Here is a 56252-nt window from a genome sequence, read left to right as displayed (position 1 = left end):
CAGATCAGCGAGTTTTAGCCAGAAATGGATCAATCGTACTGCAAGTTAAGCTTCTGTTAAGCTGTAATGCGGAATTTGCGAACAAGTAACGTGGAGGCTTGAGATGTCTAAGAGTGAACTTATCGAACGTGCAAACCAAGCACTGCTGGTAGCAGAAGCGAATGGATTCCCAGAAACAGCGAAAGCACTACGTTTCTTCCTCGCGGAGCTAGAGCAGGAACAAAGGTTTGTACCAATTACTTCGGATCAATTGTTAGAGCGTTCTTAAGGCACTTTTTCAAGCCTTAAATTGTTCTCATATATTTCCCGTGTGTAGATATCTTTGATTATTTCTGTTTCGAACATCTTCGTGGGCTTACGAAACAATGACATGCAGCTCTTTCAACATTTTTCCTAGCCAATCGGTTTCTTGTATGCCTCCCTCAAAAACCTAAGCTCGCTTGTCTATGAGCCTACTTGAGCCATCGACTTTTCCGGGTAGTGGTTAATACCGGGTTAGCAATGCTGAAAAAAGTGCTTTTTTGAACCACATATGTGTTGCTGAATTATTACATCCTGTGCCCGGGTGTCCTGCCAATTGGCTTTGTGGAGATGTTCAGCGTCTGACAGGTTGTGAAAAGACCATCTTGGTAACGACTTGTTAGGGGAATCGGCCCATCCAAGATGCAACGGGTGCGAGGCCAACCTGCCCAACCTGAGGGGATATTGATGAGCATTGATTGTCTAGTGGATGCGATAAACAGCCTACGTGCAGAGGCTGTGGTGCAAAAAGATCAAAAACTGCTCTGGAAGATTGCGGCAATTGAGAATGTCTTCAAAGAAGAACTTATCAGCAAGCATCGGCATAAGAGGTTTGCGAACAAGACGCTCAACGCTTCAAAGCCAAAAGCCTCGATGCTTGAAGAAGCCCGGTTTTTACCTTGATAGTCACAGTTTGATCTATGGAAACGAACTTCAACGCACTAGCACTAGTCTTAGTCGGGGCGGCTATCGGGCTATTGTCAGCCTTGGGTCTTATCGTGGCAGACTATGGTGTCTGGCAAGCAATGTTTGCTTATTCAGTTTTTGGAAACCTTGCAATTTTGCTTCTCTTGGTCAGCTCAGCGATAAAATGGTAGCTGGTCTGTATCAGCTATCAAGAACGACCCATGCCTGCCCTAGCCATGCCATCTCAGCGCCGATATCAAGCCCGTCTGCGTAGCAACTCGCTATCACGCGCCATAACATCCTCGTCGAGACGCTCGCACACTAGGCGCTTCCCTTCGGCCGCACGGCCATTGCCTCAACCGTCAGCTTCCCGCACGGCGAGCGTCCGCACTTTTGACTGTATTCAGGGGCGACTATGCCGTGGATGCGGTAGGTGATCCCGTCTTGTTCGACCATGTCACCGTCGATGATGCGGGCTGTATCTTGGGCATCAGCAGAGGTACTGACAATTCCACAAAGGAAAGCAGTCAAGAACAGACGCACAGCTTTCATCATGTTCAATCCTCGATTTGTTTCAGCGAAGCCAAAGTGACGTGAAGCTTTGCCTTGGCGACCCTATCAGCCCTCTAGATAGCAACCGTAAAGCCGATTAACCAATCGCTAAGAAACCACCTACCCAAGCATTTGAACAAACTTTATGTATCATTTTAACAGTTTTTGATCTGTCTCTGACGGGGCCACGGATGGATCGCTTAGTTGATAGGATGATGCCGTGGCCGACCTTACCCTCGAAATGCAAAAAGCCTTTCAAAGCCTTGGTGTGTCGCCAAGCTCCGATTGGAACACCATTCGGGCAGCGTGGCGGAAGATGGTGCGCAACTACCACCCGGATCAGGTCAAAGGTGATAGGGCTGAAGCAAACCGCCGTTTGGCCGAAATCAATGCCGCCTATGACGTGGTTGCGGGTTGGACTTCCGAAGACGCGAAAGCCTTTCAGCGGGACGCTCAAAAGCGACGTGCAGAGCAACAAGCAGCCGAACTTCGTAGAGAGCAAGCCGACACTAAAGCGCGAGCTGAACGCATGGCCGAAGCGGCGAGGCAAGAGCATGCCCTGGCTCAAGAGCGTGTAAGGCAGCAAAAAAGACGCGCAGATGCAGATGCCGCGCGTAAGAGAGCCGCTGACTTGGAGAGAAGTGAGGCCGCACGGCGCGCGAACAGAGCCACCGAATGCAACCACACAGCCTTCGGTACAAGCGCTCAAGGCAAATTTTTGGACGCGCTGAACCAGCTAGCGCCAAAGGCTAAAGGCAATTACTCGCTTTCGTTCTAAGACAATTTCCATCAAGAAACCTCTTGAATGGCGTTCGAGGCCTTCGTTTCAGCTGCTCAGACAATCCGTATGTGCAGATGGTAATTCTCTATTCTCCTACTTAAGTGTGTATCGGAAGAACGATAAAGTCAGTTTGAAAGAGCAGTAAAAAGTTCAATGAAACACTATGTGCCGAAGCGTCGCGATCCATTTGAAATGCTTGAAGAGGCTCTTTCCAAAGGATGGGAGCCCATTGATACAGTTCCGCTTGCTGGCGACGGCGAGTTCTTGGCGCTTACCGTGTCGGGGCTAGAGCGTTTGGCCCGCAACCGAAAAGCCTTCAGAAACCCAAGACGTGCTGACGGCTATGGCCCCAAAAGGATGGTTGTTAACTCTGTTGAAACTGGGAATTACTTAGCGGCTATCGCATGGAAATGGCCCGAATGATCACCTTTGCGCTAAGACGACACAGCGGGAGTAGGAATTGCAAAAGTCGACCCGAGACCAATGTTCGTCTGGTTCGAAGCATTGGAGCAATTACGTTCGAAGCCAGTCTCCTGACCTTTTCATCAGTTTTTTAGACTATCTCGACCGCCTCAGCGACTGCTCTGTGGCGCGAAATGAGCTTTTGCAGTGGCGGGATCAACGGCCGCTTTGGGGCTCATGTGTGACAGGCTTTTCTTCGTCGCCAAACGTAGGCGTCATTTGGTACCTTCATGCGCTCCACGTACGTGGATTCCGGAAGTTGGCCAGTGTTGATAAATTCAGCTTTATTCTCAGCCGTGAGGTTCGCCCTGTACAAGTCAGATTGAACGCCATGATTGATCAGCGCCCGGCACAGGTCACTGCACGCTCCGCGCTTAATAATCATGACACTTTTCCCGCGAATATCGATTTCGTCTGCTTTGACAAATGCTGCATGCAAATCAGCTCGCTCTTCAACATATGACATGCGGTCGAGCGCCGGATAAATCCAACCAACGGCAACGATAATCACGCCTAAGAAGAGTGATCTGGCCCGCTTTCCACGCCACAACCACCAGGCGGTCAAGCCGAGCAAGACTGCATATGTGCACCAAACCAGTAATTCTCGGATTGCAGTAAGGGTTATCGCTCTGCCAAATTCCGCGCCCAATCCAGCCGATGCAACCGAGGGCAAAAGTACAAAAGACAGCGTCGCAGCTATGTAAGTTAGACGAGACAAAGTGATGACCTCTAGAGGATTACTTTGACACCTTAATTCACGAACGCCGTTCATATTTGGGTCGTTGATTAGCCTCATTCACCCGCAAGCAAAACATACGCCCCTTCTGCAGTTACAGAAACAAACAGAGCAGACGTTGGTCCAGAACGCAGCAACCGTTAGAATGGGCTCTTTGCAGATTTTCTCTGCATTTTGGCTGAATATCCGTTTGGTAACCGAAGCGCTCAGACTCAGTCGTCGACAACATCGCCAACCACATACTAAGGCGTGGTATTTTTAGAGGTATTAATCTTATGTATCGAAAAATTATTAAATACAGTCAATAAGTTATAAAATTAGAATGGCGGACTTCGTCTCCGCCATCAAACCCTTTTTGTAAGTTTGATTGGGTCGTCTAGCGCGGCTCTTTTTCTTTATTTATATGGTCTAAGTGACAGCGGCAGTTTTCGTTAAGTTTCTTTCGCTGACGTCTATATTCACCTCATAGTGTTATGATTTGTTGTATTTTGAGGCAATGAATTATTCCGCGCCTGCTTCGAGCTGCCCAACTGACGAGATCGATCTCTATTCCGATGGGGTCATTCGCGATCCATGGCCGCATTATGCGCGCTTGCGCGAGAAAGGCCCGGTGGTCTGGATGGCGGCGCATGGCAACTTTGCCTTCACGCAATACGACATCGTCCGGTCGGCATTGCGCAGGCCGGATATCTATGTGTCTAGCAAAGGCGTGGCGGCGGATGATTTTGGCTGTGCGCATTTGCAAGGGAACACTGTCGCCTCGGATGGCGCGCGCCACGACGCGTTGCGCGGAGCCATGCAACCGCCATTGACCCCAAATGCCGTGCAGACCTACCGCGCCCGGATCGAAGATGTAGCGGCAGACTTAGTCGATGCTGCTGTGGCCAAGGGGTCCATCGATGCTGTTGAAGACTTGGCCCAAGGGCTGCCTTTGGCCGTTGTTCGGGATCTTGTCGGGCTCCCCGATTTCGGGCGCGAAAACATGCTGAAATGGGCGGCGGCGGCGTTTGATGTGCTTGGTGTCCAGAACGCGCGCGGACAGGCGGCGTGCACAGCGATACAGGAGATGCGGGAGTTTATCGGTCGCGAGGCAACACCTGACAAACTGAAACCCGGCAGTTGGACACATCGGATCAGTGAAATGGCTCGCACCGGAGACATTGACCCAGACCTCGCACCCTTTGCCATACGGGACTATATGAACCCGAGCCTGGATACGACGATCTCAGCTATCGGTCATTTGATTTATTATCTGGCCTGTGATCCGACGGCATTTGCGAAGATCAAGGCAGACCCGGACCTCATCCCCAATGCGGTTCAAGAAGCGATACGCCTCGGGACGCCCATTCGATCTTTTACGCGGCACGTTGCAAACGAGGTAACTGAGGCGGGTATCGTGCTCCCCCAAGGCGCGCGGGTCATGATGCTCTTTGCGTCAGCCAACCGCGACGAAACCGTGTTCGCGGACCCCGATACCTTCGACATCTCACGCAAAAACGCACGTCGCCACTTGGGCTTCGGTGCCGGTGTCCACATGTGCGTCGGCATGCACCTCGCACTACTGGAAATCGAATGCCTCATCGCGCGATTGGCCAGCAAGGTGTCGCGACTTGAGCTTCTTGATCATGAGGTTGTCTTGAATAACTCCATCTGCGCCCACGCAAGATTGCACGTTAGGCTGAGTTGAACTTACCCGCGTGAGAGGGGTCTGCCTTCTGCTTTGAGCCTCTTGTTCAGAATCTGGCGCACCTTGATGCCTGCTCCGTCGGCACCAAGCGTCACTTCGAGAAAATCAAGGCCGCGCGGGTCGGCCGCCACACTCGCTTGCAGCTTTTCCAAGAGGTGCTTGTCCTCGTCGAATGCGGCGGTGACGCTGTTGCGGGTCTTTTCGGCGACTTCATCGGTCAGGCTGGGCACGTCGAACGCAGCCATCCAGAAGTAGTGCGTTTTTCCGCGCTGCGCGGGCGTGACGATATGTGCGCCGCGCACGATGAAGTCAGAGCGCTTGCCCTCCTCTGGCGCGGGGTCGTGCACGTTCCAGTCGGAAAAGGAGATCGCAAGCGTCGGCATACGCCCCTTTTGCACACGCTTGATTGGCTTGTCCTCAGGCAAACCCATGCCTGCGCAGAAGAGCGGTGATAGCGGTGCGAGATCGAATTCTTGTTCGTAGCAGAGCGCCCCATCTTCCATGTAGGTATCGGGCGCCGTGATCCAATCGTCCTGCTTGAACGTGTTTTTGTGCAAAAACGCGATGTGCGTCAGGTCCAGCACGTTCTCACGGATCAACACCCAGTTTGCCGCGACTTCATAGTAGCCGTGGACCGGGGTCCAGTCGGGGTCAATCTGATAGCCCACCTCAGGCGGGTCGCAATCAATCGCGTCCTGATCACCCATCCAGATCCAGATATAGGCGCCGGCTTCCTTGACGGTGAAGGACGGGATCTCTGCGGTTTTGGGCTTCATATGTTGGGTCGGCGCCTTGGTGCAGCGGCCAGCGGTATTGAACTCCATTCCGTGATACGGGCAGATGATCTTGTCGCCCGCGACATGGCCTTCGCTGAGCGGCGCCCAACGGTGGGGGCAACGGTCATAAAGCGCGGCGGGTGTGCCATCTTCGAGCCGGTAGAGCACGACCGGCGTTTCCAACAGCCAGCGGGCCAACGGCTTTGTTGTCACCTCATCGCGGTGCGCGGCCACCCACCACATGTTGCGGGGGTAGTTGTCTTCCAGCATCCCGTTCGGGATCGTTTGGCCGTTGGCCCGTGTGACCTCGTCTTTCATGGTGCATCCTCCCCTTTCATGAGCGCCGCGAAGCGTGCGATTTCCTCTGGTTTCATTTGATAGCTATGCTCGGCATCCGGAAAACGGCCCTCGCGCACATCATCGGCATAGGCAGTGAAAGCCTCGGTCGCAATCTGAGCCAGATTAGCATAGCGCTTGGCGAATTTAGGTTTGAAAGTATCGAAGGCACCAAGCAGATCGTAGCCGTTGAGTAGCTGGCACGTTCCCGCCGCGCCCGCGCCAATGGAAAAGGTGAAGATGCCCACGGCTTCATCTACGGCCTTGCCAACCTCGTAAGGCATCGCTTCGATCTCAAGGCCAATTGCCCCTGCCGCTTCAATGGCGCGAGCATCCTCAACGATGGACATAGCCGCCTCCGCAGTACGCCCTTGCATCTTGAAGCCGCCCATTTGATGCACCTTGTGCGGCAGCAAGCCGACATGGCTCATCACCGGGACACCCGCATCGGAAACTGCGCGAATGATATGTGCGCCTTCGCGGCCCAGCTGAAGCTTGACCGCATCCGCCCCGCTTTCCTTCATCATTCGGACCGCGTTTTTCACCGCCATATCCGGCGTCGCGTAGGACCCGTAGGGCATGGACACGAGGCACAGCGTATTGGGCGCGCCGCGCCGAACGGCCTGCGTGTGCATGATCATCTGATCGACGGTCATCGCCAGCGTATTTTCATGGCCATGCAGGGTCATGCCCAGGCTGTCGCCCACACCAACAATGTCCACACCCGCCCGTTCGGCCCAGGCCGCGGTCAGCACTTCACCGACAGCAACCATAACGAGCCGCTCGCCTGCGGATTTTTTTTCGGCCAATTCTGGCAGTGTTAGTTTTGTTTTCGACATATTCGACATAAGGGGCAAGAACGACATGCAATATGTCGCTTTTATTGTTCCATTTGGAACAACATGCGATAAAACGATGCCCGTTGGCAATGAAAAACCAATCGGACCATTTAGTAAAAGGCAGCGTGATGGCTGACACAGATCGGGCAAATCTGACGCAGATATTCGACACGATTGAATATCCGGAGGCCTACCGCATCACCTTTCTGGCCAATGCAATTGTCTTCCCGGCCTATGCCGACATCAAAAAGGATTTCGGTCTGGTGCGGGGCGAATACATCCTTTTGGCTTGCCTGTCGCATTTTGACGTGCTCACCGCCCAGGACGTAGCGCGCATCTCAAGACGCCCCCGCAACACGATCAGCCGGGCGGTGCATCGCATGCTGGAAGAGGGATATCTGGACCGCGCGCCTGACCCAGATGACGGGCGGCAAGCCCGGATTCGGATCACACCCAGCGGGCGAGACTTGCACATGAAAATTTCCGGCCATCTGCGCCGGCGACAAGACGAGGTGTTGGGCAAACTCACCGATGATGAGCGCCAAACCCTGTCTACTTTGTTGAAAAAGGCCGCTCTGCATACGGCCGCGCTTGATGACTAAGGCATAAGACCATGGCTGAGATTGGACCCAACACGCGGCTGCGGGTATCGCCGTTCTACAACGCTACGGTGCAAGACGGCGTCACGGCGTTTTCACCGTATAATTCGATGCTGATGCCGGTGTCCTATGGCGACCCGGACGCGGAATATGACCGTCTTCTCAATGGCGTCTGCCAATGGGATGTCAGCGTTGAGCGTCAGGTGGAGATCGCAGGGCCGGATGCGGCGCGGCTCGTGCAGCTTTTGTCAGTTCGCAATTTGTCCACGATTGAGGTGGGAAAGGGTAAATACATTCCGATGTGCGACCATCGCGGCGTTTTGATCAACGATCCCGTGGTGTTGAAGCATGAAGACGGCACGTTTTGGCTTTCCATAGGCGACAACAACATTCTGATGTGGGCGAGGGCGATTGCTGCGGAGCGGGGCTTGAATGTCGAGATATGCGAGCCCGATGTGTCGCCCATGGCCGTTCAGGGGCCCAAGGCCGAAGATGTTGTGGCTTCTGTATTCGGGGATTGGGTGCGGGCGCTTCGGTATTTCTGGTTTGCGCCAGCCGAAGTTTCGGGAATTCCTGTGATCGTCCAGCGTTCCGGTTATTCTAAGCAGGGTGGATTCGAGATCTATCTGCGTGACGGATCACGCGGCACCGAGCTTTGGAGCATCATCAAGGAGGCGGGTCAGCCTTGGGGTATTGGTCCCGGCAACCCCAACCCAATCGAACGCATTGAAAGCGGTTTGCTCTCCTATGGGGGCGACACTGACGACCGGACTAACCCTTTCGAGGTGCGGCTCGGCAAATTCGTCGATCTTGATCTGGATGATGACGTCGTGGGCATCACATCCTTGCGACGGATCAAGGCGGACGGAATCAAGCGCCAGCAATTGGGCATCGTCATTAACTCATCAGAGCGCCACCCTGGCCATGCGATCTGGTATGACGTCGACCAAGAGGGCGCAAAGATCGGCAACATGACATGCGGGGCATGGTCGCCACGCGCACAAGCGATGATTGGTTTTGCCTTGGTTGGTGTCGACAGCTCTGTCGGTGATGCGGTCGAGGTCAAACGTGGCGGCTACGTGGACAACGCAAAGCTGTGCGCCTTGCCGTTCTTCTAGTTTCGTCGTTCGTATTTCCGTAGTGCCGAAACCGCGCGCCAAAATGGTTGGAATGACGGGACGCAGCGCATCACCGGAAAAAGCAGTTGGGCAGACCAGGTCTCGACAGCTTCCGTGAGTACCAAAGCGCTCTCTAGCTCCACCCTGTATACTAGGCTGTGTCGCACATTTGCTTGTGACCAAGAAGCCAACGCGCAAGACAGGCTAAAGGATCTGGCTGAGAAACTCTTTGGTGCGCGGGTCTTGGGCGTTTTGAAAAAAGGTCTCGGGCGGTCCGTGTTCTACGATGACACCGCGATCTGTGAAATAGATATGGTCCGCCACTTCACGGGCAAAGGCCATTTCATGGGTCACAAGAATGCACGTCATGCCGTCCTCGGCGAGGTCCTTTATGGTTTGCAGAACTTCTCCCACGGTTTCTGGGTCAAGCGCGGCAGTCACCTCGTCAAACAAGATGACATCGGGCTGCATAGCGAGGGAGCGCGCAATGGCCACACGCTGTTGCTGGCCGCCTGAAAGCTCGCCCGGGTAAGCGTCTTCTTTCCCCTCCAAACGCACCTTTTTGATCAACCCACGGGCCATCTCTTCGGCCTTGGCTTTTTCCTGTTTTAACACGCGTACAGGTGCCATCATGACATTTTGTAAAGCGGTCTTGTGCGGGAACAGGTTGTATTGCTGAAAGACCATTCCGACCTTTTTGCGCAGTTCCAACTTGTCGAGTTTGGGGTCGTTGACTTCTTGGCCCTCCACCAAAATTGATCCTTGCTGAATGTCGTTCAGGGCGTTGACGCACCGGATCAAGGTTGACTTGCCTGACCCCGATGGTCCGATGATGCAGATCACGTCGCCTTTCATCACGTCAAGCGAGACGCCGTTCAGCACTTTCAAATCGCCAAAGGATTTGTGCACGTCTTTAAGTGAGACCATTGGGTCTGCAGGGGTCCAGCTCATGTCAAATCCTCAGGTTATGACGGCGTATTTCTTTTCCAACCACACGGTGAATTTCGCGATTGGATAGCAGTAGATGAAGAACAACAGCAGGACGAAGCCGTAAAACGGAGCAAGGAGATCAGGCCGCCCGCCTTCCGAGGCCAATGCTTGCCCGGTCAACGTCATAACCTCGTTGACGCCCACGATTGACGCAAGGACAGTCGCCATTGTCAGAATGGAATAGAGGTTCATCCATGGCGGCAACATCCGCTTCACGCATTGCGGCAGAATGATTAACCAAAGCGTTTGCAGACGCGTGTAGGCAAGGCTTTCAGCCGCTTCCCATTGGCCGCTTGGCAATGATCTGACTGCGCCGCGCACGATCTCGGACACGTTGGCCATCACCGGAAGTGAGAGACCAAGGATAGCCTTGAACCAATCCGGGAACGGAATCTTGAGGCCAAATAGGTTGATTTCGAAGGGCAAAAGGAACATCGCGAAAAACAGCAACACCAGCCATGGCGCGTTGCGGAAGAACTGGGTCACAAACCAAGACCCATGTCGCGTTGGTGCAAACAGCGATATCTGTCCCAGCCCCAAGACCGCGCCCACGACGGTTCCAAGTGCCATTGCGCTGACGGAGATCACCAGATTGAAGATGAACCCTTTCAGCAGCAATGGCGCCCAGTTCAGCAAAACCGCAAAAGGCGTCTGACTTTCAGGCCCAGATTGCGCGAATACCAAGCCGGGACCAATAATTGCAAGCAAGGCAATCGGCAGCATGTGCCACATCTTAAGGCCCAAGAAGGGCTCGGGTTCGGGCCGCTTCAAAGGCAACATAACGGGTAGGTCGGTTTTGTGTGTCATCCGCCATACCCCGGAATTTTCATCGCCCGTTCCCAGCGGTTCATGCCACTGACCAACACGCCGACCAACACGAAATAGGCCAGCAACAAGAAGACCATCATTTCGGTCACATTCACATTGTCCGACCAGATTTGGTTGGCCTCATAGAGCATTTCAGGAACCGCGATCGCGTAGGCCAGCGTCGTGGTTTTTACCAAATTGACCAAGTTGTTGTTCAGTGCGGGCAGCACGACCCTGAACGCCAAGGGAAGCGTGATATCGCGATAGATTTGCAATTTGGAAAAACCAAGTGCCTCCGCGGCTTCAACTGTAGATTTCGGCACGGCTTCGATGCCAGAGCGGAAAATCTCGACGTTGAAGGCACCGGCAAAGAACGACAGCGAAATCGCAGCCCAAGCGAAACTGCCCAAGATCGGGGATTGCCCACCCCAGTCGTTTTCGACCCGCGGCAGCAGTGTTCCGATGGCAAAATAGAAGAAATACAGTTGCACCAAGGGTGGAGTATTCCGGAATAGCTGGATGTAGCCGTTTACGATGCGCCGGGTCCATTTGAACGATGATCCCTGAAGCCACGCACCTATGACGCCGATAATGACCGAAAAGAACAGGCAGACCAACGACAGCCAAATCGTCGTCAAGAAACCGTCGACCATCCTGTTTCGGTCATATGCATCGTAGATAAAAGGAAGGTTTATGCCCGTCTCTTGATACAGGGTACGAAACCAGTCGAATACGAACTCCATACCTGCTTCCCCTCAGAAGGCGTGGATTGAGCGGGCCCTTCAGGTACCGCTCAATCCGCTCTTTTACTTATATTTTTCGTGCATGGCTTGTGCAAACGGCGTGTTTGTGACGCCCCATTTGGTCTCAAGCTCAAGAATACGGCCCGTTTTGTGCCAATCGATAATCATGTCGCTCATCAGTTTGGCGAAGTTGTCCTCACCCAGTGCAACGGCCAACCCCCATGGGGCGTCATCAATTGTCTGAAGCGGCATTTCATAGTCGGCCCATTCCGGTTCGGCTGCCTTAGCCACGATAGCGCTGTCATCATAAACAAGCGCGGCGCAGTTCCCGCCTTGCAGCGCCGAATAAGCTTCGGCAGTGCCTTTGAACGCGACAATCTCGGCACCATAGTTTTGCGATGTTGCTTTGTTGTAGAACGCGCCTTGAATGCCACAAACTGGCTTGCCACGCAGGTCTTCCCAATCTTTCAGGCCAAGGCTTTTCAGCGCGAGGATATTCGTGCCAGACGAGTAATAGTTGGGATCAGGGATCAAGACGATTTCGCGGCGATCCGGTTTGTCAGTCATGGTGGCGATCATCAGGTCGATCTTGCCTTGCTCCAGAAATTGCATCCGGTTCGAGCTGACAACAGGCACAAATTCAATGTCGACGCCCAGCTTTGCTGCGACGTCTCGTGCCAAATCAGGTTCGATGCCAATGATCGCGCCTGAGGTGTCGAGAAAACCGTAAGGCTTGTAATCGGCCTTTGTGCCGACGATTAGCTTGCCGCGTTCTTTGATCGTGTCCAGTATGTCGGCCGAAGCGGCGGAAATGCTCAGTGCTGACACCACAAGCGTTGTAGCGAGAGTTTTTAAATTCATAAGTCCATCCCAGTTGTTTGTCGTGTTTCTCTTAGATGTTCGCGCGTCGCCGACCTTCTTTGCGGATCGATCGTCTTTTGCTTTTCTGATGGGGTGAACCTTACCAGCTTCCATTGCCCCCAACCCCTTCATCCGGTCGCTATTCGTTGAAAATGTCAATAGCGCCCTCAGTTAGAGGTTCCGCTGGGCTCTTTGATCTATCGTTTAAAGGGTTGGCTTCATCATCAACGACGTTAAGCACCGCCATGTCCAAGCGTGCCAGGGCAATCCTGCCTGACGCAGGCAGCAATGCTATTTGGTCGTGTCTGAGGGTTTGCGGCGGCACCTAGGGAGGCAACACTAGGATCGCAAACGAAAACGGCGGGCTCCAAAAGGGCCCGCCGTCGGTCTTTAAGTAGGTCAGGTGCAAGCGTGTCAGTTCGCCTTGGACTTGAAGCAGCCAGAGGCGACTGCCGCACAAATCCTGTCCGCGTTGCCTTCGCTGACTGGTCCGACTGCAACTGCTGTTAGCTCGCCCTTATTGGTAAAGCGTGGCTTCAGTTTGCCCAACAGACCCGGATGCGCTTTGGCAACCTGTGACCAGTGACCTTTGGCCCGACCCTCTGAGCTGAACGCCCCGAGATAGACAAAATGCGTACCGCCCGTCGCTGGTGCCGCTGCAAGGGTCTGGTTCGATGGCGACGCGGCAGTACGTGTCACCGCCGAAGCAGCCTTTTTCTTCGCTGCGGGAACAGGTGCACGCACCGCAGCGTCACGGCGCAGGCTTTGGTCATCGAGACGAATGTTTTGCATCCGCGTGCGCAGGCTGCGCGTTACACGTCGTGCATCCAAATTGTCGTTTACGATGCGCGGAGTAATCAGAACCAGCAATTCTGTCTGCTGCTGGCGTCCCGATTTGCGCCCGAACAGGCCTCCAAACGGTTTCTTGACAAGGCCGGGGATGCCCGCGCTGCCGCGCGATTGGCGTTGCTCAAACAATCCGCCAAGGGCAATCGTCTCACCGCTATCAACGCTGATCGAGCTCGATAGCTGACGCTGCGAAATGATCGGGTTGCCAGTGGAGGCGTCTGTCTCGCCGACGGTGCTCACCTCTTGCACGATATCTAGGATCACTGCGCCCGAGGAGTTGATCCGCGGTGTGACCTCAAAGATCACACCCGTGTCACGGAATTCGACGGTTGAGACGAACACGTTGGGGTTATTGTTGGCGTCCTGCGCCGTTTGTACCGAGATCGGAACCTGGTCACCCACCACCAAACGGGCGGATTCATTGTTCAAGATCATCAGGTTGGGGGAAGAAACGACATTCACACTGGTGATGTCTTCCAACGCGTCAATGATCACGTTCGGGTTTGCCACGTCGAACACGGCGTTAAAGCCGGGTGCCACAGCCGAAATAGCTGTGTTGGTGGTTGAACGCGATAGGCCGAACTGGTTGGCTCCTTCTTCGAAGAAATACTGCACCCCGTAGCGCAGCTCATCATTCAGGGTGACCTCAACGATTGTCGCCTCAACCGATACCTGACGCGGAGGGACGTCCAACCGGTGCAAGATGCCCAGCACGCGCTGGTATTCAGCATGCGTTGCGTGGATCAACAGGGTATTCGTGGCTTCATTGGCCACAATACGTGTGGCGTTGATGTCGCCGCCTTGCTGATCTGTGTTCACGCTGGCTTGGATTACCTGTGCCTCATCGGCCGTTGAATCGCTCTCTACGCTGACGCCCAGAATGCTGGAAAGCGTGTTGGAAATGTCCGAAGCGCGGGCATATTTCATGTCGTAGGAATAAACCTGTGCATCATTCGCGCCCTCTTTTGTCAGACGCAAGATCCATGAGGACACGCTTTGCAACGTCTCAGGCGTCTTCGCGACCGCGAGGATGGAGTTGTTCTCCGGGATCACCTCAAAAGCGACAATCGGCTCGAACTCTTCTTCCGTATCGACCAGCAGGTTAAGCCCGCTCACGATGGATTGTGCAGAACGGCCACGGATCGGGAAGATGCCGACGGAGCGGTTGGCCAACCAGTTCACATCAAAGCTGCTGACAGTGTCCTGCCATGCGCGTTGGTCAGCAGAAGTACCCGCAAGCACGACAATATTGCGTTGCGCGTCGATGCCGACGATGCCGCTGCCCGCGAAGGGCTGCAAAATCGTGGCCATTTCTTGGGCGCCAATATGTTTGAGCGGGATAACCCGGATCGAATATCCGACCGGGACTTCGCGACCCGTGCTTGCACCGATGGACAGATCCGACGACATTGGAACAAGCGCAAAGGCGTCGCCCCGTCGCACGATGGCCGCGTTGTTTTGCTTCAGCGCCAGCTCAAACACCTCAATCGCCGTGGTGCGGCTGATCGGCTGGCTGGAACGAATGTTGACGCTGCCTTGAACGGCCGGGTCGATCACGTAGTTCACGCTCAGCAGTTCGCCGAGAATGGCTGCGGCGGCGTCTTCAATCGAGACATTTACCAGGTTCAGTGACACCGTGCGCTCGTCATCAGAGTTCACAAAATCGGTCTTGCGGAACAATGGGGTGCGCCCGGGGTAGATCGTCCCGGCGCCGGCCTCTACCAGCTGACCGCTGGTGACGCGGCCTTCAAATCGCTGCGATTGTTTTCCGTCTCCAGTGCCAAGAAGGTTCTTTGCCTGCCAGCTTTGCAGCCGCATGGGGCTGTCATCTGTTGCCTTTGAAATCTCGTCACAACCGGAAAGGAACACGGCAACAGCCGCGCTAAGCACGATGTTCTTTTTCATAAGCCTGCCTCGTTTTTTTGTGCCCCGCTCTGTCGGCGAGTGTCACAAATGCCTCAAATTACCGAAATGGTTAACACAACAATGCCGCACAAGTGCCTAAAATTCCAAGAAGAATGGCGCTACCGCACATAGATGTGCTCCGAACGCCACACCCATCCGTCGGTTGCGCGCGACAGGTGATGCAAAATGTAGCACTAGGCCAAGCCCGGCGGCGGCACCCAAAAGCCAGGCAATTGAAGACGGTCCGACAAAGGCGCCAAGCGCCGCGGCAAGCCAGATATCCCCGATCCCCAAAGCCTCGATGCCACGTAGCGCCAGGTAGCTAAACCGAAGCGCAAACAATACCCCGCCACCCAGCATCGCCCCAAGGCAGGCGGTACCTAGATCGCCCGAAAGCGTCGCTGCGCCCAAGCCAAGTAGTCCCAGTGGCACGGTCCATTCCAACGGCAACCAGCGCCATGTCAAATCCAAAGCTGCCAGCATTGTCAGCAGCATCAGGAGCGCGGTCAGCACCGCCGCTTGCCCGCCCAAATTTGTACCAATGAACACCGTGGCCACCAACGCGCCTGTGGCCTGACCCAGCGCCAGTCCGGGTGCGCGTTGCTTTGCTATATCCGGGCCAAAGCCCCAGCGCAGCACCCCGCGCGCTGCCAGCAAGGACGGCCCCGCATAGAATGCAGCCATCAAAGCGAACACCGACATGAGTATATAGAGCGTGTCGGGGGTGATCATCGACCATCCTCCGCGCGCAATGACAGAATATCATAGCGCATGAGCCCGCCCCGAAACGCAAGCCCTCGCGCTGCGACGACTGCAACCATCCGCGCTTTCCCACCGGTTTCAAGCTCTGCCTCCGCCTCGATCGTGTAGACCGGGCCGGGACGTTCTGCCAGCCAGGCTGCTGCGCTTCCCAGCCGGGGCATCTGCGCGCCATTGGCCCGTCGCGCAAGAATTTCGGCAACGTCGCTTGGGCCAAGACCGGGGATTGCGGCCAGATTAGCAGCGGGCGCTGTGCGTGGATTGATTTTCGGCGTGAAGTTAAACGTGGTCAGGTAGCGGTCTGCGGCGCGCGCGGTTTGCGCGGGTAAACCAGCTGCCCGTAGCGCGTCGCCGACGCTGCGGGGCCGTTCGGCCCCTTGCAGTTGCGCAGCTTCCAAGGCCTGTGCGACGTTGACCGCGTCAAACGCATCTACCCCTTCTGCCGCACCGATGCTTTGCAAGACAGGTCCCAAAACCTCAGGCGGGGTATGATTGATGTCAATCTTACCGGTCTCGTCCTGAATGCGGTAGCTCACGCGGCCTTCGGCCATGTTCAGCACGACTGGTGTGCCGTCCTGGGGTGCGCGTAGTTGGTCGGCCGAAACACGACCGAGATCAGCAAGGGCCATATTGATTGCGCTGCGCGCCAGTTCAGCGGCGCGAATGCTTGCGACCTCGCTGCGCACTTGAAGCGCTTCCTGACGCGCGGAAGACATGAAAGCGGCGACACCCAATAGCAGTGCCAGCCCGGTCCAAAGCACGGTAATCAGCACGAACCCGCGCTGCTTCCTGCGCATATGCGTCAACGCACGGCGCATTGCGCGTCCTCCAAGGCACCTTGGCCCAATGCGGACATGCAGGTCTGCGACAGCGTTGTGAAAATGGGCACTGTGATGTGTCGTTGATCAGCGCTTTCAACGGCGACGGCGAGTGGCAATACGCCGCCATCTCCGGTCTCATAGCGCCACACGCTGCCGGTGCCGCTGCTTTGCGCGAATTGATATATGAAACGAAGCGGTGTGTCCGACCGTAGTAAGACTGAGCTAAGTGGCCTATCTGAAACCACCCGCGCATCGCGCTGCCCGTCATGGCGGGCAGCCACCAGCGTGAACCCGGTGTCGCGCGTGCCATCGACGCGAAACTCGCCGACAAAGCCATTTTCACGGCCGCCGTCGCGCACCAGCACACGTAACGTTGTGGCGGTGCCAAACAACGCCGCACCAGTCGCGCGCGGTCCTCGGTTCGAGGCGTCCCCGATCCAGCTGTGCAATATGCGGCGCGCTAGCATCCAATCGGCGGAGGCTGTTGCCTCCATCGCCGCGCGCCGGTCTGAGGCGATTTTCAATCCCCAGGATGCGCTGGTCAAAAGCGTCAGCGTCAGTGCCGCCACGGCGAGCGCCACCAGCGCGTCGACCATAGCGAAGCCGCGCGTTCTGCGTCCGCGCCGCCGTGTCATAGCGGGCCACCCGCGTAGCGCATCGCGCGCAACACCACGGGTTCGGCTTCGGGTACAGATGTGTCGGCGACCCGCACAGACACAAACAGCATCTCGCCCGGGTAAAGCGGACCCAATTGCATGTCAGGCGGCGGCGTATTTCCGATCTGCAAAGCCCAGGACAATGGCCCTATGCGGCCTTCGTCGCGCGCGCCGGGGCGCAATGCGATATCTACGCCGACGCGGTCGAGCACACTGGCGGCCAGCAGCACCTTGTCGGCCTGATCATTGGCGCGTTTCGACAAAAGGCTGCCTGTGGACAGCGACGCGTAAAACCCTGACATCACAACGCCCGCAATGCCTAGCGCGACCAATGTCTCCAGCAGGCTGAACCCGCGCGCATTTGCGCCGCGCCGCGTCATTGGACATCCACCCGACCGGTCAGCCAATCCAGCGTTACCGTTTTGCGCGCCGCGTTGCGGGTCAGCACAAGCTGCAACCCGGGCGACCCGCCTGCGGGCGTCAGTATGATCTCAGCACTTTCGGGAGAAATATCAACCTCCCGGTCAAAGGCGTGTTGCGCCCCGCCAGCGTCGATCAACCGTTCATCGGCAGATACGACAATTTCAATTGACCGGCCTGCTTCCAATGCACGCATACGGGCGTTTTGCAGCAGGAGCGCCACCTCGGCTGCCTCTGCGTTCAGGCGGCGTTGGTCCTGATTGCCAAACGCCAGAAAAGCCAGCGTACCGATCATTACGACGATAGCCATGGCAGCTAACACCTCAACCAGCGCGTAGCCCTGCGCTATATGAGACCGCCGCCGTACCATTAACCCGCAATGTCAGAATTTTGGCCGTCACCGCCGGGTTGGCCATCCGCGCCAAGCGAGATCACCTGCACGCCTGTGCCGTCATTGCGGTAAATGAAACTGCCACCCCAGGCGTCGACCGGCAATTTCCCGTCGCGCAAATAGGGCCCGTTCCAACCCGGCACACCGTTGCCCGCGACCAAGGCTGTCAGGCCCATGTCCTGCGTTGGTAGCCGTCCTGTGTCGATCTGGTAGATATCCAATGCGGCGCGCAGCTGGTTGATCTGCGCCTCGGTGGCGTTAACGCGGGATGATTGCAATTGCCGCATGGCAGCCGGACCGACCAGCCCAACGAGCAGGCCGACAATGGCCACGACCACCAGCATCTCCACCAGGGAGAAGCCTTTCGCGCGCGCCCGGCGGCGCTTAGAACGCGACTTGATTGACCGAAATGATAGCTGAGAAAAGCGCATAGAGGCTAACTCCGACAAGAAGGCCGACAATGATGATCATCGCGGGCTGAAAAAGGACGAGAAACCGCTCAAGGGCGCGGTCGGCGGCGTCGCGCATATCTGCAGCGGCGCGGGTGCACATGTCTTCAAGCGCGCCGGTTTCCTCACCGATGCGCAGCATTTCGACAGCGCTGGGGGCAAGGACCGGCGTTTTCGCGAATGCATCCGCCAAGGACGCGCCTTCTGACACGGATTGCAAAACGGATTGGAACGCGCCCCGCACTCGCCCTTTGGGGGAGGTTTCGGCGACAACGCGCAACGCCTCACTCAGGGTGACATTGCGCTGCAACAGCGCGCCCAGAATATGAAGCGCCATCATGGAGGTGTTGCGCTCGATCAGGTTGCGGGTAACGGGCAGGGCATTGGCGAGCCGGGCCAGCATCGCCCCGGCCTTGCCTTTGTGATGGAGCCAGGCCAGCACGGCTGCAGCGCATACGAAACCGCCCAGCAGGAGGGGCCAAAGCGCTGAAAGACCCTCAGAGATCGCAAAGACAGCACGTCCCAAAGGCGGCAGCGATGCCATCCGGCTTTCAACCAGCGGTACAAATTGCGGGATGATCGCGATCATGATTACGCCGACTGAAATGATCGACACAATCAGCAGCAAAGACGGATAAAGTAGCCCCGTCACGATACGTCTTGTCACCATCAAGCGCTGTTCAAGGATGCTTGCGGCGGTCGACAGGGCCACGTCAAGCTCCCCCGACTTTTCAGCGCCGCGGATCAACGCCAGTGTCGCCGTGTCCTTGATATCTGTCGCCGCTTGCAAACCATCGGCAAAAGCCCCGCCCTCGCGCACGTGGACGCGCAGTTTTTGGGCAGCTGTAGCTATGGTACTGGCTTCACCTTCCGCCATGATGCGTAACGCGCGGTCGATTGAAATGCGGGCGCCGGCCAGCTTGGCCAGCCGCGCCATGAATTCGGCTTGATTGCGGGACGACAAACGCCCATCAGCGCGCCGCTTGCCAAAAAGGGACGCGGACGCGCGCGTCTTCTTGGTGCCCGCGTCCTTCGATTCAACTGCGTTGATCTCAATCGGGAACAGGCCTTGGTCGCGTAGCTGCCGCGACGCCTCAGTTTGGGTCGCAGCGCTTAGAACACCAGTGCGGCGGCGGCCCTTGCCGTCACGTGCGCTGAACCCATAGCTGCGCATTGCGGCGACTGGGTTGCCCTGCGCACTCATGCCCAGAACTCCCCGGCGCCAAAGACCGCTGTCAGCTCTTTCAAAGTGGTCTGCCCGTTGGCGTAAAGGGCGATGCCCTCGGCGCCCATCGTGCGTTCTGGCATCTCCAACCCGCGCACCGGATCGACAATTTCAAAAACCGCGCGGCGCCCGGCGTAACCTGTTTGCCCGCAGGCGTCGCAACCCACCGCCTTGCGCACTGGCCAATGCGCTGGGTCGCCCGCTTCCGGCACCGCCGCGGAAAGCGCTTCTAAAAGCGGGCGCATTTGCGGGTTTTGCGCGGTCTCGGTAGGCGTGGCGCAGTGGTCACACAGCAGACGCACCAACCGTTGCGCGCCAGCAAGGCGCAGCACAGATGAGATCAGAAAATCGGGCACGCCCATATCGCCAAGCCGCATCACCGCTTCATGCGCGCGGTTAGTGTGCAATGTCGACAGCACAAGGTGGCCGGTCAGCGCGGCACGCACGGCCAGCTCCGCCGTCTCGCCGTCGCGGATTTCGCCGACCATCAACACATCTGGGTCATGGCGCAGCACTGACCGCAGCGCCGAGGCGAAGGTCCAGCCAAGCTCCGGCTTGACTTCCATCTGGATCAGGCCGGGGTTTTGAATCTCGACCGGGTTTTCAATCGTAATGATCTTGCGCCCGACCTTGTTGATTTCAGCCAAACCGGCATGCAGCGTCGTGGTTTTGCCGCTGCCCGTTGGCCCTGTCATCAGGATCAACCCGTTGGGTTGTTGCAACGCGCTGCGCAGACGTTTCAGAACCTGTGGCGTCAAATCCAGCTGATCTAATTTCGCGCGCGCCGCAGAGCTGTCCAACAAGCGCAAAACGATCACCTCGCCATGCACACTGGGCGCGCTTGCGACGCGGATATCAACTGTGCGCCCGGCAGTTTTTTGGCGGATGCTGCCATCTTGCGGCAGCCGTCGTTCGCTGATGTCCATCTCTGCTAGAATTTTCAGGCGGGAGACAACGCCTTCATAAAGATGTCGTTCAATGGACTGGGTTTCGACCAATGTACCATCAATGCGCAACCGAACGCGGGGGCGCGTCTCTAACATTTCGATATGAATGTCTGTCGCGCCGCTTTCGACCGCTTTGGCAAAGAGCCAGTCCAGATACCGCACCGTCGGCGCATTGTTTGCCATCTCAAGCAGCCGGTCGGTGTTGAAATCGCCTTGGATTGAACTGATCGCGACTGCGCTCTCGTCATCTGGGCTTGCCGCGTCGCCCTCCGCGCTGCGGGCGAGGGCGTCTTCAATGTCGCGCTCTGTGGCGACGACGTAGGCGACATTTGGCCCGAACGCGATGCCCAGCGCCTGACGCACTTCGCGATCGGTTGGATCTGCCAATGCGATCAGCGGGGCCTCCCCGTCCAGCGACAGGATCACCATTGCGTTGCGCCGCAAATAGTCGAAAGAGAGGCGGGGATCGACGGGCAAACGGATCGGAAATTCTGACGCGTCTATCGTAGCCAGGCCAAACGCTTGCGCCGAGGCTTGCGCCCAGGCGCGCTGCGACACCAGCCCAAGCCGGTCGACGACGACGCGCAAAGCTTGCCCGCTTGAGTTCGCTACGTCTACGGCCTTGGCGAGCTGATCGGGGGTCAACAATCCCGCAGCCGTCAGCCAATCCGTCTGGACGCCTTCACTATTTGCAACGGATGTATCCCGTGCCATTTTTGTCCGCTCAAATGCACCGCTTCGCAGTGACTGCCCCGTCACAGAAAATACGAGATTCCCCTTGTTTTCGCAATGTTTTTAATAACTTGAATTGTGGCAAATTGTTTCTTTGTTGATGATTAGGAAACATTGAGTTCTTTCACGCATGATCGGCAAAGTCATGGTTAACATTGCCCTTCTTTTGCCTCTTTGACCTCCTGAATTTCGCCCAATTTCGCCACAATCAACGGTGACAAGGATTTCTATGTTTAAGGAGTGAGAGACTCTGATGCGCAATAAATTTTTGAATACCGAACTGGCGTCAGGCGCTGCTGCACTAGCCCTCGTCCTGAGTGTCACGCCCGTCTACGCGAACCCGGGCCCTGTTGGGTCAGAAGCGGTCGAAAGCCAACGGTTTATGGCCGTGGTAGAGGCGATGCAGGTCGAAGAGGTGGCCGGGATCGAGTCAGCCCCCGAGGCCGTGCTCGATGGCATTTTTCGCAAAATCACCGTTCCCACAAAAGGGGTGTATCGATTCGCGGTGCCGCCTAATTCGGGCGTTAAGCTTTATGTCGACGGCACATTGGCAATTGACACAACTGGCCCGGCGCTGAGCGACGATGCGTTGGTCAAAGCGCTGCAGGGCCTCTCTGCAGGCGACCATGTGCTGCGCATCGTGACCACTGGCGACGCAAGCGCCGTGTTGGACGCGCTGACATTCGGTGCTCTTGGGGCGGAGCCGCAAAGCCTCTCAACCGCGACTGTTGAAATCTCGCCGCAAGAAGGTGCCAAGATCGCCGCGCGGCACGCCTCACAGATGCCATCGACAGCCAAAGCCGCCGAGACGCAGTCAGAAACCGGGCCCGCCCGGCTTGGCTTGCGTGGCAGCACAGAAAAATCCGGATTCGCACTTGGCGGGTCATCGTCCAAAGCTGCCAAACGCGGCCCAGCTAAGACCGCAGGTTCGACTTCGACCGACGGCGGCGCGGCATCAGGCAATGCAATGAATGGCGGCTTTAGAAGCGCGGCACTGGCTCCGCGCACTCAAGCTGCGGCCCCTGCCGCCTCGGGTGGTGCAACGGCGGCCGGTGGCGGCATTTCTTCCGTTCCATCAGGCGGCGGAACAACCACGCCGGGCGCAACGCCAACAACACCGGTGACGCCAACTGCGACCCCAACGCCCACACCGACGCCAACCCCGATCAACCCGTCGGTGACGCCGACGCCTGAAACTGTTCAGGCCTCACCTTTGTCGCCACCCACGAATGTGGAGCTGACACAGGCGGTGCAGCTGACATCTGCCGGTAACGTCAACGGGCAGGTCCCCGCCTCGGGCTCAACGCTTTTTGGCGCGGTGATGGACAATTCCATGTTCGACATAGTGAACGTAGCGGTATCAGGCTCTAACCGTACGACCACGGTTGATGTAGGCCCAATGACCGGCCAGTTTGCCGTGCGCTTGTTTCCGGAGGATTTCGCGGCCAGCAATCAGGTCCAGGTCACACTGACCGGTGGCTCATCAGCCAGCGACGAAGTCACAGCGACGCCCGTTACCTATACGGTGACCGGAATGGCGGCGCAGGACGGCGTGTCCCAAGGCCTCAGCCGCCTAACCTTTGGCGCAACACCTGATCTCTATGCGCGTGTCCGCGCGCTCGGCTTCCAAAACTATGTTGAGGAACAGCTCAGCCCAGAGGCCATTAATGATGCGGCCTTAAACGCGATGAACCCAAACGCTATACTCACGCCCACCGAGGCGAATGGCGGCACGCTTCTGCGCAAGCTGGTCCACTACGATCTTGCCCATGCAGCATTCAGCGAGAAGCAGCTACAAAATGTGATGGGTCATTTCTGGGCAAACCACTTCCATGCGGTGACCAAGAACACCAACATGTATGCGCAGAACATTTACGACCGTCAGTTCTTCCGCGACAACGCATTCTCAACGTTCCGGGAGCTGCTGCTTTACAGCGCGCGCTCGCCTTTGATGTCGCAATATCTCGACAATGACGAAAACCGGTTCCGCGAAAACCGCGAGAACCAGGGCATCAACGAAAACTATGGCCGCGAGGTTCTGGAGCTTTCAACCGTTGGCGTCGAAGCAGGCTACACTCCTGCCGATGTCGACATGGTGTCGCGTGTTTTCTCCGGCTGGCGCTATGAGCGGACAAACCCGAATGCCGAGGGCGTCGCACAGGAATTCGTTTTTCAGTTCTTCCCAGATGACCACGATCCGCAGGACAAGTTGATCCCATTCTTGGGCACGACAATCGCAGGCCGTAGCGGTGCCGAAGGCGTGCAAGAGGGCGAAGAGCTGATCGCTATTCTCGCCAACCACCCAAGTACGCAGGCCCGGACTTGTCGCAAGCTGGTCCAACTTTTGGTCGCAGACACGCCGCCAGATGGGTTCGTGCAATCCTGCGTCGCAGCGTGGGGCACAGATGGTGATATCGAGGCGATCTTGCGCGCGATCTTGCTCAACCCAGCCTATGTCAACACGGCGCAATACCAGCGCAACAAAGCGAAAACACCGTTTGAATACGCGGTGTCCGTGATCCGTGCTTTCGGCGCGCGCCCTGATACGCCCACCGAGGATGGTTTCTGGAATCGGTTCCGCGACGCCCATGAACGCGCCGGACATAATTACGTGCGCTTCCCGGTGCCGACAGGCCTGCCCGAAGTGTCTTCGGCCTGGCTGAACTCGGCCACTATGGTCGCGGCCTACAACCAAATGACCGATGTGGTGGAAAGCCGTCAGAATTACGGGATCGACCCCATGGCGGACATTACCTCAGCCGGTCTTGAGACCGCGGAGGAGGTCGCAGCCTATCTGCTCGCGGTTGGCACCGCTGACCAGTTCAGCCTGCAAGAATATGAAAGCCTTGTCGCGGTCCTAAAGGGCGATGACGGGATTTTCGAACCTCGTGTGCAAGACGAAACCCGCGCCTTGGAAAAGGCCCTGGGCCTGATCATCGTCACGCCCAGCTTCCAGCTGCAGTAATGCGCTCACCGTATCACAGCCGTCAAAGGTAGGATCACATGCAAAACCGTAGAGACTTTCTCAAATCCCTGACTGCCGCTGCCGCAATGGTTGGCGTGGCGGGGGCCCCTAAGTTTTCCTTCGCGCAGCAGGCGGGCGGAAAAACATTCATCAAAGTGTTCATGCGCGGCGGCGCTGACGGGCTGCACCTGTTCCCGTTGGTGGGTGATCCGTTCTACTACCAGTACCGCCCTGACATTGCGGTGCCGCCACCGTCCAATGACATCAACAGCGCACTCGATTTGGGTGACACCATGCGTGGAATGAACCCCAACCTGGAACTCCTGATGGAGATCTGGGACGCGGGCAACATGATGGTGGCACCGGCGACATCCTTTGACCCCAACAACCGGTCGCATTTTGACTGCCAGCGTTGGATCGGGACCGGCGCACGCAATAACCTGATCGACGGCTACCTCAACCGCTATATGCAGAATGTGTCGGGTCCGGATCACCCGCTGCGCGGTCTCGTCGCCGGCAAGACCTCAATTTCGACCGAGATCAGGGGCGATGTAAAAGTGCCCGCGATCAATGACCGAAACGGGTTCAACCTGACCAACAATGATTTCTGTGAGGGCTCGGGGTGTGCCGACAATCAGTTGACAGAGCTGATGCGCGAAATTCATTCGCATGATGTCGACCTGACCGCCGTCGAAGGGCAGGTGCGCGACAGCCAACTGATCATGCTCGACTCCATCGCAGAAGTGCAGGCTGCTGGTACTGACTACACGCCAAGCGCTGGTGGTCTCAACTATTCGAATTCCGGTCTTGGTCGCGGCCTACGCCTCTGTGCGCAGTTGCTCAAAGCGGGCGTTCCGCTGGAAGTAGCCGCACTGGATTGGAACATCGGTTGGGACACCCATTCCAACCAGATCGCGGAAGGTGCCAACCCGTTCACGGATCAGGAAAAAGGCTATCATCGCAACATGGCGCAAGGGGCCAATGACTTTTTGACCTTCTACCGCGACATGGGCACAATGATGCAGGATATCGTGGTGCTGACCGGCTCGGAATTCGGCCGCACCAAAAAGCAAAACGGCTCGACCGGTACCGATCACGGTGAGGGTGGCGCATGGTTCGCCTTTGGCGGCCCAACCCAGCGCGCAGTTGCCGATGACGTCAGCACAATTGACGACACGGTGGTCACGCGCAACTGGCTGCCGACGGTGACCAACTACCGCAATATCGCTGGTGAGATCATGGTGCGCCATATGGGAATGTCGGAGCAGCTCGTCTCAACCGTCTTCCCAAACCACAATTTCACAAATTACCAGCTTTTTGGCGGGACTGCCTAGGTAACGCCATAGTTTGCTGTCAGGTTTACGGTTTAAGAGGATCTTAAGTGGAGCCAGTTTCGGGTGACGGAGCAAACGGGTGGTGTGATTTTTGAAAGCCGGGGCCTGTCTATCGGGCCTTGGTTTACCTATGCGCGGGCGCTTTTGGCGCAAAGCGCGTCTGGCGTCGCGTCTGATGCCGCGGTGCCAAAAGAGCGGTGCTATTTCTTCATCGAAATCGGGTCTGGTGCGCCGCGTGTGCGCGCGCTCGACGATGATGACTGGCTTGAGGTCGAGGACAGCGCTTATGCCACGCTTGCGGGCGCGGCTGAGGACGCAAAAATCGACCTGGTTCTCGCCGATGCCGCAAGCATTGATCTGGCATTTTCTGTGCCGCCCGGCTTGTTGCCCGAAGTCAGCCGCATGATCGAAGCTGAAATCGCCTACCGTTCCCCTTTTGCCGAAGGCGTCGCAACCTCTATCTGGGAAGCGCATGAAGCCGCAAATGGCGGCTGGGACGTCACCGCCACCTTGACGCTTGAGGCGCCTGTCATGGCGATCAAAGAGGGGCTGGCCAAACATGGTGGTGAGATCGCCTCGATCATCCGCGAAACGCCAAAAGGGACCCTGCGAACCGCGCCGCCTTGGACGCGCGCCGCCGTCGCCGAAAATCCGACGCTCTGGTCGATTTTGGCTGGCCTTTCACCTGTCTACAAAGCGACCCTTGCTGGCGCTGTGCTCTTTGCGCTCTCAGCGTCCGCGAATTGGGGCTATACCAGCTATCTTGATCGTGCCCTGTCGTCCCAAGCGGCCCAGGCCCAAACGGAATTGCGCAGCACTGCGGCGGCCGCGTCGCGGTTGCGCGGGCTGGATGGCGCGCTCGCGACATCGACCGAGGTTTTGGCCTTGACGGGAACGCTCAGCGATGTCCTGCCTGACGGCGTTTGGCTCGATCAAATCATCATCAAAGGCGTCGATGTCACGCTTGTCGGTTACGGCCCTTCTGCCGCCGATGTGACACGCCACCTGTCGACTGTGCCGGGTCTGACGGACATCAAATTTGCCTCGCCGGTCATTCGTGACAATTCCCAGTCCATCGAGCGGTTCCGCATTGCCGCAAACCTCACAATCGGGGGGACATAATGAGCAGTTTTCATTTCGCCAATCCGACCCTGCCCGGCAAAGTAACGCTCGCCTTCGTTGGTGCGCTTGCCGGGGCCTGCGTGCTGTTTGGCCTCATTATGGGGGCTGCCGCCAAGGACCGCGCAGGCACAATCGCGGACAAAGAACAGATCATCGCGCGCGCCGCATCCGTCAGCACCAACGTCTCGGGCGGGTTGTCCGATGAGGCGTTTTTCCCCGGCGAAACACCGCAACTGGCGCAGGTTGCGCTGCAAACCAGCCTGCAAAATCTGGCGGAAGCAAACCGCATCAATATCGACATGATCCGCGCCGATGAGATCGAACAGGTCGACGGGTTGGTGCGCCTGAACCTCGCCATCAACGGTATCGCGCCGGAAATTGAACTGGGCAGCTTCCTGCACAGTCTTGCGGCGCTGAAACCCATCGTCGTGGTCGAAGACCTGACGCTGCGCCCTGCGCGCGCCAGCCGCACCAACCCCGAACGCCGCATCACCTTTCAGGCGGCACTTTACGGGGTGCAAAAGCCATGAATGCGCGCATCAATACCCTCTTGAAGCCGGTTTTGCCGGTAATAATTTTCGGTGCGTTTCTGGCCGCGTCAGCCGCGATCTGGATGCCGCGCGGTGAGGCGGCAGTCAACGCAGCAAAACCACATACGACGCAGTTGGAAACCCGCCTCAGCGACGGTAGCGACAGGCTTGCGGATCTGGTCGAGACAACGAATGCGCGACCCGTCTTCCACGCCTCGCGCCGCCCTATTCAAGCGCCCGAGGCCCCTAAAGTGGCCGAAACTGTGCTATCGCTTCTAGGCATCATCGCGGAGGATAACGGGGACACCTTGGCTTTCGTGAAGCTCTCCTCCACCGGTGCGCTCTACCGTCTGGGCGTGGGCGAAATCGTCGATCGTTGGCGCATCGTCACCATCGGCACGGAGGAGATCACCGTCTCCAAAGACGGCAAAACACCCTACGTCCTGAGCATCGGCGGCTAGCGCAATACCAGCGCCGGACGCCAGCAATTCGCATAGCGTGCCCGCGTCATAGACTTTGCCACGCAGAACCTTAACCGTCGCTCACCAGCTTAAGTGCCGCCGCCACTATGCCGTCGACTGACGGCAGGGTCGCCGCATAGGCCGGGCCCGTTGCTATGAAGCAATCCTCTGCGGTCACGCGCGAGACGTTGTGACGACCAGCTTCGCCAAATAACGCCATCAAACCTTCAGATTGGCTACCGGTGCGGCGGCATTCATCCACGATCAGCACCGAACCGCACGCGGCCGTTTCTGCCAGCAATGCGTCCGCTGGCAGCGGCGCCAACCACCGCATGTCGATCACGCGGGTCTTCACACCCGCGGCCTCCAACTGCCTCGCGGCCTTTGTCGATAAGTACCGCCCATTGCCGTAGGTCACGATTGCCAGATCGCGACCTGTGCCGTCGACGCCGATTTCGCCCAACCCAATCCGGGTCTTCGCGTCGGGGTAGGGGGCCAGCCAGCCCTTGTCGCCCTCCTCATGCAAATCTCGCATCGGGTAGAGCGCAATCGGTTCCACAAAGATGACAACGCGCTGTTCTTCGCGCGCGAGCCGCACCGCCTCGCGCAGCATCATGACCGCGTCATCGCCGCGTGACGGGCAGGCGATGATCAATCCCGGTATGTCACGCAACACGGCAAGCGAGTTGTCATTGTGGAAATGCCCGCCAAACCCCTTCTGGTACCCAAGCCCCGCAATGCGCAGCACTATCGGGTTGGTATATTGCCCGTTAGAGAAGAAGCTCAGCGTCGCGGCCTCACCCCGCAACTGATCTTCGGCATTGTGCAAATAGGCTAGGAACTGAATTTCGGGGATCGGCACAAAGCCGTTTTGGCCCAGCCCTATCGCCAGCCCCAAAATTGCTTGCTCGTCCAGTAATGTGTCGATCACCCGGTCCGGACCAAACCTCGCCTGCAGCTTTTGCGTCGCGCCGTAAACGCCGCCTTTGCGTCCAACATCTTCGCCCGCAAGCACGATCTCGCCATGCTCAAGCATCAAATCAGTCAGCGCCCATCCAATCAGCTTTGCCATCGGCTGCGGCTCCGCCATGGCGCGTAGATCGCTGCCAAAAACCTCTGCGCGGGCCTCCGGGGCGGGCCCGTTGGTGGCTGCGCAATGGCGTGTGGGTGGGATCAGGCTTGCCGCCACATCCGCCGCTGTTTTCAGCCGGGGGCGGGTCACTACCTGTGCACCCAACTGCATGCAACGCTCTCCGGTTTGCGTATAGATCGAAAGCGCCTCGTCGGGTGTGCAGGCCCCGCTGTCGCGTAGCAGACGCACTGAGTGCAGCAGCGGGTCATTCGCCTCATCCGCTTCAATCGCTGATTTGGCGCGGTAGCTCATTTCGACGTCAGACCCAGCATGACCATAAAGCCGCACCATACGCATGTGTAAAAATGCGGGCTTGCGATGGGTGCGCACATAATCTGCCGCATCCCGGCTGACCTGCAAACTGTCCGCCAGGTCCAGCCCGTCGCAGGAAAAATATGCAAGCCCAGGCCGGTGCGCGAAGCTGGCCGCGATCCAGCCAGCGGGCGTGGGCGTCGAAATGCCGATCCCGTTATCCTCGCAAACCAACAACAACGGCATCTGCGCTGATTGAAAGCTCGCCCAACACGCCGTATTAATCGCGCCCTGCGCCGTCGAGTGGTTGGCAGAGGCATCCCCGAACGCGCACATGACAATCGCGTCCTCGGGCAGTGACGCATGTTCGGGCCGGTGCCTGCGCGCAAGGCTCACCGCATGTGCGGCGCCCACCGCCTTGGGCAAATGGCTGGCAATGGTTGAGGTTTGTGGTGGGATGTTCAGAGGCGCGGAGCCTAGAACTTTGTGTCGCCCACCTGAGATTGGGTCGTCGCTAGAGGCTGCAAAGCTCAGCAAAATGTCGCGGGCTGGGTCTTGGCCGGGTACTTGTCCTGCGCGCGCTATCTGAAATGCCGCGTCGCGGTAGTGCAGGAAGGCCATGTCGGTGACCCGTAATGCGTGGGCAACGGCGGCCATCCCCTCATGCCCGCTGGAGCCGATTGTGTAGTAGCCTTGCCCCGCCTTTTGCATGTCCCGGCTGGTCCGGTCGAGCTGGCGCGACAGGCATTGCGCGCGGTAGAGCTGCATCAAAATGTCAGGCTCGACATCGCCCGGCGCGGCACCCACCGGCAGGTCATTGGCCTGAACGCGGCGCAGAAAATTGTCATGAACGATGGCTGCGCGATCCATGCGGCCTCCCGGTGAAATGTACGCCAAATCGGCGCGGGTCGGGGCCACAATGCAGCGCGCGCGTCGGGTGGGCAAGCCACCTAACGCAGGGTCGAATTGGGCCCACGCAGGAGCCCAATTCAGGTTTTACGTCGAGCTAGCTCGACAGGTCGTAGGCGCGCTCACCGTGCGACGACAGATCAAGCCCGGTCAGCTCGTCTTCTTCGCTGACGCGCAGCGGTGTGATCGCCTTCGTGACGAAAATGATCAACGTAGTCATCACGGCTGTGAACAGACCCACAACGATCAAGCCGCCGCCTTGCTCCACAATGCCCGCATGGCCAAAGACAACCAACATCAAGATGCCGAACATCCCGCCCACGCCGTGCACTGCGAACACGTCAAGCGAGTCGTCGATTTTCAAGGCGTTCTTTACGATTCCGCAAAGTTCCTGACACAGGATGCCCGCGACGCCGCCAATGATCAGCGCTTCAACCGGGCTGACCGAACCCGACGCCGGTGTAATTGAGGCAAGCCCCGCAATCGTGCCGGTGACCAACCCCACGAGGGAGGCCTTGCCATGGCGGAACTTTTCCCAAAGCGCCCAGGTCAACGACGCCATTGCTGCCGAAATATGTGTGACCGTCAGCGCCATGGCCGCGCCGCCATCGGCCGCCAGTTGTGATCCGCCATTAAAGCCGAACCAGCCGACCCACAGCATTGCAGCACCAATCATGACCATGCCGGGGTTATGCGGTGGTTTCGATTTGTCAGTGCGTGGCCCAAGGAATGCGGCCAGGATCAGCGCGGCGATACCCGCGGTCTGGTGCACCACAATGCCCCCTGCGAAATCATTCACACCGTTCTCAAACAGCGACCATTCGGCGCCAGCCAGCAAGCCGCCGCCCCAAATCCAATGGGCAACGGGCGCGTAACACAACAGCATCCAAAGTGAGGAGAATACCAGTACGAAGCCAAACCCGATCCGCTCAACATAGGCGCCCACGATCAGCGCAGGCGTGATGATGGCAAAGGTCATCTGGAATGCGAAAAACAGCACTTCGGGAATGGTTCCTGAAACTGTGTCTGCCGTCACGCCGTTCAGGAAGCTTTTGCCAAGCCCGCCCCAATAGGCGTTTCCGTCGCCGAAGGCGATGGAATACCCCGCCGCCAGCCATAAGATGCTCATCAAACAGGCAATTGCGAAGCATTGCATAAACACGCTGAGCACGTTTTTCGCGCGCACCAGCCCGCCGTAAAACAATGCCAGTCCTGGCAATGTCATGAACAGCACAAGTGCTGTTGCCACTATGATCCAAGCGGTATCTGCCCCAACCATCGGTCCCCTCCCAAATTTCAAGTCTGACAGCGGAAAGCCCAATAAGGAGGCATTTGGAATGATATTTTTTCAGCGAAGCGCCAATTAATTGCACATATCGCAAAGAGATTAATTATTAAGCTGATATGCATCACAAAGTTCTACTTTTTGGGCAAATCAGAAATCATGAGCAGCGTCACGCGTCCAGTGCACATCGCCCCAGCAAAGACTGGGTCGCCTGATCAAAAAGCGCCACATGTTCCTCCGCCCGAGCGGCCAAATGTGCCCCTTCCAACAGCGCCAAAATGGCGCGTGCCTCAATATCGGGCGTAAACGGCCCCGCAATCGTGCCATCCGTTTCAGCGAGGCGTAAGGTGTCGGCAATCCAGCTGGCCATCATCTCCCGAAACGCTTTGATCTGGGCGCGAACCGGTTCCGATAAGCTCTCCCGGCTGGATGTAAATGACACGCATAGACACAAAGTCGTTCCGTCGCTTAGTGCGGCGCGATAGGTTCCAACAAGCGCGTTAAGGCGTCTTGCCGCCGTAGCATGGGTGGCGTCGATCTCTGCGCAATGCGCCTCAAACCGGTCGTGGTAGCGCGCCATCATTGCCTGTGACAGGTCCGCCTTGGTCGGGAAATGGTAGTGGATGGAGGCTTTGCGGATTCCAACCTCGCGCGCCAGATCAGCGTAGCTGAACCCGTCAAAACCACGCGCCCGCGCGGCGGTCTCTGCTACATCCAGCAATGCGGTTTTGGTGTCCTCACCCATGGCTAAGCCATCTCCTTCGCGCGTGAAATCCGATCGAACACCGCATCCGCCGCCTCCAACGCGCCTTCCAGAAAGCCGCCAAACTGGGGGGCCATTTCTGATCCCCCAAAATGTAGCCGCCCATCCCAGAGCCCTGCAAGCGGTTGCGGCATGCCGTAGCGCGGATGCGTCTGCGGGCCAAGCTGGTCCGCATCCGTTGCGGTTTGCGGATCAAACGCCCAATCTTTGACAAACAGCGCTTTCGAGTTGGCCGCGCGCGCGCCGAACAGGCGCACCAATTGCGCTTCAAGATGCGTGCGTAGTCGGGCCTCATCTCGGCGCCAATCCGGCGGCGCGCCAATAAAGCCGAATAATGCGTACGGCCCGCCCTCGGCGGGGCTCGCGTCGTGCAGTTCTACCATCGGACCGACCCGGCTCATCGCGTCGCCCGACAGCCCGTCTTCGCGCCAAAAGGGCGTCTCATACACCGCCACAGCCTTGGCTTGCCCGGCCATCCAAGTTGGCGTGGCCGCCATGATGTGCATCGCTTCAGGCGGCAGGGCGGGGGTGAATTTGAGCTGTGCAGCCAGTCGAGGGGGCAGCGCAAGCACCAGATGGCGTGCCGCAACCGTTTCGCCTGCACGCGTCTCAGCGACAATACGCGCGCCTTCGCGTTGCAAGTGGCACACGTTTTGGCCCAGCCGCAAAACGCCTGCGGGCAATTGCGCCGCCAAAGTTCCCGTCAACGCGCCCAGCCCGCCCATTAATCGGTAGGAGCCCTGCATCGACGCGTAGCCGCGCCCGCGCTGTACCTGCCCGGTTTCATCCTCAAACAGCAGGGCGCCTTCCGCATATTGGTCAAATGTCTCAAGGCCAAGCGCGCGGATCAAAGCCGCAATGCGTGGCTGACCGGGCCAGAACCAAGCGGGTCCCATGTCGAACATCGCTTCGCCGTCATCCCGCGACAGGATGCGCCCGCCGGGCCGGTCCCGCGCCTCAAGCAGCGCGACATCGCGGCCCGCGTCAGACAAGCGTTTGGCGAGGCTCAACCCCGCCAAACCAGCGCCAATGATCAAGATATCCGTGTCCATCCCGGGTACGATCCGCCTAAGGCTCTAAACCGCAGGTGCCTTGGCATAAGGCAAATGCCCCGACTTGATCCAAATCTTTGCGCCCTCAGGCCCCGCTGTGGCAGTCAAATCTGCACCTTCCGGCATGCGCAACCAAGACCCTTTGCGCAGGGTATCCCCATCCGTGTCTAGCGTCCCGTCAATCACCAGCAGCTCAATCCCGCCTTCAGGCGCAAGGGCCAAGGACGCCCCAGCGTCGATATGACAATACAGAACTGTTTCACGCGCATCCTCATGCAACACCGCTGACGCCACGCCATCCACCGGGGTGCCCAGCTCCTCAGTCATGGTTTTGCGAAACTGCGTTCGGTCGGCCATGTCAAACTGCCAGAGCTTGACGAAAATGACGCATCCTGGCTCTGATCCGGGCGTATGTGAGGTGGTTGGCGGGTTGCGCACATAGGTACCCGCCGGGAAATCCCCGTGCTCGTCCTGAAACACGCCGTCGAGGACAATGAATTCCTCCCCGCCGGTGTGCGTATGGGCAGAAAAGTGGCTGCCGGGCGCGTAGCGCACGATGGTCGTGGCGCGCGCGACCTCTCCGCCAATCCGGTCCAACATGCGCCGGTCGACGCCCTTCATAGGGGAGGCCTGCCAGTCAAGCGCGTCTGAATGCAACACGACGCGGGCGGAAAAATCGGAATTCAGGTCCATGGGTCTATCATCCTGTGGGCTATAGCTGTCTTAACGAAATCAGGCGGCAATAGAAGGTCTCTGCGCCATTTTTGACCGCCACGACCGCAGATGTGTTAGCGCCTCTGGCACTTCGATCTTAGCGAAATCGGCAAAGAGCAGACCAGCATAGGTCGTGATGTCGGCCACCGAAATGGCGTCGCCCGCAACGAAGTCGTTCTCGGTAAGTACCCCGTCAAGATATGTCATTGTCTGCTCTGCCACGTCTTTTTGGCGGGCACCCCACTCAGCGCATTGATTGGTTTCCAAGTCCGGTCCAAGCCCGGGCGTGGCGTGGTGGAAATAAGTGGCCGCAGCGTTGAGCAGGCCGTTTTCGGCCCGAAGGTTCATCATCGAGATCTGTGCGCGTTCCTTGGCGGTCTCACCAGTGAGCGATGGGCCTTCAAACTGAGTGTCGATATATTCGGTTATTGCGTTGCATTGCGAAATGCACGTCCCGTCGTCTAGCTCCAACAGTGGCACGGTGGCATCTGGGTTCTTCGCCGTGAAAGCAGGAGAACGATGCTCGCCGCCCATGACGTCAACCGCGATAAATTCGACCTGGTCCATGACGCCTTTTTCGGCAAGTGCAATGCGCACGCGATCCGGGTTTGGAAATCCTTTGATGTCGTGAATTTTCATCTCGATAGCCTTTCGGTTAGTGTTGCTAGTTAAAACTACCTACTACTAGGTAGGCATTTTTGGCAAGAACTATTTTTGAAAAACATCTGCGGGTTGTCAGTACGCCCATGCTTCGTGCTTGAGAAAACTGGATGCGTCAGTAGAGTGCGCCGGGTGACTGGGAGGACGCGATCGCAATGACGAGCAAAACACGCCAAATCCGCTTGGCGCGGAAACGGTCGGTGCTATGACCGCCATCCGCGGGCTCACCTGTCGCCTCTTCCACATCCCGCTTGCCGAAGTTTTGGTTGATGCGAAGCATGGGGATCATCATTTTTTTGAGTTGGTGACGGTGACGGTCACGTTGGATGACGGGTCTGAGGGGACGGGTTACAGCTACACGGGTGGCAAGGGCGGGCATGCGATCAGGGCGATGATTGAGCATGATCTGGCGCCGTTTCTGATCGGCAAAGACGGCGCGGAGGTTGAGGCGCTGTATGAGGCCATGGGGTGGCATGTGCATTACGTGGCGCGGGGCGGGATTGCGTCCTTTGCGATCTCGGCGGTGGATATTGCGCTGTGGGATTTGCGCGGCAAACGCACGGGGCAGGCGCTTTGGCAAATGGCGGGCGGGGCGGGGCAGTCCTGCCGCGCCTATTGCGGCGGCATTGATCTGGGGTTTGAGCTGCCCAAGCTGCTGCGATCCGTCGAAGGCTACCTGGAGCGCGGCTTCAACGGGGTCAAAATCAAAGTCGGGCGCCCCGATGATGTCGACCGTGTCAAAGCGGTGCGTGATCTGATCGGGCCGGATGTGGCCTTCATGGTTGACGCCAATTACTCGATGGAGGTGCCCCAAGCCATCGAGGCCGCGCGCGCCTTCGCGGCCCATGACATCTTGTGGTTCGAAGAGCCGATCATCCCTGACAATTACACGGGCTTCGCCGACATTGCGCAGGCCACGGGCGTGCCCTTGGCGATGGGGGAAAACCTGCACACGATCCACGAGTTTGAATACGCGGCCCAGCAGGCCAGCCTAAGCTTTCTGCAACCCGATGCGTCCAATTGCGGCGGCATCACCGGGTTCTTGCAGGCGGCCCGGCTGGCGGAGGCGCATGAGATCACGCTGTGCAGCCACGGCATGCAGGAGCTGCATGTCAGCCTTCTGTCAGGGCGGGGAAGCACAGGCTGGCTGGAGGTGCATTCCTTCCCGATCGACGACTACACGACCCGGCCGCTCGCCGTGGCAGACCATATGGCGCTTGCGCCTGATTTGCCCGGCACCGGCGTCACCTTTGACTGGGGCAAGCTTGATGCCGCCAATCTGCTGACATAACACTGCACTCAAAGCCAAGGACAGAACATGACCCAAGCCGCCGTCTATCGCGGGGATAAAAGCTTCTCCATCGAACAGGTGACCATACCCGCCCCCGGACCCGGTGAGGTGCAGATCGACGTGGCCTATTGCGGGATTTGCGGCACCGATCTGCATATCTATCTGGGCCATATGGACGCGCGGGTGGGGTTTGAGCGCACCATCGGGCATGAGATGTCGGGCGTGATTGCCGCCGTGGGTGCGGGCGTTGATGGGCTTGCGGCGGGCCAGCCCATCGTGGTGCGCCCGCTTGATCATTGCGGCGATTGCCCGGCCTGCAAGGCGGGGCATGAACATATCTGCCACAACCTCAAGTTTATCGGCATCGACAGCGACGGGGCGTTCCAGCAAAAGTGGAACGTGCCCGCCCATACGATCCATGTGCTGCCCGAGGGGCTGGATCTGTCCCATGCAGCGCTGATCGAACCTTTGGCCGTGGCGGTGCATGACGTGAACCGCGGCAACGTCCAGCCGGGCGAGGATGTTCTGGTGATCGGCGGCGGCCCCATCGGCATGCTGGTCGCCATGGTTGCGCGCGATGCGGGCGCCAATGTCACCATCTCGGAGATCAATGAAAACCGCCTCGCCTTCGCCGAAAAAATCGGCTTTGCCACGATGAACCCGAAGGACACAGACGTGGCCAAGGCGATGCATGAGGGCAGCGGCGGCAAGGGCGCCGATGTGGTGTTTGAGGTCTCGGGCAGCCAGCCCGGCGTCGATCTGATGACGGCGGCCGCAGCCACGCGCGGGCGTATCGTCATGGTCGCGATCCACGCCACCAAGCCGCAGATCGATATGTTCCAGTTCTTCTGGCGCGAGCTGGACCTGCTGGGCGCGCGGGTCTACCGGCCCGAGGATTACGATACCGCCATGGCACTGCTGGCCAAGGGCGTGGTTGAGTGCGACGCCTTCATCACCGACATCCAAGGGTTGGAAGATATCGAAGCCGCGTTCAAATCGCTGACCGAAAATCCCAATGCAATGAAATCCATGATCCGCGTGCAGGAGGAGGCATAATGGCTTTGGCTGACAAGTTTGATCTTTCCGGCAAAACCGCGCTCGTCACAGGCGCCAAACGCGGCATCGGCTTTGGCATGGCGGAGGCTCTGGCGGAGGCTGGCGCCGACATCATCGCCGTCAGCGCCACGCTAGACCCGGAACGCTCAGACATTGGTGACGCGGTCACCGCGCTGGGGCGCAAATTTACCGGCTACGCCTGTGACTTCTCGGATCGCGCGGCGGTCAAATCCTTCAGTGCCCAGGTGCTGGCCGATCATCCGCAGATCGACATTCTGGTCAATAACGCAGGGACGATCCTGCGCGAACCGGCGGCCACCCATCCCGACGAGATGTGGGACGAGGTGATCGAGGTCAACCTGAACGCGCAGTTCATCCTGACGCGTGATATCGGCGCGAAAATGGTGGCGCGCGGTTCGGGGAAAATCATCTTCACCGCGTCGCTTTTGACCTTCCAGGGCGGCATCACCGTGCCGGGCTACGCGGCGTCCAAGGGCGGCATCGGGCAGCTGACCATGGCCTTCGCGAATGAATGGGCGGGCAAGGGCGTGAACGTCAACGCAATCGCGCCGGGCTATATCGACACGGATAACACCGAGGCGCTGCGCAACGACCCCGACCGCGCCCAATCCATCCTCAGCCGCATCCCCGCCGGCCGCTGGGGCACCCCAGACGACTTCAAAGGCCCCATCACCTTCCTCGCCTCCGACGCAGCCGCCTACATGCACGGCCACACAATGCTCGTCGATGGCGGCTGGATGGGGCGCTAGGCACTCAAGCGGCGCAGCAACCGACGCTGCGCCTCGAAATCCTCGGGCAGGCTTATCCCCTCGCGCGCGGCAAATCGCCCGGTATAAGCGCCGTTGAACACCGTTTTGCCACCGGCAAACGCGGCCAGATCTAGGTTGCGCGCAAAGCTGTGACCCAGACCGGAAATTCGGTATCCGGGTGCCTGCGCAATCGGGTCCAGATACCCTTCAATCGACAGCCGTTTCAAAGGCCCGGCTGCGCCGACAAAGCGCGCATTGTTGAAATCGCTGACGATGAACCGGTCAGTCTGCCGGTCATAGCGCCCCAGCGCGCTTGCGAAGGATCGATCAGCCGCCCGCGCTATATTGTTGCCCGCAACTGCAACCGGCCCGATCAGAGTGCGCCCAAAGGCGCGCGTGACATCGCCTGCCACAAGATCGCGCCCATCACGCGGCGTGCCAAACCGGGTCGCAATCACCCGGTCGCCCCGCCACAGACCACTCACCGCGACGCGATCACCAGCTCTAAAGCCTTTCGCCCCACGCGGCGAGTCGACGCGGACGCCGTTCACAGTCATCTGGCGTCCGTTTGAGGACATGTCAGAAATGGTTCCGATCAACGGGTGGGTAATCTCAATGCGCCGCGCAACACCCGCGCCATTGGCTTCGATGGTTACACTTTCGCCCAACCGCAAAGCCGTGCGGTCCAGCACGCCCGACGCGTCTGACACGACGGTCTCGGCGTCGACCGACAGCCGGTTGCCTGCAACGATCAATGCGTCAAGATCTGTCACAAGCCCGACGATGCCGGTCCCGCCAATGCCGCCCTCGACGTCGCGTGTCGATGCCTGCGCGAAGGCCGCGCGAGGCAGGGCAAACCCGGCCGCTGACAGCGCCAGGAATGCACGTCGTTGTATGGCAGTCTTCGGGCGGTTGGCTTTACTCGTCATTTTCACCTTCGTCCTCTTTGTAAAAGAACAGCCCATATCTGAACCTATGTGTCGCGGTTGGCGCGGCTTTGTCGCGCTCTTGATGCTCGCTGGCCAGCGTGTTGATTTCGCTGAGCGCGCTCAGCCCAAGCCTGCGCGCCTCCATCTCAATGGCCTCGACGGAGCTGGCCTCAAGGTGGTTGTAAAACACCGCACGTTCCAAATGAGCGGGCTCTGGTTCGATCAGGTTTTCAACCGCTGCGTTCATGTGATCGCCAAGGTTTCCGGCAAAGAAATGTAGCTTTTGGTCGGCATCGTCCGATCCGGTCAGCCCCTCTGCAACGAGGGACACATCTTCGCTTGCGATCGACACTGCGCCCTGACGGGCCAACTCGTCCAGCACGGCGCGCGGGCGTATGTCGCGGCTCACCGACTCGACCAACCCGTCAAAACTGGGGCCGGTGACGCTTTGCCGTGGCAAGACCCGCAGGGTGCCAGCCGAATCGCGATAATCAGGATGCGACAACCACCGTCCAATCACCGTGCTCAGGATCGAAACGCGGCGGCCGGCGTCGGGGTCTGCCTGCGGGTCGCGGGTGCGAAAGCTCTTAACGTCGCGCCGGTGTACGCCGGTCAGGATGCTGATCCGGCTGTCTGTCGCGTCGGCGCCCAGCTCGGACAGGGCCACGTCGACATAGGATTGTTTTACGATGCGGTAAAAAGCAGGCGCCGTGACGCCCCGCGAAATAAGTGCGCGCAGCAAGGGGCGCAGCAAGCGCCGTATCGCGCGCTCAAACGTGCTCGCATTCGTAAAACCAGGATCACTATTCATTGGTTTCAAAATATAGCTCGTGGGAAAATATTCCACAGTTTGATGCTGAATTTTTGATCAATAGCCATTTTGTCGCAATTTCGCCATTTGCGTAATATTCGCAATATTTGTGCAAGCTGCATTAAAACTAAGCTACACAAATTGCCTTAAATTTAATCAAAGACTTAAAATTGAGGCAAAGCTGTAGGCAAAACCGCGCAGGTAGCGTCAAAATCCGACCGTTCTGCTGGCAAAGCCGAATTTTGCGGGTCCTAGTATCCCTGCCTTTTCGAGGCATCAAACGCCGCGCGGCGGGCCATCTTGGCAGAATTCACCCACCGCGCGACTACAACATCAAAGTTGCGGACCCTGCTTACACCTGTTGGGTCGCGGACGAAAGCGCTGCTGCTTTTGTCTGTCTCGCGCATTACCAACGGGGACCAAAACCAAATGGCTCACACAACAAAACTTACTTCTATTGTCGCATCGGCTTTGCTGGCCAGCACCGCTGTTGCCGCCGCTCAATGCGCAGACCCGGTCAAAATCGGCGTTCTGCACTCGCTGTCGGGCACGATGGCAATTTCAGAAACCACGCTGAAAGATACGATGCTGATGCTCGTTGACCAGCAAAACGCCAAAGGCGGCGTGTTGGGCTGCGAAATCGAAGCCGTCGTCGTCGACCCGGCCTCCGACTGGCCGCTCTTCGCTGAAAAAGCGCGTGAGTTGCTGACTGTATCCGAGGTCGACGTGATCTTCGGCTCCTGGACCTCCGTGTCGCGCAAATCCGCGCTGCCAGTTCTGGAAGAGCTGAACGGCCTGATGTTCTACCCAGTGCAATATGAGGGCGAAGAAAGCTCCAAAAACGTGTTCTACACAGGTGCGGCCCCCAACCAGCAGGCGATCCCTGCGGTGGACTACTTCCTTGAAGAGCTGGGCGTCGAGAAATTCGCGCTGCTGGGCACTGACTATGTGTATCCGCGTACCACGAACAACATCCTTGAGCAGTACCTGCAAGACAAAGGCATCGCCAAGGAAGACATCTTCGTCAACTACACACCTTTCGGTCATTCTGACTGGGCCACAATCGTTGGCGACGTGGTTGCATTGGGCGAAGACGGCAAGCAGGTCGGCGTGATCTCGACCATCAACGGTGACGCAAATATCGGTTTCTACAAAGAACTCGCAGCCGCTGACATCTCCGCCGATGACATTCCAGTTGTGGCCTTCTCCGTGGGTGAGGAAGAGCTTTCTGGCCTCGACACGTCCAATCTGGTGGGCCACCTGGCCGCTTGGAACTACTTCCAGTCTGCTGACACCGAGGCAAATGCTGAGTTCATCGAAGCTTGGAAAGCCTTCGCGGGTGAAGAGCGCGTGACCAACGACCCAATGGAAGCCCACTATATCGGCTTCAACATGTGGGTGAACGCGGTTGAAGCGGCGGGCACAACAGACGTGGATGCGGTCCGCACCGCCATGTACGGTCAGGAATTCCCGAACCTGACAGGTGGTACAGCCGTCATGCTGCCAAACCACCATCTCGCCAAGCCAGTGCTGATCGGCGAAATCACAGCCGAAGGTCAGTTCGACATCATCTCCCAAACCACAGAGGTTGCGGGCGATGCATGGACCGACTTCCTGCCAGCCTCCAAAGTGCTCAAGTCCGATTGGAAAGAGCTGGGTTGCGGCATGTACAACACTGAGACCAACACCTGCGTGCAGTTGACCTCCAACTACTAAACGCAAGACCCTCTCGCGCGGAGCGGCGCCTCCCAGCCGCTCCGCGCATTTTCTGCCTCTGCCCGAAAGTCTGACCACATGCGCCGCATCCTTCTTGCCGTTGCCATTCTGCTTGGCACCGCTCTCGCCGCGCCCGCGCAAACGGTGCAGGATATCCTTCAAACCCACGCCGATGAGGTCGCTAAGCCGTCGCGCAAAAGCGTCGGGGTCCTGCTGGATGATCTGGTCGCCTCTGGCTTGCCGATTGTCCCGCTCTTTCTGGAAAACTGGTCCAACAAGGGCGCGTGGCAGCGCAAGGAAGACGGTATCTTTTTCATGGGCGCGCCCGGCCCGGACGGCCAGCTCGTGCTGCGCGATCTTGACAGCGATGCCGTGATCCAAGGCGACAAATCCGACTACAAACAGCTCAAACCCAATGGCGGTGTGCGCCGTGTCATCGGCACAGCCCTTGTGCAGTTCCAACTGTCCGATCCTGACCCGAAACGCCGCGCCGACGCGCTGACCTCCATCGCACGCAAGCCCGAAGCCGCGCAACTGGCCCCGCTTCAAGCGTCAATCGAGGGCGATCCAGATCCAACGATCAAAGCCCGCAAAACCCAGCTCGCAAATTTCCTTTCTGCCCGTTTTGCCGAGGAGAGCGAGGACCGCATCGCTGCCATCGAGAGCCTGTCGGCAGATACCAGCGTTGAGGCGCGTAGCGTGCTCAACCTTATCCTGACGGCCAAGCCGGGCGTCGCCAAAGAGCCTCCCGACGCCAATATCGCCCGCGTGATTGACCCGTCGGAGGCGCCCGATGCCTTTTACGCGCAATTGGTCGCGGCCGAGCTGGCCCCGCCAGTGACCCCGCCTGTCGCCATTCGAGCGGCGCTTGAACAAAACATCATCGATGGTCGCGTAGCCGACATCCCCGTCGCCCAATTGGGCACGGAGGACGAACGCAACCGCGCCTATGCCCGCCTCGCCAAGGACGGGCTGGTCCCGCAGCTGGTCACGCAAGTGTACCGCGACGCAGCACTGTCAGAGCATGTCTTCTATGACGTCTATGACGAAGACAATCCGGCCATCACCCAAGCTGCCGAAATCGCACTTGCCTCCGTTGAAACTCGCGTGGGTTATGCTCAAACCGTTGATCTTGCGCTGGACGGCCTGTCGCTTGCCTCTATTTACTTCCTCGCGGCCATCGGGCTTGCCATCACCTTCGGCGTGATGGGCGTCATCAACATGGCACACGGCGAATTCATCATGATGGGCGCCTACACGGGCTACGTGGTCCAGCTGTTCATCCCGGACTACACGATCTCGATCCTTGTCGCCTTGCCGCTAGCCTTTGCGATCACCTTCGGGGCAGGGGTCACGATGGAGCGTCTCGTGATCCGCCACCTGTATCACCGCCCGCTGGAGACCTTGCTGGCTACGTTCGGCATCTCAATCGCACTCCAACAACTCGCCAAAAACATCTTCGGCACCCAAGCCCGCCCGCTGACCTCCCCCGAATGGCTCGACGGTGCGCTGGTCTTCTCCGACGTCATCCAGATCAGCTATATCCGCATCGCGATTTTCGTCCTCGCGCTGTTGTTCCTGGCCTTGATCCTGTTCGTTTTAAAACGCACCCGTCTGGGCCTGGAGGTCCGCGCCGTGACGCAAAACCCCGGTATGGCGGCCTCCATGGGCATCAACCCCGACCGCATCAATATGATGACCTTCGGGCTCGGCTCTGGCATTGCGGGGATCGCGGGTGTGGCTATCGGGCTTTACGCCAAGGTGACCTCTGAAATGGGCTCCGACTACATCGTGCAAAGCTTCATGACCGTGGTCGTCGGCGGCGTCGGCAATGTTTGGGGCACGCTCGCGGGTGCCTCCATGATCGGGTTCCTGCAAAAGGGGATCGAATGGCTGAACCCGTCCAACACGCTGGCCGCTCAGACCTACATGATCCTGTTCATCATCTTGTTTATTCAATTCCGGCCCAAGGGCATAGTCGCCCTCAAAGGCCGCGCGGCGGCGGACTGACCCATGAGAAAAACCTTCCTCGCCCAAAACCCGTCCGTTCTGTGGTTCATGGCCGCCCTTGCGCTGTTCACCATCATGGTCACGCTGATGTCGGAGGCCACAGGCGTGGGCCTGATCTCCACCTCCTTCGTCAAAACGCTGGGTAAAACGCTCTGCCTCTGCCTGATCGCGCTCGCCATGGATGTGGTCTGGGGCTATTGCGGCATCCTTAGCCTCGGCCATTTCGCTTTCTTCGGTATCGGCGGCTACGCCATCGGCATGTGGCTGATGTACGCGCGGACGGAGGCGATAATCCTGCCAAACCTTGCCGCCCAGACCATTCCACCGACGCCGCAGGAAGTGTCCGACGCCATCGGCAACCAAATCTTCGGTGTTGTCGGCTCGTCCGAATTTCCGCTGCTTTGGGCCTTTGCGGATAACCTCTATATCCAACTTCTGATGGTCGTTCTTGTTCCCGGCCTTCTGGCGCTGGTCTTCGGCTGGCTCGCCTTCCGCTCTCGCGTCACGGGCGTCTATCTGTCGATCCTGACGCAAGCCATGACGTTGGCTTTGTCGCTTTACCTGTTCCAAAACGACAGTGGATTGCGCGGCAATAATGGCCTCTCAGGCCTGCAAAACATCCCGGGCTTTGAGGCCACGCCGCAATCGGTGATCTCGATCACCTTCTTCTGGGCCTCCGCGCTCGCGCTCGCGCTTGGTTACTTGTTCTTCGCATGGGTCATCTCCGGCAAGATGGGCAGCGTGGTGCAGGGCATTCGCGACAATGAGGCGCGGGTGCGGTTCCTTGGTTACCATGTCGAAAGCTACAAGCTGTTCATCTTCACCGTCACGGCCATCGTGTCCGGTATCGCAGGCGCGCTCTACTATCCGCAGGCGGGCATCATCAACCCCGGTGAAATCGCGCCAATCGCTTCGATCTACCTGGCCGTCTGGGTCGCCATCGGCGGACGCGGCAGGCTCTACGGCGCGGTGATCGGCGCGGCTTTCGTGTCGCTTGTTTCCAGCTGGTTCACCAGTGGTGGCGCGCCCGATGTGAACCTCGGTTTCTACACAATCCAATGGACCGATTGGTGGCTGGTGCTTTTAGGCTTCTCCTTCGTCGCGGTCACGCTGTTCTTCCCCAAAGGTATCGGTGGGCTGTTTGACTATCTGGTGAGGAAGCCGTCATGAGCATGCTCCTAGAGGTCTCCGGCGTAACCGTCAGCTTCGACGGTTTCCGCGCGATCAACAACCTGTCGATCAACTTCGCAGAGGCCGAGCTGCGCGCCATCATCGGCCCCAACGGTGCGGGTAAAACAACCTTTATGGATATCGTGACCGGCAAGACCAAACCCGACGACGGGAAGGTGATCTGGGGGGAGAAAAACCTGTCGCTGCTTGGCATGTCCGAAAGCGAAATCGCGATGGAGGGGATCGGGCGCAAGTTCCAGAAACCCACGGTGTTCGAGGCGCAGACCGTGCGCCAAAACCTCGCCATGGCGCTGAAAAACCCGCGTGGGCCGTTTACGGTTCTGATGCATAAGAAAACCAAGTCGAACGCCGAACGGATCGAGGCGATTGCCGAAGAAATTGGCCTCTTGGACAGTCTGACCCGCACCGCTGGCGAGCTCAGTCACGGGCAAAAACAATGGCTGGAAATCGGTATGCTGTTGGCCCAAGATCCGCGCCTGCTGCTGGTCGATGAACCGGCCGCGGGCATGACAGTCGAAGAACGCGAGAAAACCACCGACATCCTGAAACGCGCGGCCGAAACGCGCGCCGTTGTCGTGGTCGAACATGACATGGAATTCGTCCGCCGCCTCGATTGCAAGGTTACAGTGTTGCATGAGGGCGCGGTGCTCGCCGAAGGCAACCTCGACCATGTCACATCCGATCAAACGGTCATCGACGTGTATCTGGGGCGCGGCCATGTTTGATGTGCAAGACCTGACGCTGCATTATGGGCAGAGCCAAATCCTTTACGACATCACTTTCAGCGCTCAGAAAGGCGCGATCACGGCGGTGATGGGCAATAACGGCGTCGGCAAAACCAGCCTGCTGAAAGCAATCGCGGGTCGGCACCCAGCCTCTGGTGGCACGATGCAGCTTGCAAACGCGACGCTGGGGCAAAATACCGCTGTCTCGGCCGCCCGCGCGGGCATCGCTTATGTGCCGCAGGGTCGGGAGGTTTTCCCGATGATGACGGTCCTCGAAAACCTTGAGACCGGCTTCGCCTGCCTGCCGAAAGGTCAGCACAAAATTCCGGATGAGATTTTCGATCTCTTCCCCGTGTTGCGCGACATGAAATCGCGTCGCGGCGGTGACTTGTCGGGCGGGCAGCAGCAACAGCTCGCCATTGCGCGCGCGCTGATCACCCGGCCCAAGGCGTTGCTGCTGGATGAGCCCACAGAAGGCATCCAGCCCAATGTGATCGAGATGATCGGTGACGCGCTGCGCCACCTGCGCGAACAGGGCGAGATGGCCATCATTTTGGTCGAACAAAACGCTGATTTCGCCTTCGCATTGGGCGACACATTCGTGCTGATGGAAGGCGGACGCGTCAAACGCCGCGTCGAAAAAGGGGACTACACCAAGGCGGAACTGGTCGCCGATCTGGCGCTTTGATTTGACAAACACGCGCAATTGCGCACGATATCCCCTCAGTATTTGAACAGTTTATTTTAAGACGACTGGGGTGCGGATATGCGCTTTTTCGACCGCAACGCGATGCGGGTGCCAGACACTTTCTCCTCCAAACAGATGGAGGATCAGCAGCAACGTGTTCGCGATTTCCTTCTGCAAACCGAGGAAAAAGGCCAAACGCGCCGCGTGCCACCTGCCGAATGGCTCGCCCGTGACCCAAGCTGCCGCGAACAAATGGCGGAAAATTTCGCCCATAGCTGTGCCTATTGCGAACGTTCCGCCACCAACAGTTGGGCGGCTGATGATGTCGGCGTTATTTCGCGCCATCGGCCGGAATCTTTGGCCCAGGACGAAGACGGCAACACCGATTTTCTATCCTACGTCTGGCACATGTACACTTGGGAAAACCTGCTCTGGGTCTGCACCAATTGTGCCCGTCGCAAGGGCAACCAGTTCTTCATCGAAGGAGATCGCGGCATCCCATCGCAGCGCATCAATGAGCTGCGAGAACAGGAGCGCGAGCTCATCATGGACCCGTGCTGGCACAACGCCAGCGAGCATCTCTACTTCACGCTCGATGGGCGTGCGCATTGGAAAACCCCGCAAGGCCACGCGACGATTGAGGTCTTGGGCCTGAACGAACGGGATCTGATTGAGGCGCGGAACTGGGATGTGGAGGCGGTGTTGGCCCATCTCAACAACCGTCGTACTGCGTCAAGTGCCGGAATAAAGGTCGTAGATACAGGTGCGCCCATGCCTGACGACCGCTACATCATTGCGACGCAAAAGGCGGATGAGGTCCCTTTCAATCTGAACAGTTTGAACAGACCCTCTTATGACTTGAACATCACTCATGTGGGGGCCGTCACCAGCGCTTTGCTGGACTATACCCGCCGCAACGGATCGAACGTCTTCGACATCAACATGCTGTTTGAGATGTTGTACGAATTTGACTCTGTTCGCCGTGAAAACTTCATCAATCAAGCTTTTGCGGAAGCGGCAAGTCAACACCTTGAGGCGGTTCCAGACACGGCGCCTGTGGCCCCTTTCGCCCCTGCTCCCGCGCCAAAGGCGACACGCCGTGGGGCCAAATCACGACCCGCGCGTGATGTCGGGCGCCCGTTTCAAAGCCAAGCGCTGTCGCGCGTTTCAATCGAAAATTTCAAGGCGCTGAAGGAGATCAACTTCAAGCTGCCGGAGGTGGTCGAAGATATCGAGCAGGCCCCTTGCATGCTGCTTCTGGGTGAAAATGCCACCGGTAAATCCTCCGTGCTTGAGGCTATGATCCTTGCCATGATCGGGACGGAGCAATCCGAAAAGCTTGACCGCCTGCTCAAGGATGAGGAGCTGTCGCCTGACGATCTGATCCATCGTCCGGACCCATCGAACTGGGACGAAACAGCGCCCGGCATGAATGTCCGACTCGATTTTCTCGACAATAAAGATCATGTCGAACTGTTTGCTGAGCGCGGCGACAAGACCTTTTCGGGCACTGAAAGCTCCGCCAAGGTGATCCTGGCCTATGGGCCACGCCGCTTCTTCACGTCCAAGCGCAGCCGCCGCCTGCGCGCTCCGGCGCACCGGGTCAAATCAATGTTCGACCCGATGGACGTGATCGCCAATCCCATTCATTGGCTGTCGCGGCTCAACCGGGCGGAGTTTGAAACAGCCGCCCGCACCTTGCGTTTCGTGTTGATGCTGGATGAGGATGACGAGTTTGAACGCGACGATAGCGATCTTGAACGCGGGCAAATCTTCATCACCCGTTTTGGTCAGCGCACGGCGCTCAAAGACCTGTCGGTGGGCTATAAATCCGTGCTGGCCATGGCGTGCGACGTGATCCGTGAGCTTTTGCATTACTACGACAATCTGGAACGCGCACAGGCCGTGGTCTTTATCGACGAGATTGAAACCCATCTGCATCCCCGCTGGAAAATGCAGATCATGCAGCTTTTGCGCCGTGCCTTTCCGCAGGTGCAGTTCATCGTCACAACGCATGACCCGCTCTGTTTGCAGGGCATGTATAACGGCGAAGTCTTCGTCCTTCAGCGTAGCGCGGAAGACGCGCGCGTCGAGACTGTCAAGGACCTGCCATCGATCCGCGGCATGCGGGCAGAACAAATCCTGACGTCGGAGTTCTTTGGCCTAGGCTCAACCGACCCCGAAACCGACGCCAAGCTTGAGCGCTACAACCGCCTTGCGGCCCGGCTTGAAGACCTCGACGGCACTGAACGGGCAGAGATGGAACAGCTCAGCAAAGCTTTGAATGAGAATATGGTGATCGGCTCGACCCTGGCCGAGCAAGCCTATGTGGAAGCCATGCAGGAACAGGTCGAGAAAACAAAAGTTGCGCCGCTTCAGGCAACAAAACCGCAGCGCGAAGCGCTGAAATCGCGGTTTGGATCTCTGTTTGAACGCCCGGGGTCCCCATGATCCAGATAGACCGCGATCCATTCCCGGCAGAGCTGGACCCAAACAACCCAGACAGCTTGGGACAACGCGAACTTGCGCGTCTGGAGACCAAGCTCGCAAATGGAGAAGTGCTAAAATCCGGTGATTTCCGGGCCTATAGCCACGACAATGTCCGCGCCGCACTGCGCGCCATGTTCAACGGAAAATGCGCCTATTGCGAACGCCTTGCCTCGGGCGGTGAAGACGGCGATATCGAGCATTATCGACCCAAAAAAGGCGTCAGCGAAGCGGATCAAGCCGGAATTACACATGAGGGCTACTGGTGGCTCGCCATGGATTGGCTCAACCTTGTGCTATCTTGCAAGCATTGCAACCAATGGCGGTCCAAACAGGTTGAGATCCCCGATGACGTGATCACGATTGAGCAGCTGGAAGCTTTCTTTCTCAGCGACCCGCGTGCCACGGGTTCGGGCAAACAAAACTCCTTCCCGACCGAGAACAATGTCTGGGTGACGACGCGGGGCGACGTGTCATCTGAAAAGCCGTTGATCCTTGACCCCAGCAGCGCGACCGATCCGGAGGATCATCTCGATTGGGTCATTTTTGAAGGCGCCTCCACCGTACGGGCGAAAAATGACAGCAAAGCGGGGGAGGCGACGCGCAAAATACTTGGCCTGAACCGCCGCTGGCTGGAGGAAGAGCGCCGCGCCAAAATTGCGCTGATGCAGATGCAGCGCAACACAATCATTGAGGCGATGCAAAACTGGCTCGACGTTGACGACCCCGTCGATAAGGAAAGATGGGGGCGTATGGCGGATAACGCAATCGCCAGTATTTGGGTCTTCACCGACCCGAACCAGCCCTTCATCGGGCTGGCGCGCGCCTTCATACAAAAGGTCCAGCAAGAGGTCGCGGACCTGGAACCGCAACAGGGTTAGCCGCTTACCACATTTGGCGCCCGTGTTGCGATGCCAAGCAAACCAGCGTCAGACATGATCCGATTCAAGGGCTTAGCCCGTGCGCTTTCGCATGCGAAAGCCCCGTTTTTAAGGCGTTTTGGTCCTTAAAGGCTGATGCCGGACAGATCGAAGAAATGCCGGTGTGCGTCTTCAAAGCCAAGCCCGACGGCGTCACCCTCTTTCCAGTCCGACGCGCCTGAGGCGCGCACGGTGATCCGGCCCGCAGGCCCGCAATCGACATAGTAAAAGTAGTCCGCACCCAGATATTCGGCGATCTCGATGACACCTTTCAGTCGGTCGCTGTCAGACGGGGCGCCCAGCGTGATGTGTTCAGGCCGGATGCCCAAATGTTGTGCTTCGGCGGGGCCGTCCCAGTCCTGATCGGCACGGGCAATCACGTTCATTTTTGGGCTACCGATAAACTGCGCCACAAACAGATTGTCGGGGTGCTCATACAGTTCACGTGGGGTGCCCACCTGCATGATCATCCCGTCTTTCAGGACCACAATTCGGTCGGCCAGCGTCATCGCTTCCACCTGATCATGCGTCACGTAGATCATCGTGCTTTCCAGCGTCTTGTGCAGGCGCGCGATCTCGAACCGCATCTCGACGCGCAGGGCGGCATCCAGATTTGACAGAGGCTCGTCAAACAAGAAACCCTTCGGCTCGCGCACAATGGCGCGTCCAATGGCGACCCGCTGCCGCTGCCCGCCCGACAGGTCTTTCGGGCGCCGGTCCATGTAGTCCGCCAGCTTCAAAACATCCGCCGCCGCCGAGACTTTCTCATTGATCTCGGCCTTTGGGCGGCCAGCGGTTTTAAGCGCGAAACCCACATTCTCTTCGACCGATAGATGCGGGTAAAGCGCGTAGCTTTGGAACACCATCGACAGCTCGCGTTCTGAAGGCACCTTGTCGGTGACGTCATTGCCATCGAGAAAAATCTTGCCACGGCTGGTTTCTTCGAGCCCGGCAATCATCCGCAACAAAGTGGATTTTCCGCAACCCGATGGCCCCACGAAAATGATCAGCTCACCATCATGGATCTCAAGGTCAATGCCCTTGATGACCTGCACCTCGCCGAACCATTTCTCAACCGCCTGAAGCTGAATTGATCCCATTGTCTCGTCTCCTTAAGCCGCGCCGCGCAGGGGCTGTGGCATATGCCAGCTCAGCCAAATCGCCGCGGTCCATGAAAAATTATTGCCCACACACCCTTCGCCGGTCAGCGGGTTGAAACACTCCCAGAAGCCGGACTTCTGGATCAAACGGCTGAGGTCGTCACGCACCCGTCCAGCCATTTCCAGCTCGCCGGCCTGCGTCAGCCCCTCGGCCACCATGTAATTCATCTGCGGCCAGACCGGCCCGCACCAGTAGCGCTGCGGCTCAAAAGCATCGGCATCGGGGTCCCAACTCGGCATCATGTAGGACACTTTGCCCGCGATCCGGGTCATGTTCTCCATGATGCGCCCGCGCTGTTCCGCAGTACCGGTGTCGGCGTAAAAACATAAGGGGCTGGCGTTCGACACCCCGTCAGAGAACGTGCCGCTGCGCATGTCACGGGCGGTGAACGCTCCCAAGGTGTCATTCCACATATAGTCTGACGCGGCCTCGCCAGCGGCAATCCAGCCGTCAATCTCTGCGGTGTCATGCCCGATCATTTCAGCCAATGCGCGCAGGTCTTTGTCGGCGCGCAGCAGCACGAAATGAATGTTTGGATCGGCCATCAGAAAGGGCCCTTCCCGGGTCAGGCGGTGCTGATCCCATCCCATTTCTGCGCCACGCTGCACGATGGTGAGGTATTTGTCATATTGCTCTTGGCTGGGGCGGAAACGCGGGTCGACATGTTTGTTGTCCATCCGGGTGTACGGCGCCAAATCCGGTGCAACATCCATCCGGTCCAGACCGATATTCCATTCCGGGCAATTGTCGCGCCCGGTCTCCCAGGGGTGCGTGGTCGCAACGACGCCTTCGAAGCTGCGGTTCTCATGAAACCAGCGATGCCATTTCAGCATCGGTGCAAACACCTGCCGGATGCGGGCAAGCTCATCGGGCGCGCCGCCCGCGTTTAGTTGCCGAACAATCGTGGCCAATACCGGTGGCTGTGACACCCCGGTCGAGGGCATGGGCCCAGGCGTTTCCCCCCACCGCGCGGGGCCGGGGAAATAATCCGGGTCATCGCTGCGAAAGATGATCGAGGGGATCATGCCATCGGGCCATTGCCCGTCAACAAGCGTCAGGATTTCGGACCAAGCGCGGTCGCGGTCATAGCTGGCGATGCCAAGCGCGATGAATGCAGAATCCCAGTTCCACTGATACGGGTAAAGTCCCTTTGTCGGGATCGTGTAACCGCCCCGGTCATTGCCGGTCAGGATTTCCATGGCCTGTTCGTTTAAAGACATGCGCTTATCCTTTCACAGAGCCAGCGGTCAGCCCGGCCACCAAGAACCGTTCAAACCACAGGAACAACACCAAAACCGGGACTGTCGCGATCACGGCGCCTGCCATCAAATGCTGGCGCGGTACTTCCGATGTGTTCAGCTCCGCAATGCCGCGCGACAAGGTGAACAGGTTCACACTGTCCAGAAACATGAAGGCGAAAAGGAACTCGTTCCACGCAATCATGAAGATATAAAGCGACACCGAGGCGAGCGCGGGCAGGGCCAGCGGCATGGTGATTTTCAAAATAACCTGCATGCGTCCAAGCCCGTCCATCAGGCCCGCTTCTTCCAGCTCTGCTGGGATGCCGCGGAAATAGCCTTGCAGCATGTAAAGCGCCACGGGGATGGTGGTTGCCGGATAGACGAATAACAGCCCCCAAAGCGTGTTGCGGATGCCCATCTGCGAAAACACAGCATAAAGCGGGATCACCAGAACGATCATCGGCACCATATAGATGAGCAGGATTGAGCGGCTCAGGAAGTCTTGTCCCGGGAATTTCAGCCGCGCGACCGCATAGGCGCCGGGCACTGCGAAGACCAGCGTCAACACGACTGTCGCGATGGAAATCATTGTGGAATTCAGTAGGAAGGTGCCAAAATTGTACTGGGTGAAGAGCTCAATATAGGACCGGAAAATCGCCGCAGCCCCGACGCTCAGATCAAGCGAGAAGTCTAGCGGGTTGGCCAACAGGAACTGCTGGTTCTTCAGGCTCATCATAACCATGACAAAGAAGGGCAGGGCGACAGCGATGGTGAAAAACACCAGCCCGAAGCTTTTCAGGAAGCGCAGGATCACCACCTCGACATTGTAGCGCTTTTCCTTGCCGGGGCCGAAACCCATGCCGATCATGTCCAACGTGGTGATCAGGAAATAGGTCATGATCGCGATGAAGACGATCTGGCCGAAAGCGTAGCTGGCAAGCCCCAGACCCAGCGGCTTGAACCCGGACAAGACGACAAGCCCCACAACAAACACCGCCGCCGCAACCAGTTTGGCGTTGCGCCCGCGTGCTTGCGCCGGGTGGATTGTCAGCGCCCCAGCAGCGGCGATGCCAGAAATCGTGGCAGCGATGACCTGCGGCTGGAACTCAAGGCCCGAGACCAGCAGCGCCAGCAAGGTGAACAGGACCGAATAGATCGCGCCCCAGAATGCGCCGCATAAAAGCAGCAGAATGAAGATGTTCCCGATGCGGCTCATGCGTCATCCTCCGGCGAAAGTTTGAAGAAGATCAGGGCGAAGAACAAAAGCACGACGAAGACCACCACGGCGACGGCTGCACCGGCCCCAAGGTTGGAGACCGCGAAGGCCTGCTCATAGACGTTCACTGTTAGCGTCCGCGTACCAGCCGCGCCGCCGGTCAGAAGGAAAATGTCGTCGAACTTGTTGAACGTCCAGATGAAGCGCAGCAGGAACAGCACCGCGAGGATACCCATCAGCTGCGGCAGCGAGATGTACCAAAATTGTTGAATGGGGGTGGCGCCGTCGATCTCGGCTGCCTCATAGATGTCTGTCGACATGGATTGCATGCGCGCCAGGATGAACAGGAAAGCCAGCGGGAAATAGCGCCAGACCTCAAACAGGATCACAACCGTCAGCGCTACGGGGAAATCAAAGCTGAACAGCCCGAAATCAAGTGTCACAGCCCGGGTGCCAAGGAAGTTGATTGGGGCGTCAATCACGCCAAGCTGCTGCAACAGCGCGTTCAGAGTGCCGCCGGGGCCTGCGTCAAGCAGCAAGACCCATGCGAAGGCCACAGCGATGACGGGCGCCACATAAGGTGACAGAAAGAGACCCCGCAAAACAGATCGCCCGCGGAAAGACAGGTTCAGCAATTGCGCTGCAAAAAGCCCCATCACCAGCGCCCCCACGGTGCCGAAGATGGTGTAGTAGAGAGACGCCCAAAGCACGGGCCAGAAGTCGGAGGATTGGAATAGCTTGTTGAAATTGTCGAAGGTGAAATCGCCCGATAGCAGCGCGTTTTCCGGGCTGGCATCGAAAACAGGTTTGGTGTCTTTGATATTGTCTGGTGCGTCAACAAAGGCTTGCGTCGCTGCGACCCGCACAATCAGGTCCTCGCGTTTGCCACCTTCGTAATCGCCCAAATTACAGGTCAGGTCGCGGCCTGCCAGCGTGCAGCGTTCGTCCACGCTGATCACCGTCAAACTTTCGGGCAATGTGTCGGTCATCACGATATCGGCGATGTCGCTTTTCTTTGAGGAGTTGCGCACCCGGTAGCGGATGTCGCCCTCAGCGCCCACGGCCTCCAACTTGTCCATCAGCCGTTCATTGACCAGAACCGACGGCGCGCGCAGGTCGCCCAGTTGGATCGGTTTGAAGCTGATCCAGAAATTGGCCAGCAACGGGAACAGCACAACCGACAACACGACAAGAAAAGTCGGCAGCAGCAATGCGTAGGCGAAGCGCATCTCGCGTTTTGCGAGCGGGCCCAAGCCTTTGGGGGCGTAGGTTTCGACATATCGGACCTGTTGGCTAAGTGGGACGCGCGCCCCGCAATTGGGGCGCGCGCCGCTTTTGTCGCTTAGAGCGCGGCTTTGTGCTCAGCCACGATTTTGGCTGCCGCGTCTTCAACGCTCAGATCGCCATCGGTCATCTCGCGGATGACGCGGCTCATGATCTGGGAGTTTACCAGTTTCGACGCTGTTGCCAGCTGACCGGAGGACACACCCCACCGATCACCCACCGACAGGCCTGCGACGATATCGTCGATGACTTGCTGCGGGTAGATGTCGGCCAAAGGCGCTTTGCGGTCGACGCCCACGTCGAGGCCGGCCCAAACGTTTTCATACTCGGTCGAGCCTGCTTCTGGGCCTTTGCGGACCGGGAACTTGCCTTCAGGTGCTTGGCTCAGCCACTGGCCGTAGCCTTGTGAGACAACGAACTCGACGAATTGCTGGGCCACTTCGGTGTTGGCGTCATTGGTGATGCCAAGGTAGCGCACGTCGGCATAGGCCGCGCCATCGGGATTGCCGGGGCCTGAGATGACGGTTGCAAAGCCAGTGTTGGCTGCCAGCTCTTTGGACGTTGGATCATCATTGATGGTGACCGGCGCGCTGTCACGCAGACCGCCCAGCTCGTCCAGAATGGATGGCGACCAGATGATCATCGCGGCTTTGCCATCAAGATACAGCTCGCGAGACTGCGACCAGTACAGATCACCGGCAGGCGAGGCTTCGACCAACTTCTTGTACATGTTGAGCAGCTCGACCAGCTGGGTCGTGTCCTCATTGACCGTGCCGTCATCGTTGATGGGCGAGTAGCCTGTTGCGAGCGACAGATGCTCGATCAACTGCATCATGTAGCCTTCGTCGATCTTTGTCGCTGCAACGAAACCATACTGCTCGGACGGGTTGTGCAGTTTATCAATCGCAGCCGAGATGTTGGCGAAGGAGGTTGGTGCTTCAAGGCCGTTCGCCTCAAACAGGTCCTTGCGGTAGACGACCAACTGAGTCCAACCATCGGATGGCACGGACACGATTTCGCCGTCTGCCATGGCCATGCGCACAGGGCCGCTGGCGAAGGTATCAACGCCAAGGTTTTCAACAACTTCGGTGGCCGCCGCTGTATCGAGGATACCCGCTTCAGCATATGGCAGCAGGTGCTGCACGGTGTGGTTCAAAACATCCGGCAGGTCGCCCGCTGCAAAGGCTGCGGTTGCGCGCGTTTTGATGTCGCTTTCTTCCACCGGGATGATTTCTACGGTGTGACCTGTTTCTGCTTCAAAAGCTTTGGCCATTTCTTCTTGGACGGCCATGCGCTCTGGCTGGATTTCCATGGTCCAGAAGCGGATGTTGTCGGCATGAGCCGCCGCCACCAACGCAGTCGAGAGCAATAGCCCCGTCGACATGGTTTTAATCAGTTTCATTGTCTTTCTCCCTTACAATGGTCTTTTTGGATGGTGTGGAAACTTTGGGCGCGCCGTCCGTGGCGCGCGACACAAGATGGGCGCGTTGCAGTTCCTGCACTTCGCCGGGGTTGGCGCCGTCATGCAGCCGGAACAACATCTCAGCGATGCGGCGTCCGGCATGGGCGCGAGGTTGTTCCATGCTGGTGAGTGGCGGGTTGGTGTGCACCCCGAATTGCAGCCCGTCATAGCCAATCACTGAAACGTCGATGCCGGGCACCAGCCCCGCATTTCGGATCGCTGCAAGCACGCCCAAGGCAACTGTGTCAGTGATCGCCAAAATCGCTGTGGGCGGTGTCGGCAGGTCAAGCAATTGACGTGTCGCGCGTTCGCCGCCCGCGTCGGAAATGTCGGTGATCTGAATGAGGCTGGGGTCATGGTCGAGCCCGTTCAGCTTGAGACCTTGCAGATATCCGTCGAGACGGCTCTGCGCGAATTCATATTGCAATGGCGAGCCCACGAAGGCGATGCGCCGATGGCCCAGCCCGACCAGATGGTTGACGGAGGCCATAAACGCATCATTGCCGTCGACATCATACCACGCGAAGGGCGCATCCGCCGCGCTGCGCCCGTGCACCACGAAAGGGCAACCGAGTTGTTGCATCAGCGGGATGCGCGGGTCTTTTTTCAGTGGGCGCGAAATGACGATGGCGCCAACCGCGCCGGTGTTCCAAAGGCGGTCGATCTGTTCCAGCTCATCTTGGGCGGATGTCGTATGCGTCACCATCAGATCCCAGCCGCGTTTGCGCAGGGTTTCACCGAGGCCTT

At 58.2% G+C, this 56252-nt stretch carries 53 protein-coding genes (1 of these 53 cut by a window edge); 22 read left to right on the top strand and 31 right to left on the bottom strand.

What is annotated here, in order from left to right; all coding sequences use genetic code 11:
- Positions 1-103: 103 nt before the first annotated feature.
- Both ACZ1G7_RS08705 and ACZ1G7_RS08700 read left to right on the top strand, forming a co-directional pair.
- Positions 104-268, top strand: a complete 165-nt coding sequence (locus ACZ1G7_RS08705) for a hypothetical protein (RefSeq protein WP_472663424.1) — start codon at positions 104-106, stop codon at positions 266-268.
- A gap of 440 nt (positions 269-708) precedes the next feature.
- Positions 709-924 carry a hypothetical protein gene (locus ACZ1G7_RS08700; protein WP_472663423.1) on the top strand — a complete coding sequence of 72 codons (216 nt, stop codon included), beginning with the start codon at positions 709-711 and terminating at the stop codon, positions 922-924.
- Between the two features lie 324 nt (positions 925-1248).
- Here ACZ1G7_RS08700 and ACZ1G7_RS08695 read toward each other — a convergent pair whose 3' ends face one another.
- The gene (locus ACZ1G7_RS08695) at positions 1249-1482 is read right to left on the bottom strand and encodes a thermonuclease family protein (RefSeq protein WP_472663422.1); all 234 of its coding nucleotides are present in this window, start codon (positions 1480-1482) and stop codon (positions 1249-1251) included.
- A 217-nt stretch (positions 1483-1699) separates the two neighbouring features.
- On the opposite strand from ACZ1G7_RS08695, the gene ACZ1G7_RS08690 reads away from it, so the two are divergent.
- Together ACZ1G7_RS08690 and ACZ1G7_RS08685 are read left to right on the top strand one after the other, a co-directional pair.
- Complete coding sequence (locus ACZ1G7_RS08690; protein ID WP_472663421.1) at positions 1700-2257, top strand: J domain-containing protein; 558 nt, start codon at positions 1700-1702, stop codon at positions 2255-2257.
- A gap of 156 nt (positions 2258-2413) precedes the next feature.
- Positions 2414-2683, top strand: coding sequence for a hypothetical protein (locus tag ACZ1G7_RS08685; RefSeq protein WP_472663420.1), 270 nt, complete (start codon positions 2414-2416; stop codon positions 2681-2683).
- 214 nt (positions 2684-2897) lie between these two features.
- On the opposite strand, the gene ACZ1G7_RS08680 is transcribed toward ACZ1G7_RS08685, so the two are convergent.
- Positions 2898-3494: a hypothetical protein gene (locus ACZ1G7_RS08680; protein WP_472663419.1), complete on the bottom strand. Its 597-nt coding sequence runs from the start codon at positions 3492-3494 to the stop codon at positions 2898-2900.
- 460 nt (positions 3495-3954) lie between these two features.
- On the opposite strand from ACZ1G7_RS08680, the gene ACZ1G7_RS08675 reads away from it, so the two are divergent.
- Positions 3955-5145, top strand: a complete 1191-nt coding sequence (locus tag ACZ1G7_RS08675) for a cytochrome P450 (protein ID WP_472663418.1) — start codon at positions 3955-3957, stop codon at positions 5143-5145.
- A gap of 2 nt (positions 5146-5147) precedes the next feature.
- On the opposite strand, the gene ACZ1G7_RS08670 is transcribed toward ACZ1G7_RS08675, so the two are convergent.
- Positions 5148-6239 (bottom strand): Rieske 2Fe-2S domain-containing protein, encoded by a 1092-nt coding sequence (locus ACZ1G7_RS08670; RefSeq protein WP_472663417.1) that lies wholly within the window; start codon positions 6237-6239, stop codon positions 5148-5150.
- Positions 6236-7123: a 3-methyl-2-oxobutanoate hydroxymethyltransferase gene (gene panB / locus ACZ1G7_RS08665; RefSeq protein WP_472663416.1), complete on the bottom strand. Its 888-nt coding sequence runs from the start codon at positions 7121-7123 to the stop codon at positions 6236-6238. The genes ACZ1G7_RS08670 and panB overlap by 4 nt, the downstream gene beginning before the upstream one ends.
- A 101-nt stretch (positions 7124-7224) precedes the next feature.
- Between panB and ACZ1G7_RS08660 the strand changes: the two genes are divergently transcribed.
- A complete protein-coding gene (locus tag ACZ1G7_RS08660; protein ID WP_472663415.1) occupies positions 7225-7698 on the top strand; it encodes a MarR family winged helix-turn-helix transcriptional regulator in 474 nt (157 codons plus the stop codon).
- A gap of 11 nt (positions 7699-7709) precedes the next feature.
- Complete coding sequence (locus ACZ1G7_RS08655; RefSeq protein WP_472663414.1) at positions 7710-8813, top strand: glycine cleavage T C-terminal barrel domain-containing protein; 1104 nt, start codon at positions 7710-7712, stop codon at positions 8811-8813.
- Between the two features lie 204 nt (positions 8814-9017).
- Here ACZ1G7_RS08655 and ACZ1G7_RS08650 read toward each other — a convergent pair whose 3' ends face one another.
- The 13 genes from ACZ1G7_RS08650 to ACZ1G7_RS08590 all read right to left on the bottom strand — a co-directional run bounded on the left by ACZ1G7_RS08650 (position 9018) and on the right by ACZ1G7_RS08590 (position 21350).
- On the bottom strand, positions 9018-9764 hold the full coding sequence (locus tag ACZ1G7_RS08650; RefSeq protein WP_472663413.1) for an amino acid ABC transporter ATP-binding protein: 747 nt from the start codon (positions 9762-9764) through the stop codon (positions 9018-9020).
- Positions 9765-9773: 9 nt separating this feature from the next.
- Positions 9774-10610, bottom strand: coding sequence for an amino acid ABC transporter permease (locus ACZ1G7_RS08645; RefSeq protein ID WP_472663412.1), 837 nt, complete (start codon positions 10608-10610; stop codon positions 9774-9776).
- On the bottom strand, positions 10607-11353 hold the full coding sequence (locus tag ACZ1G7_RS08640; protein ID WP_472663411.1) for an amino acid ABC transporter permease: 747 nt from the start codon (positions 11351-11353) through the stop codon (positions 10607-10609). The genes ACZ1G7_RS08645 and ACZ1G7_RS08640 overlap by 4 nt, the downstream gene beginning before the upstream one ends.
- Positions 11354-11416: 63 nt before the next feature.
- Positions 11417-12214: a transporter substrate-binding domain-containing protein gene (locus tag ACZ1G7_RS08635; protein WP_472663410.1), complete on the bottom strand. Its 798-nt coding sequence runs from the start codon at positions 12212-12214 to the stop codon at positions 11417-11419.
- Between the two features lie 414 nt (positions 12215-12628).
- Positions 12629-14968, bottom strand: a complete 2340-nt coding sequence (gspD, locus tag ACZ1G7_RS08630; protein ID WP_472663409.1) for a type II secretion system secretin GspD — start codon at positions 14966-14968, stop codon at positions 12629-12631.
- 96 nt (positions 14969-15064) lie between these two features.
- On the bottom strand, positions 15065-15700 hold the full coding sequence (locus ACZ1G7_RS08625) for a prepilin peptidase (protein ID WP_472663408.1): 636 nt from the start codon (positions 15698-15700) through the stop codon (positions 15065-15067).
- A complete protein-coding gene (locus ACZ1G7_RS08620) occupies positions 15697-16545 on the bottom strand; it encodes a type II secretion system minor pseudopilin (RefSeq protein WP_472663407.1) in 849 nt (282 codons plus the stop codon). The genes ACZ1G7_RS08625 and ACZ1G7_RS08620 overlap by 4 nt, the downstream gene beginning before the upstream one ends.
- The gene (locus ACZ1G7_RS08615; protein ID WP_472663406.1) at positions 16530-17183 is read right to left on the bottom strand and encodes a hypothetical protein; all 654 of its coding nucleotides are present in this window, start codon (positions 17181-17183) and stop codon (positions 16530-16532) included. Before ACZ1G7_RS08615 ends, ACZ1G7_RS08620 begins: the two co-directional genes overlap by 16 nt.
- A complete protein-coding gene (locus ACZ1G7_RS08610; protein WP_472663405.1) occupies positions 17180-17584 on the bottom strand; it encodes a PulJ/GspJ family protein in 405 nt (134 codons plus the stop codon). The genes ACZ1G7_RS08615 and ACZ1G7_RS08610 overlap by 4 nt, the downstream gene beginning before the upstream one ends.
- On the bottom strand, positions 17581-17934 hold the full coding sequence (locus ACZ1G7_RS08605; protein ID WP_472663404.1) for a hypothetical protein: 354 nt from the start codon (positions 17932-17934) through the stop codon (positions 17581-17583). The genes ACZ1G7_RS08610 and ACZ1G7_RS08605 overlap by 4 nt, the downstream gene beginning before the upstream one ends.
- 59 nt (positions 17935-17993) lie before the next feature.
- The gene (gene gspG, locus ACZ1G7_RS08600; protein ID WP_472663700.1) at positions 17994-18359 is read right to left on the bottom strand and encodes a type II secretion system major pseudopilin GspG; all 366 of its coding nucleotides are present in this window, start codon (positions 18357-18359) and stop codon (positions 17994-17996) included.
- Positions 18360-18399: 40 nt separating this feature from the next.
- Entirely contained in the window at positions 18400-19668 is a 1269-nt protein-coding gene (locus ACZ1G7_RS08595) for a type II secretion system F family protein (protein WP_472663403.1), read from the bottom strand.
- A complete protein-coding gene (locus tag ACZ1G7_RS08590) occupies positions 19665-21350 on the bottom strand; it encodes a GspE/PulE family protein (protein WP_472663402.1) in 1686 nt (561 codons plus the stop codon). Before ACZ1G7_RS08590 ends, ACZ1G7_RS08595 begins: the two co-directional genes overlap by 4 nt.
- A gap of 271 nt (positions 21351-21621) precedes the next feature.
- Here ACZ1G7_RS08590 and ACZ1G7_RS08585 point away from each other — a divergent pair, with 271 nt between their 5' ends.
- The 5 genes from ACZ1G7_RS08585 (at position 21622) to ACZ1G7_RS08565 (ending at position 27780) form a co-directional block, all read left to right on the top strand.
- The gene (locus tag ACZ1G7_RS08585; RefSeq protein WP_472663401.1) at positions 21622-24333 is read left to right on the top strand and encodes a DUF1800 family protein; all 2712 of its coding nucleotides are present in this window, start codon (positions 21622-21624) and stop codon (positions 24331-24333) included.
- A 38-nt stretch (positions 24334-24371) separates the two neighbouring features.
- The gene (locus ACZ1G7_RS08580; RefSeq protein ID WP_472663400.1) at positions 24372-25667 is read left to right on the top strand and encodes a DUF1501 domain-containing protein; all 1296 of its coding nucleotides are present in this window, start codon (positions 24372-24374) and stop codon (positions 25665-25667) included.
- A 63-nt stretch (positions 25668-25730) separates the two neighbouring features.
- Positions 25731-26789, top strand: a complete 1059-nt coding sequence (locus ACZ1G7_RS08575) for a PilN domain-containing protein (RefSeq protein WP_472663399.1) — start codon at positions 25731-25733, stop codon at positions 26787-26789.
- Positions 26789-27319 (top strand): GspMb/PilO family protein, encoded by a 531-nt coding sequence (locus tag ACZ1G7_RS08570; protein ID WP_472663398.1) that lies wholly within the window; start codon positions 26789-26791, stop codon positions 27317-27319. Before ACZ1G7_RS08575 ends, ACZ1G7_RS08570 begins: the two co-directional genes overlap by 1 nt.
- The gene (locus tag ACZ1G7_RS08565; RefSeq protein ID WP_472663397.1) at positions 27316-27780 is read left to right on the top strand and encodes a hypothetical protein; all 465 of its coding nucleotides are present in this window, start codon (positions 27316-27318) and stop codon (positions 27778-27780) included. Before ACZ1G7_RS08570 ends, ACZ1G7_RS08565 begins: the two co-directional genes overlap by 4 nt.
- Before the next feature lie 70 nt (positions 27781-27850).
- On the opposite strand, the gene ACZ1G7_RS08560 is transcribed toward ACZ1G7_RS08565, so the two are convergent.
- The 6 genes from ACZ1G7_RS08560 to ACZ1G7_RS08535 form a co-directional block, all read right to left on the bottom strand.
- Positions 27851-30034 (bottom strand): thiamine pyrophosphate-dependent enzyme, encoded by a 2184-nt coding sequence (locus ACZ1G7_RS08560; protein ID WP_472663396.1) that lies wholly within the window; start codon positions 30032-30034, stop codon positions 27851-27853.
- Positions 30035-30170: 136 nt separating this feature from the next.
- A complete protein-coding gene (locus ACZ1G7_RS08555; protein WP_472663395.1) occupies positions 30171-31352 on the bottom strand; it encodes an ammonium transporter in 1182 nt (393 codons plus the stop codon).
- A gap of 175 nt (positions 31353-31527) precedes the next feature.
- On the bottom strand, positions 31528-32103 hold the full coding sequence (locus ACZ1G7_RS08550; protein ID WP_472663394.1) for a TetR/AcrR family transcriptional regulator: 576 nt from the start codon (positions 32101-32103) through the stop codon (positions 31528-31530).
- Between the two features lie 2 nt (positions 32104-32105).
- On the bottom strand, positions 32106-33173 hold the full coding sequence (locus ACZ1G7_RS08545; protein WP_472663393.1) for a flavin monoamine oxidase family protein: 1068 nt from the start codon (positions 33171-33173) through the stop codon (positions 32106-32108).
- A 24-nt stretch (positions 33174-33197) separates the two neighbouring features.
- Positions 33198-33866, bottom strand: coding sequence for a cupin domain-containing protein (locus ACZ1G7_RS08540; RefSeq protein WP_472663392.1), 669 nt, complete (start codon positions 33864-33866; stop codon positions 33198-33200).
- Positions 33867-33905: 39 nt separating this feature from the next.
- A complete protein-coding gene (locus ACZ1G7_RS08535; RefSeq protein WP_472663391.1) occupies positions 33906-34526 on the bottom strand; it encodes a glutathione S-transferase family protein in 621 nt (206 codons plus the stop codon).
- A gap of 226 nt (positions 34527-34752) precedes the next feature.
- Here ACZ1G7_RS08535 and ACZ1G7_RS08530 point away from each other — a divergent pair, with 226 nt between their 5' ends.
- From ACZ1G7_RS08530 to ACZ1G7_RS08520, 3 genes are read left to right on the top strand one after another with little or no spacing between them, the layout of a single operon-like run.
- Positions 34753-35838, top strand: a complete 1086-nt coding sequence (locus tag ACZ1G7_RS08530; protein WP_472663390.1) for a mandelate racemase/muconate lactonizing enzyme family protein — start codon at positions 34753-34755, stop codon at positions 35836-35838.
- A 27-nt stretch (positions 35839-35865) separates the two neighbouring features.
- Positions 35866-36894, top strand: coding sequence for a zinc-dependent alcohol dehydrogenase (locus tag ACZ1G7_RS08525; protein WP_472661342.1), 1029 nt, complete (start codon positions 35866-35868; stop codon positions 36892-36894).
- Between the two features lie 5 nt (positions 36895-36899).
- Positions 36900-37664 carry an SDR family oxidoreductase gene (locus ACZ1G7_RS08520; protein WP_472663699.1) on the top strand — a complete coding sequence of 255 codons (765 nt, stop codon included), beginning with the start codon at positions 36900-36902 and terminating at the stop codon, positions 37662-37664.
- On the opposite strand, the gene ACZ1G7_RS08515 is transcribed toward ACZ1G7_RS08520, so the two are convergent.
- Together ACZ1G7_RS08515 and ACZ1G7_RS08510 are read right to left on the bottom strand one after the other, a co-directional pair.
- A complete protein-coding gene (locus ACZ1G7_RS08515) occupies positions 37661-38593 on the bottom strand; it encodes a DUF5666 domain-containing protein (protein WP_472663698.1) in 933 nt (310 codons plus the stop codon). The genes ACZ1G7_RS08520 and ACZ1G7_RS08515 overlap by 4 nt on opposite strands.
- The gene (locus ACZ1G7_RS08510; protein ID WP_472663389.1) at positions 38583-39404 is read right to left on the bottom strand and encodes a DUF6502 family protein; all 822 of its coding nucleotides are present in this window, start codon (positions 39402-39404) and stop codon (positions 38583-38585) included. Before ACZ1G7_RS08510 ends, ACZ1G7_RS08515 begins: the two co-directional genes overlap by 11 nt.
- Before the next feature lie 429 nt (positions 39405-39833).
- Between ACZ1G7_RS08510 and urtA the strand changes: the two genes are divergently transcribed.
- The 7 genes from urtA to ACZ1G7_RS08475 all read left to right on the top strand — a co-directional run bounded on the left by urtA (position 39834) and on the right by ACZ1G7_RS08475 (position 49102).
- Positions 39834-41120, top strand: a complete 1287-nt coding sequence (gene urtA, locus ACZ1G7_RS08505) for an urea ABC transporter substrate-binding protein (protein ID WP_472663388.1) — start codon at positions 39834-39836, stop codon at positions 41118-41120.
- Between the two features lie 78 nt (positions 41121-41198).
- Positions 41199-43130, top strand: a complete 1932-nt coding sequence (gene urtB / locus ACZ1G7_RS08500) for an urea ABC transporter permease subunit UrtB (protein WP_472663387.1) — start codon at positions 41199-41201, stop codon at positions 43128-43130.
- A 3-nt stretch (positions 43131-43133) separates the two neighbouring features.
- The gene (urtC, locus tag ACZ1G7_RS08495) at positions 43134-44300 is read left to right on the top strand and encodes an urea ABC transporter permease subunit UrtC (protein ID WP_472663386.1); all 1167 of its coding nucleotides are present in this window, start codon (positions 43134-43136) and stop codon (positions 44298-44300) included.
- A complete protein-coding gene (urtD, locus tag ACZ1G7_RS08490) occupies positions 44297-45046 on the top strand; it encodes an urea ABC transporter ATP-binding protein UrtD (RefSeq protein ID WP_472663384.1) in 750 nt (249 codons plus the stop codon). Before urtC ends, urtD begins: the two co-directional genes overlap by 4 nt.
- On the top strand, positions 45039-45734 hold the full coding sequence (gene urtE, locus ACZ1G7_RS08485; protein ID WP_472663383.1) for an urea ABC transporter ATP-binding subunit UrtE: 696 nt from the start codon (positions 45039-45041) through the stop codon (positions 45732-45734). The genes urtD and urtE overlap by 8 nt, the downstream gene beginning before the upstream one ends.
- 78 nt (positions 45735-45812) lie before the next feature.
- Complete coding sequence (locus ACZ1G7_RS08480) at positions 45813-48185, top strand: AAA family ATPase (protein WP_472663382.1); 2373 nt, start codon at positions 45813-45815, stop codon at positions 48183-48185.
- Positions 48182-49102, top strand: coding sequence for an HNH endonuclease (locus ACZ1G7_RS08475; protein ID WP_472663381.1), 921 nt, complete (start codon positions 48182-48184; stop codon positions 49100-49102). Before ACZ1G7_RS08480 ends, ACZ1G7_RS08475 begins: the two co-directional genes overlap by 4 nt.
- A gap of 125 nt (positions 49103-49227) precedes the next feature.
- On the opposite strand, the gene ACZ1G7_RS08470 is transcribed toward ACZ1G7_RS08475, so the two are convergent.
- The 6 genes from ACZ1G7_RS08470 to ACZ1G7_RS08445 form a co-directional block, all read right to left on the bottom strand.
- Positions 49228-50241: an ABC transporter ATP-binding protein gene (locus ACZ1G7_RS08470; protein WP_472663380.1), complete on the bottom strand. Its 1014-nt coding sequence runs from the start codon at positions 50239-50241 to the stop codon at positions 49228-49230.
- A gap of 12 nt (positions 50242-50253) precedes the next feature.
- Complete coding sequence (locus ACZ1G7_RS08465) at positions 50254-51522, bottom strand: MGH1-like glycoside hydrolase domain-containing protein (RefSeq protein ID WP_472663379.1); 1269 nt, start codon at positions 51520-51522, stop codon at positions 50254-50256.
- Positions 51523-51526: 4 nt separating this feature from the next.
- The gene (locus ACZ1G7_RS08460; protein WP_472663378.1) at positions 51527-52759 is read right to left on the bottom strand and encodes a carbohydrate ABC transporter permease; all 1233 of its coding nucleotides are present in this window, start codon (positions 52757-52759) and stop codon (positions 51527-51529) included.
- Positions 52756-53988 carry a carbohydrate ABC transporter permease gene (locus ACZ1G7_RS08455; protein WP_472663377.1) on the bottom strand — a complete coding sequence of 411 codons (1233 nt, stop codon included), beginning with the start codon at positions 53986-53988 and terminating at the stop codon, positions 52756-52758. The genes ACZ1G7_RS08460 and ACZ1G7_RS08455 overlap by 4 nt, the downstream gene beginning before the upstream one ends.
- Before the next feature lie 113 nt (positions 53989-54101).
- The gene (locus ACZ1G7_RS08450; protein WP_472663376.1) at positions 54102-55445 is read right to left on the bottom strand and encodes an ABC transporter substrate-binding protein; all 1344 of its coding nucleotides are present in this window, start codon (positions 55443-55445) and stop codon (positions 54102-54104) included.
- Positions 55432-56252, bottom strand: the 3' portion of a protein-coding gene (locus ACZ1G7_RS08445; protein WP_472663375.1) for a substrate-binding domain-containing protein. The gene runs 259 nt beyond the window's last position; the window shows 821 of its 1080 coding nt (coding positions 260-1080); its start codon lies beyond the right edge, outside the window; it ends in the stop codon at positions 55432-55434. The genes ACZ1G7_RS08450 and ACZ1G7_RS08445 overlap by 14 nt, the downstream gene beginning before the upstream one ends.

The sequence above is a fragment of the Litoreibacter sp. JB4-2 genome, assembly GCF_055693445.1.
Note: the sequence above shows the minus strand (reverse complement) of the source record. Positions and strands in the feature narration are given on the sequence as shown.

What these genes read in the sequence shown, in the direction of transcription:
- ACZ1G7_RS08705 (WP_472663424.1), top strand. Translation starts at nt 104, where the DNA reads ATGTCTAAGAGTGAACTTATCGAACGTGCAAACCAAGCACTGCTGGTA.
- ACZ1G7_RS08700 (WP_472663423.1), top strand. Translation starts at nt 709, where the DNA reads ATGAGCATTGATTGTCTAGTGGATGCGATAAACAGCCTACGTGCAGAG.
- ACZ1G7_RS08695 (WP_472663422.1), bottom strand. Translation starts at nt 1,482, where the DNA reads ATGATGAAAGCTGTGCGTCTGTTCTTGACTGCTTTCCTTTGTGGAATT.
- ACZ1G7_RS08685 (WP_472663420.1), top strand. Translation starts at nt 2,414, where the DNA reads ATGAAACACTATGTGCCGAAGCGTCGCGATCCATTTGAAATGCTTGAA.
- ACZ1G7_RS08680 (WP_472663419.1), bottom strand. Translation starts at nt 3,494, where the DNA reads ATGAACGGCGTTCGTGAATTAAGGTGTCAAAGTAATCCTCTAGAGGTC.
- ACZ1G7_RS08675 (WP_472663418.1), top strand. Translation starts at nt 3,955, where the DNA reads ATGAATTATTCCGCGCCTGCTTCGAGCTGCCCAACTGACGAGATCGAT.
- ACZ1G7_RS08670 (WP_472663417.1), bottom strand. Translation starts at nt 6,239, where the DNA reads ATGAAAGACGAGGTCACACGGGCCAACGGCCAAACGATCCCGAACGGG.
- panB (WP_472663416.1), bottom strand. Translation starts at nt 7,123, where the DNA reads ATGTCGTTCTTGCCCCTTATGTCGAATATGTCGAAAACAAAACTAACA.
- ACZ1G7_RS08660 (WP_472663415.1), top strand. Translation starts at nt 7,225, where the DNA reads ATGGCTGACACAGATCGGGCAAATCTGACGCAGATATTCGACACGATT.
- ACZ1G7_RS08655 (WP_472663414.1), top strand. Translation starts at nt 7,710, where the DNA reads ATGGCTGAGATTGGACCCAACACGCGGCTGCGGGTATCGCCGTTCTAC.
- ACZ1G7_RS08650 (WP_472663413.1), bottom strand. Translation starts at nt 9,764, where the DNA reads ATGAGCTGGACCCCTGCAGACCCAATGGTCTCACTTAAAGACGTGCAC.
- ACZ1G7_RS08645 (WP_472663412.1), bottom strand. Translation starts at nt 10,610, where the DNA reads ATGACACACAAAACCGACCTACCCGTTATGTTGCCTTTGAAGCGGCCC.
- ACZ1G7_RS08640 (WP_472663411.1), bottom strand. Translation starts at nt 11,353, where the DNA reads ATGGAGTTCGTATTCGACTGGTTTCGTACCCTGTATCAAGAGACGGGC.
- ACZ1G7_RS08635 (WP_472663410.1), bottom strand. Translation starts at nt 12,214, where the DNA reads ATGAATTTAAAAACTCTCGCTACAACGCTTGTGGTGTCAGCACTGAGC.
- gspD (WP_472663409.1), bottom strand. Translation starts at nt 14,968, where the DNA reads ATGAAAAAGAACATCGTGCTTAGCGCGGCTGTTGCCGTGTTCCTTTCC.
- ACZ1G7_RS08625 (WP_472663408.1), bottom strand. Translation starts at nt 15,700, where the DNA reads ATGATCACCCCCGACACGCTCTATATACTCATGTCGGTGTTCGCTTTG.
- ACZ1G7_RS08620 (WP_472663407.1), bottom strand. Translation starts at nt 16,545, where the DNA reads ATGCGCCGTGCGTTGACGCATATGCGCAGGAAGCAGCGCGGGTTCGTG.
- ACZ1G7_RS08615 (WP_472663406.1), bottom strand. Translation starts at nt 17,183, where the DNA reads ATGACACGGCGGCGCGGACGCAGAACGCGCGGCTTCGCTATGGTCGAC.
- ACZ1G7_RS08610 (WP_472663405.1), bottom strand. Translation starts at nt 17,584, where the DNA reads ATGACGCGGCGCGGCGCAAATGCGCGCGGGTTCAGCCTGCTGGAGACA.
- ACZ1G7_RS08605 (WP_472663404.1), bottom strand. Translation starts at nt 17,934, where the DNA reads ATGGCTATCGTCGTAATGATCGGTACGCTGGCTTTTCTGGCGTTTGGC.
- gspG (WP_472663700.1), bottom strand. Translation starts at nt 18,359, where the DNA reads ATGCTGGTGGTCGTGGCCATTGTCGGCCTGCTCGTTGGGCTGGTCGGT.
- ACZ1G7_RS08595 (WP_472663403.1), bottom strand. Translation starts at nt 19,668, where the DNA reads ATGAGTGCGCAGGGCAACCCAGTCGCCGCAATGCGCAGCTATGGGTTC.
- ACZ1G7_RS08590 (WP_472663402.1), bottom strand. Translation starts at nt 21,350, where the DNA reads ATGGCACGGGATACATCCGTTGCAAATAGTGAAGGCGTCCAGACGGAT.
- ACZ1G7_RS08585 (WP_472663401.1), top strand. Translation starts at nt 21,622, where the DNA reads ATGCGCAATAAATTTTTGAATACCGAACTGGCGTCAGGCGCTGCTGCA.
- ACZ1G7_RS08580 (WP_472663400.1), top strand. Translation starts at nt 24,372, where the DNA reads ATGCAAAACCGTAGAGACTTTCTCAAATCCCTGACTGCCGCTGCCGCA.
- ACZ1G7_RS08570 (WP_472663398.1), top strand. Translation starts at nt 26,789, where the DNA reads ATGAGCAGTTTTCATTTCGCCAATCCGACCCTGCCCGGCAAAGTAACG.
- ACZ1G7_RS08565 (WP_472663397.1), top strand. Translation starts at nt 27,316, where the DNA reads ATGAATGCGCGCATCAATACCCTCTTGAAGCCGGTTTTGCCGGTAATA.
- ACZ1G7_RS08560 (WP_472663396.1), bottom strand. Translation starts at nt 30,034, where the DNA reads ATGGATCGCGCAGCCATCGTTCATGACAATTTTCTGCGCCGCGTTCAG.
- ACZ1G7_RS08555 (WP_472663395.1), bottom strand. Translation starts at nt 31,352, where the DNA reads ATGGTTGGGGCAGATACCGCTTGGATCATAGTGGCAACAGCACTTGTG.
- ACZ1G7_RS08550 (WP_472663394.1), bottom strand. Translation starts at nt 32,103, where the DNA reads ATGGGTGAGGACACCAAAACCGCATTGCTGGATGTAGCAGAGACCGCC.
- ACZ1G7_RS08545 (WP_472663393.1), bottom strand. Translation starts at nt 33,173, where the DNA reads ATGGACACGGATATCTTGATCATTGGCGCTGGTTTGGCGGGGTTGAGC.
- ACZ1G7_RS08540 (WP_472663392.1), bottom strand. Translation starts at nt 33,866, where the DNA reads ATGGACCTGAATTCCGATTTTTCCGCCCGCGTCGTGTTGCATTCAGAC.
- ACZ1G7_RS08535 (WP_472663391.1), bottom strand. Translation starts at nt 34,526, where the DNA reads ATGAAAATTCACGACATCAAAGGATTTCCAAACCCGGATCGCGTGCGC.
- ACZ1G7_RS08530 (WP_472663390.1), top strand. Translation starts at nt 34,753, where the DNA reads ATGACCGCCATCCGCGGGCTCACCTGTCGCCTCTTCCACATCCCGCTT.
- ACZ1G7_RS08525 (WP_472661342.1), top strand. Translation starts at nt 35,866, where the DNA reads ATGACCCAAGCCGCCGTCTATCGCGGGGATAAAAGCTTCTCCATCGAA.
- ACZ1G7_RS08515 (WP_472663698.1), bottom strand. Translation starts at nt 38,593, where the DNA reads ATGACGAGTAAAGCCAACCGCCCGAAGACTGCCATACAACGACGTGCA.
- ACZ1G7_RS08510 (WP_472663389.1), bottom strand. Translation starts at nt 39,404, where the DNA reads ATGAATAGTGATCCTGGTTTTACGAATGCGAGCACGTTTGAGCGCGCG.
- urtA (WP_472663388.1), top strand. Translation starts at nt 39,834, where the DNA reads ATGGCTCACACAACAAAACTTACTTCTATTGTCGCATCGGCTTTGCTG.
- urtB (WP_472663387.1), top strand. Translation starts at nt 41,199, where the DNA reads ATGCGCCGCATCCTTCTTGCCGTTGCCATTCTGCTTGGCACCGCTCTC.
- urtC (WP_472663386.1), top strand. Translation starts at nt 43,134, where the DNA reads ATGAGAAAAACCTTCCTCGCCCAAAACCCGTCCGTTCTGTGGTTCATG.
- urtD (WP_472663384.1), top strand. Translation starts at nt 44,297, where the DNA reads ATGAGCATGCTCCTAGAGGTCTCCGGCGTAACCGTCAGCTTCGACGGT.
- urtE (WP_472663383.1), top strand. Translation starts at nt 45,039, where the DNA reads ATGTTTGATGTGCAAGACCTGACGCTGCATTATGGGCAGAGCCAAATC.
- ACZ1G7_RS08480 (WP_472663382.1), top strand. Translation starts at nt 45,813, where the DNA reads ATGCGCTTTTTCGACCGCAACGCGATGCGGGTGCCAGACACTTTCTCC.
- ACZ1G7_RS08475 (WP_472663381.1), top strand. Translation starts at nt 48,182, where the DNA reads ATGATCCAGATAGACCGCGATCCATTCCCGGCAGAGCTGGACCCAAAC.
- ACZ1G7_RS08470 (WP_472663380.1), bottom strand. Translation starts at nt 50,241, where the DNA reads ATGGGATCAATTCAGCTTCAGGCGGTTGAGAAATGGTTCGGCGAGGTG.
- ACZ1G7_RS08465 (WP_472663379.1), bottom strand. Translation starts at nt 51,522, where the DNA reads ATGTCTTTAAACGAACAGGCCATGGAAATCCTGACCGGCAATGACCGG.
- ACZ1G7_RS08460 (WP_472663378.1), bottom strand. Translation starts at nt 52,759, where the DNA reads ATGAGCCGCATCGGGAACATCTTCATTCTGCTGCTTTTATGCGGCGCA.
- ACZ1G7_RS08455 (WP_472663377.1), bottom strand. Translation starts at nt 53,988, where the DNA reads ATGCGCTTCGCCTACGCATTGCTGCTGCCGACTTTTCTTGTCGTGTTG.
- ACZ1G7_RS08450 (WP_472663376.1), bottom strand. Translation starts at nt 55,445, where the DNA reads ATGAAACTGATTAAAACCATGTCGACGGGGCTATTGCTCTCGACTGCG.